Annotated in this window: 51 protein-coding genes and 2 pseudogenes; 37 read left to right on the forward strand and 16 right to left on the reverse strand. The window is 67.0% G+C overall.

Annotated features, from left to right (window positions below; all coding sequences use genetic code 11):
• The 5 genes and pseudogenes from ACYVD1_RS21910 to ACYVD1_RS21930 form a co-directional block, all read right to left on the reverse strand.
• Nucleotides 1-107 (reverse strand): annotated as a pseudogene (locus tag ACYVD1_RS21910) (c-type cytochrome biogenesis protein CcsB); the annotation flags it as partial.
• The gene (gene resB / locus ACYVD1_RS21915; protein ID WP_460775966.1) at nt 104-1,723 is read right to left on the reverse strand and encodes a cytochrome c biogenesis protein ResB; all 1,620 of its coding nucleotides are present in this window, start codon (nt 1,721-1,723) and stop codon (nt 104-106) included. The pseudogene ACYVD1_RS21910 and the gene resB, both read right to left, overlap by 4 nt.
• A gap of 1 nt (nt 1,724) precedes the next feature.
• Entirely contained in the window at nt 1,725-2,546 is an 822-nt protein-coding gene (locus ACYVD1_RS21920; protein ID WP_460764013.1) for a cytochrome c biogenesis CcdA family protein, read from the reverse strand.
• Nucleotides 2,546-3,220: a TlpA family protein disulfide reductase gene (locus ACYVD1_RS21925; RefSeq protein WP_460776078.1), complete on the reverse strand. Its 675-nt coding sequence runs from the start codon at nt 3,218-3,220 to the stop codon at nt 2,546-2,548. Before ACYVD1_RS21925 ends, ACYVD1_RS21920 begins: the two co-directional genes overlap by 1 nt.
• A gap of 337 nt (nt 3,221-3,557) precedes the next feature.
• Nucleotides 3,558-3,953 (reverse strand): hypothetical protein, encoded by a 396-nt coding sequence (locus ACYVD1_RS21930; RefSeq protein WP_460763545.1) that lies wholly within the window; start codon nt 3,951-3,953, stop codon nt 3,558-3,560.
• Between the two features lie 359 nt (nt 3,954-4,312).
• Between ACYVD1_RS21930 and ACYVD1_RS21935 the strand changes: the two genes are divergently transcribed.
• From ACYVD1_RS21935 to ACYVD1_RS21975, 9 genes and pseudogenes are all read left to right on the forward strand, one after another.
• Nucleotides 4,313-4,414: a hypothetical protein gene (locus ACYVD1_RS21935; RefSeq protein WP_460763585.1), complete on the forward strand. Its 102-nt coding sequence runs from the start codon at nt 4,313-4,315 to the stop codon at nt 4,412-4,414.
• 601 nt (nt 4,415-5,015) lie between these two features.
• Nucleotides 5,016-5,375, forward strand: a complete 360-nt coding sequence (locus ACYVD1_RS21940; protein ID WP_460763548.1) for a four-helix bundle copper-binding protein — start codon at nt 5,016-5,018, stop codon at nt 5,373-5,375.
• Nucleotides 5,376-5,636: 261 nt separating this feature from the next.
• Nucleotides 5,637-5,987 carry a hypothetical protein gene (locus ACYVD1_RS21945; RefSeq protein ID WP_460763553.1) on the forward strand — a complete coding sequence of 117 codons (351 nt, stop codon included), beginning with the start codon at nt 5,637-5,639 and terminating at the stop codon, nt 5,985-5,987.
• A 296-nt stretch (nt 5,988-6,283) separates the two neighbouring features.
• Nucleotides 6,284-7,255 carry a C40 family peptidase gene (locus ACYVD1_RS21950; RefSeq protein ID WP_460763557.1) on the forward strand — a complete coding sequence of 324 codons (972 nt, stop codon included), beginning with the start codon at nt 6,284-6,286 and terminating at the stop codon, nt 7,253-7,255.
• Nucleotides 7,256-7,555: 300 nt separating this feature from the next.
• Entirely contained in the window at nt 7,556-8,239 is a 684-nt protein-coding gene (locus tag ACYVD1_RS21955; protein WP_460776081.1) for a DUF305 domain-containing protein, read from the forward strand.
• 255 nt (nt 8,240-8,494) lie between these two features.
• Nucleotides 8,495-9,001, forward strand: a pseudogene (locus tag ACYVD1_RS21960) (ATP-grasp domain-containing protein); the annotation flags it as partial.
• Nucleotides 8,938-9,489 (forward strand): ATP-grasp domain-containing protein, encoded by a 552-nt coding sequence (locus ACYVD1_RS21965; RefSeq protein ID WP_460775969.1) that lies wholly within the window; start codon nt 8,938-8,940, stop codon nt 9,487-9,489. The pseudogene ACYVD1_RS21960 and the gene ACYVD1_RS21965, both read left to right, overlap by 64 nt.
• Nucleotides 9,490-9,609: 120 nt before the next feature.
• Nucleotides 9,610-9,966, forward strand: a complete 357-nt coding sequence (locus ACYVD1_RS21970) for a BlaI/MecI/CopY family transcriptional regulator (protein ID WP_460763568.1) — start codon at nt 9,610-9,612, stop codon at nt 9,964-9,966.
• A gap of 2 nt (nt 9,967-9,968) precedes the next feature.
• Nucleotides 9,969-10,847, forward strand: coding sequence for a M56 family metallopeptidase (locus tag ACYVD1_RS21975; RefSeq protein WP_460775972.1), 879 nt, complete (start codon nt 9,969-9,971; stop codon nt 10,845-10,847).
• A 91-nt stretch (nt 10,848-10,938) separates the two neighbouring features.
• Here ACYVD1_RS21975 and ACYVD1_RS21980 read toward each other — a convergent pair whose 3' ends face one another.
• Nucleotides 10,939-11,898 (reverse strand): hypothetical protein, encoded by a 960-nt coding sequence (locus tag ACYVD1_RS21980; RefSeq protein ID WP_460775975.1) that lies wholly within the window; start codon nt 11,896-11,898, stop codon nt 10,939-10,941.
• Between the two features lie 230 nt (nt 11,899-12,128).
• On the opposite strand from ACYVD1_RS21980, the gene ACYVD1_RS21985 reads away from it, so the two are divergent.
• The 3 genes from ACYVD1_RS21985 (at nt 12,129) to ACYVD1_RS21995 (ending at nt 15,970) form a co-directional block, all read left to right on the forward strand.
• Complete coding sequence (locus ACYVD1_RS21985) at nt 12,129-12,794, forward strand: GNAT family N-acetyltransferase (RefSeq protein WP_460775977.1); 666 nt, start codon at nt 12,129-12,131, stop codon at nt 12,792-12,794.
• A 75-nt stretch (nt 12,795-12,869) separates the two neighbouring features.
• Nucleotides 12,870-14,525, forward strand: coding sequence for a murein biosynthesis integral membrane protein MurJ (gene murJ / locus ACYVD1_RS21990; protein WP_460775980.1), 1,656 nt, complete (start codon nt 12,870-12,872; stop codon nt 14,523-14,525).
• Between the two features lie 569 nt (nt 14,526-15,094).
• Nucleotides 15,095-15,970: a F510_1955 family glycosylhydrolase gene (locus ACYVD1_RS21995; protein ID WP_460775983.1), complete on the forward strand. Its 876-nt coding sequence runs from the start codon at nt 15,095-15,097 to the stop codon at nt 15,968-15,970.
• Nucleotides 15,971-16,790: 820 nt separating this feature from the next.
• Here ACYVD1_RS21995 and ACYVD1_RS22000 read toward each other — a convergent pair.
• The gene (locus tag ACYVD1_RS22000) at nt 16,791-17,012 is read right to left on the reverse strand and encodes a transposase (protein ID WP_460775986.1); all 222 of its coding nucleotides are present in this window, start codon (nt 17,010-17,012) and stop codon (nt 16,791-16,793) included.
• A gap of 789 nt (nt 17,013-17,801) precedes the next feature.
• On the opposite strand from ACYVD1_RS22000, the gene ACYVD1_RS22005 reads away from it, so the two are divergent.
• The 4 genes from ACYVD1_RS22005 (at nt 17,802) to ACYVD1_RS22020 (ending at nt 19,682) form a co-directional block, all read left to right on the forward strand.
• Nucleotides 17,802-18,218, forward strand: coding sequence for a hypothetical protein (locus ACYVD1_RS22005; protein WP_460775990.1), 417 nt, complete (start codon nt 17,802-17,804; stop codon nt 18,216-18,218).
• Between the two features lie 15 nt (nt 18,219-18,233).
• Nucleotides 18,234-18,644 carry a hypothetical protein gene (locus ACYVD1_RS22010; RefSeq protein WP_460775992.1) on the forward strand — a complete coding sequence of 137 codons (411 nt, stop codon included), beginning with the start codon at nt 18,234-18,236 and terminating at the stop codon, nt 18,642-18,644.
• A 252-nt stretch (nt 18,645-18,896) separates the two neighbouring features.
• Nucleotides 18,897-19,163, forward strand: coding sequence for a hypothetical protein (locus ACYVD1_RS22015; protein ID WP_460775994.1), 267 nt, complete (start codon nt 18,897-18,899; stop codon nt 19,161-19,163).
• Nucleotides 19,164-19,445: 282 nt separating this feature from the next.
• Complete coding sequence (locus ACYVD1_RS22020; RefSeq protein WP_460776085.1) at nt 19,446-19,682, forward strand: LuxR family transcriptional regulator; 237 nt, start codon at nt 19,446-19,448, stop codon at nt 19,680-19,682.
• A gap of 637 nt (nt 19,683-20,319) precedes the next feature.
• Here the strand turns inward: ACYVD1_RS22020 and ACYVD1_RS22025 are convergent.
• The 9 genes from ACYVD1_RS22025 to ACYVD1_RS22065 form a co-directional block, all read right to left on the reverse strand.
• Nucleotides 20,320-21,417 (reverse strand): hypothetical protein, encoded by a 1,098-nt coding sequence (locus ACYVD1_RS22025; RefSeq protein ID WP_460775996.1) that lies wholly within the window; start codon nt 21,415-21,417, stop codon nt 20,320-20,322.
• 50 nt (nt 21,418-21,467) lie between these two features.
• The gene (gene fxlM, locus ACYVD1_RS22030; protein WP_460775998.1) at nt 21,468-23,495 is read right to left on the reverse strand and encodes a methyltransferase, FxLD system; all 2,028 of its coding nucleotides are present in this window, start codon (nt 23,493-23,495) and stop codon (nt 21,468-21,470) included.
• Nucleotides 23,496-23,510: 15 nt separating this feature from the next.
• Nucleotides 23,511-24,752, reverse strand: a complete 1,242-nt coding sequence (locus ACYVD1_RS22035; RefSeq protein ID WP_460776000.1) for a lanthionine synthetase C family protein — start codon at nt 24,750-24,752, stop codon at nt 23,511-23,513.
• Nucleotides 24,749-27,769 (reverse strand): lantibiotic dehydratase, encoded by a 3,021-nt coding sequence (locus ACYVD1_RS22040; RefSeq protein ID WP_460776002.1) that lies wholly within the window; start codon nt 27,767-27,769, stop codon nt 24,749-24,751. Before ACYVD1_RS22040 ends, ACYVD1_RS22035 begins: the two co-directional genes overlap by 4 nt.
• Before the next feature lie 75 nt (nt 27,770-27,844).
• Entirely contained in the window at nt 27,845-28,036 is a 192-nt protein-coding gene (locus ACYVD1_RS22045) for a hypothetical protein (RefSeq protein WP_460776004.1), read from the reverse strand.
• Nucleotides 28,037-28,535: 499 nt separating this feature from the next.
• Nucleotides 28,536-29,429, reverse strand: coding sequence for a tetratricopeptide repeat protein (locus ACYVD1_RS22050; RefSeq protein WP_460776006.1), 894 nt, complete (start codon nt 29,427-29,429; stop codon nt 28,536-28,538).
• The gene (locus ACYVD1_RS22055; protein ID WP_460776008.1) at nt 29,426-29,749 is read right to left on the reverse strand and encodes a hypothetical protein; all 324 of its coding nucleotides are present in this window, start codon (nt 29,747-29,749) and stop codon (nt 29,426-29,428) included. The genes ACYVD1_RS22050 and ACYVD1_RS22055 overlap by 4 nt, the downstream gene beginning before the upstream one ends.
• Entirely contained in the window at nt 29,746-30,567 is an 822-nt protein-coding gene (locus ACYVD1_RS22060) for a hypothetical protein (protein ID WP_460776010.1), read from the reverse strand. The genes ACYVD1_RS22055 and ACYVD1_RS22060 overlap by 4 nt, the downstream gene beginning before the upstream one ends.
• 147 nt (nt 30,568-30,714) lie before the next feature.
• A complete protein-coding gene (locus tag ACYVD1_RS22065) occupies nt 30,715-31,506 on the reverse strand; it encodes an ATP-binding protein (protein ID WP_460776012.1) in 792 nt (263 codons plus the stop codon).
• 541 nt (nt 31,507-32,047) lie between these two features.
• Here ACYVD1_RS22065 and ACYVD1_RS22070 point away from each other — a divergent pair.
• The 21 genes from ACYVD1_RS22070 to ACYVD1_RS22170 all read left to right on the forward strand — a co-directional run bounded on the left by ACYVD1_RS22070 (nt 32,048) and on the right by ACYVD1_RS22170 (nt 55,647).
• Nucleotides 32,048-32,857: a helix-turn-helix domain-containing protein gene (locus tag ACYVD1_RS22070; RefSeq protein ID WP_460776016.1), complete on the forward strand. Its 810-nt coding sequence runs from the start codon at nt 32,048-32,050 to the stop codon at nt 32,855-32,857.
• Entirely contained in the window at nt 32,854-33,039 is a 186-nt protein-coding gene (locus tag ACYVD1_RS22075; protein ID WP_460776018.1) for a DUF397 domain-containing protein, read from the forward strand. Before ACYVD1_RS22070 ends, ACYVD1_RS22075 begins: the two co-directional genes overlap by 4 nt.
• A gap of 595 nt (nt 33,040-33,634) precedes the next feature.
• Nucleotides 33,635-34,465, forward strand: coding sequence for a sigma-70 RNA polymerase sigma factor region 4 domain-containing protein (locus ACYVD1_RS22080; protein WP_460776021.1), 831 nt, complete (start codon nt 33,635-33,637; stop codon nt 34,463-34,465).
• Nucleotides 34,466-34,582: 117 nt separating this feature from the next.
• Entirely contained in the window at nt 34,583-34,984 is a 402-nt protein-coding gene (locus tag ACYVD1_RS22085) for a hypothetical protein (RefSeq protein ID WP_460776024.1), read from the forward strand.
• A 98-nt stretch (nt 34,985-35,082) separates the two neighbouring features.
• Nucleotides 35,083-37,032, forward strand: a complete 1,950-nt coding sequence (locus tag ACYVD1_RS22090; protein ID WP_460776027.1) for a hypothetical protein — start codon at nt 35,083-35,085, stop codon at nt 37,030-37,032.
• A gap of 39 nt (nt 37,033-37,071) precedes the next feature.
• Nucleotides 37,072-38,010: a PrgI family protein gene (locus ACYVD1_RS22095; protein WP_460776030.1), complete on the forward strand. Its 939-nt coding sequence runs from the start codon at nt 37,072-37,074 to the stop codon at nt 38,008-38,010.
• Between the two features lie 5 nt (nt 38,011-38,015).
• A complete protein-coding gene (locus ACYVD1_RS22100; RefSeq protein WP_460776034.1) occupies nt 38,016-39,887 on the forward strand; it encodes a VirB4 family type IV secretion system protein in 1,872 nt (623 codons plus the stop codon).
• Nucleotides 39,887-42,208, forward strand: coding sequence for a type IV secretory system conjugative DNA transfer family protein (locus tag ACYVD1_RS22105; RefSeq protein ID WP_460776038.1), 2,322 nt, complete (start codon nt 39,887-39,889; stop codon nt 42,206-42,208). Before ACYVD1_RS22100 ends, ACYVD1_RS22105 begins: the two co-directional genes overlap by 1 nt.
• 8 nt (nt 42,209-42,216) lie before the next feature.
• A complete protein-coding gene (locus ACYVD1_RS22110; RefSeq protein WP_460776041.1) occupies nt 42,217-43,077 on the forward strand; it encodes a replication-relaxation family protein in 861 nt (286 codons plus the stop codon).
• 26 nt (nt 43,078-43,103) lie between these two features.
• Nucleotides 43,104-44,141: a C40 family peptidase gene (locus tag ACYVD1_RS22115; protein ID WP_460776044.1), complete on the forward strand. Its 1,038-nt coding sequence runs from the start codon at nt 43,104-43,106 to the stop codon at nt 44,139-44,141.
• A gap of 1,305 nt (nt 44,142-45,446) precedes the next feature.
• Nucleotides 45,447-45,956 (forward strand): hypothetical protein, encoded by a 510-nt coding sequence (locus tag ACYVD1_RS22120; RefSeq protein WP_460776047.1) that lies wholly within the window; start codon nt 45,447-45,449, stop codon nt 45,954-45,956.
• A gap of 401 nt (nt 45,957-46,357) precedes the next feature.
• Nucleotides 46,358-46,804 carry a hypothetical protein gene (locus ACYVD1_RS22125; protein WP_460776051.1) on the forward strand — a complete coding sequence of 149 codons (447 nt, stop codon included), beginning with the start codon at nt 46,358-46,360 and terminating at the stop codon, nt 46,802-46,804.
• 39 nt (nt 46,805-46,843) lie between these two features.
• Entirely contained in the window at nt 46,844-47,590 is a 747-nt protein-coding gene (locus ACYVD1_RS22130; RefSeq protein ID WP_460776054.1) for an SAF domain-containing protein, read from the forward strand.
• The gene (locus ACYVD1_RS22135; RefSeq protein ID WP_460776057.1) at nt 47,587-48,468 is read left to right on the forward strand and encodes a hypothetical protein; all 882 of its coding nucleotides are present in this window, start codon (nt 47,587-47,589) and stop codon (nt 48,466-48,468) included. The genes ACYVD1_RS22130 and ACYVD1_RS22135 overlap by 4 nt, the downstream gene beginning before the upstream one ends.
• Before the next feature lie 5 nt (nt 48,469-48,473).
• Entirely contained in the window at nt 48,474-49,778 is a 1,305-nt protein-coding gene (locus ACYVD1_RS22140; protein WP_460776059.1) for a CpaF family protein, read from the forward strand.
• Nucleotides 49,779-49,942: 164 nt separating this feature from the next.
• The gene (locus ACYVD1_RS22145) at nt 49,943-50,677 is read left to right on the forward strand and encodes a type II secretion system F family protein (RefSeq protein ID WP_460776062.1); all 735 of its coding nucleotides are present in this window, start codon (nt 49,943-49,945) and stop codon (nt 50,675-50,677) included.
• Nucleotides 50,674-51,549 (forward strand): hypothetical protein, encoded by an 876-nt coding sequence (locus ACYVD1_RS22150; RefSeq protein ID WP_460776064.1) that lies wholly within the window; start codon nt 50,674-50,676, stop codon nt 51,547-51,549. Before ACYVD1_RS22145 ends, ACYVD1_RS22150 begins: the two co-directional genes overlap by 4 nt.
• Before the next feature lie 236 nt (nt 51,550-51,785).
• Nucleotides 51,786-52,181, forward strand: coding sequence for a TadE/TadG family type IV pilus assembly protein (locus ACYVD1_RS22155; protein WP_460776067.1), 396 nt, complete (start codon nt 51,786-51,788; stop codon nt 52,179-52,181).
• Nucleotides 52,182-52,192: 11 nt separating this feature from the next.
• A complete protein-coding gene (locus ACYVD1_RS22160; RefSeq protein ID WP_460776070.1) occupies nt 52,193-52,621 on the forward strand; it encodes a TadE/TadG family type IV pilus assembly protein in 429 nt (142 codons plus the stop codon).
• A gap of 77 nt (nt 52,622-52,698) precedes the next feature.
• Nucleotides 52,699-53,055 carry a TadE/TadG family type IV pilus assembly protein gene (locus ACYVD1_RS22165; RefSeq protein ID WP_460776073.1) on the forward strand — a complete coding sequence of 119 codons (357 nt, stop codon included), beginning with the start codon at nt 52,699-52,701 and terminating at the stop codon, nt 53,053-53,055.
• Nucleotides 53,056-53,112: 57 nt separating this feature from the next.
• Nucleotides 53,113-55,647, forward strand: a complete 2,535-nt coding sequence (locus ACYVD1_RS22170; protein WP_460776076.1) for an OmpA family protein — start codon at nt 53,113-53,115, stop codon at nt 55,645-55,647.
• Nucleotides 55,648-55,909: the final 262 nt, after the last annotated feature.

Here is a 55,909-nt window from a genome sequence, read left to right on the forward strand (position 1 = left end):
GCGAAGAGGAACAGTGCGGCCGCGTACGTCACGATCATCGCGATGATCAGCGTGTCACTGGCCGACGCCATCGTCTCGTCCACCGGTCCGGCGAGTGTGTACGTCACCGGTCACTCCCTCTTGTCGTTGAAGGGTCGGATGGGGTGTGGGGATTGTCGTCGGACTCGCTCCGGAGCCTTCCGGCAAGCTGCTTGGTGATCTCGTGGAACTCCTGGTTGTTTCCGCCCACCTCGGTCTTGCCGAGCCCGGCCAGCTCGACCCGGGTCCTGCCGTCCTCGTCCTGCGTGGCGCGGACCCACACGCGTCGGGGGCGCACGAACAACGTGAGGAGCAGGCCGACCACGGCGGCGGTGGCCGCGCCCAGTGCGGGCAGCCGGGCCCCGTCCCGGTTGGTCTGCAGGGAAACGTAGTCCTTGACCCCGGTGAAGGTGACCGTGCCGGCCCCGTCTGGCAGATCCCAGCTGTCGCCCACGCCCAGCACGGGTGACTCCCCGATCTCCTCCATCCCGTCCGTCTGGAGCTGGTAAACCGACTGCGGGTCGATCATGCCCAGGTCGCCCTGGTAACCCTCCAGGGTCACCATCGGTTCCTCTGCCCCGGGGAACGTGGAGACCAGCTCGCCCTCGTTGTCCTCGCCCGCGGTGGGCAGGAGGACCCCGACGAAGCCGAGCCCCTCCCCGCCGGTGTCGGGCACCTTGATGACGCCGTCGGAGGTGTAGGTCATGGTCTCCCGGTGCAGGAACGGGACCGCCTGGTCGAAGACCAGGTCACCTTCGGCGTTGTGCACCTCGAACTCCGGGGCGTAGCCGTGGCCCAGCAGGTAGACCTGCACCCCGTTGACGCTCAGCGGGTGGTTCACCTCGAGCGTGTGCTGCTGCTCCTCCGCCTCGGGCGACTCCTTGTAGGTGATGTCCGCGACGTAGGACTCCGCCTGGCCGCGCAGGTCGCCGTCCTCGATGAAGGTCGCCTCGAAGTTGTCGAGGTGCATCGTGAAGGGCTCGAACTCGTCGGTGTTGGTCCAGTGCCCCGGGTAGATGGCGTCGTAGGAGGGCAGCGTGTTGGCGAACCCGTCGCCCTCGACGATCAGCATGTTGCCCCGGTAGCCGAAGAAGGCACCGGCGGCCAGGGCCAGCAGCAGGGCCAGCAGGGCGAGGTGGAACAGCACGTTCCCGAACTCGCGCAGGTAGCCGGTCTCACCGGACACCGAGTCCCCGTACCGCTCCGTGCGGTACCCCTTGAGGACCTTCCGGGCCTGGGAGAGTGCCGTCTCGGGCTCGGCGTCGGTACTGAAGCGGGCCACGTAGGGCATCCGGCCCAGGTTGCGCGGGGTGCGCACCGGCCGGGCCCGGACGGCCTTGGCGTGGAGCATGGCGCGCGGGATCACGCACCCGGCCAGCGAGACGAAGAGCAGCAGGTAGATCGCCGCGTACCAGGGGGACGAGAAGACGTCGAAGAGGTAGAAGCGGTCCAGCCAGGGCGCCAACTCCGGGTTCTCCCGGAAGAAGGTGCTCACCTCGTCGACGCTGACCACGTTCTGCGGCAGGAAGGAGCCGGGGATGGCCCCCACCGCTAGGAGGAAGAGCAGGATCAGTGCGGTGCGCATCGAGGTGAGCGTGCGCCAGATCCAGCGTGCCCAACCCTTGATGCCCAGGCCCTTGGGCCCCTGAGCGGGGTCCTTCCCCGCGGTCGTCTTCTCCGAGTTCTCGGACGTGCTCGTGGTCAATTCAGATCACCGTCTGGAAGTTGGCGGCCCAGCCCTGCATAACGATCATCAGCTGTGTCCAGAGCCCGGACACCATGGCCAGGCCGACGACGACGAGCATGACGCCGCCGAACACCATGACCGTCCTGGTGTGGCGCTTGAGCCAGCCGAAGGCGTTGAGTGCACGCCGGTAGAGCAGCGAGGCGAGGATGAACGGCAGCCCCAGGCCGATGCAGTAGAGGAGGGACAGGAGCATGCCCCGGCCCGCGCCCCCTTCGACGAAGGCGAGGGTCTGCACAGCGGCCAGTGTCGGGCCGATGCACGGAGTCCAGCCCAGGCCGAAGAGCACCCCGAGCAGGGGTGCCCCGGCCAGTCCGGCGCGGGGCAGGCGGTGGAAGCGGAACTCGCGACCGAACCCCGGCATGAAACCCATGAAGGCCAGGCCGAGAACGATCGTGAGCGCACCGAGCACCCGGGTGATGGGGTCGGTGTAGTCCATGAAGAGGTCGCCGAGCCAGCCGATGAAACCGCCGACGGCGATGAACACGAGGCTGAAGCCCATGATGAACAGGATGCTGCCGGTGACCATAGTCCACCGGCGCTGGGCGAGTTCGGCGTCGACCTCGGCGACGGTGCGGGTGGCCGTGGCCGTCCCCCCTTCGCCGGAGGCTCCCTCCTCGTCGTCGCGTACGTGGGACCCGCTCATGCCGGACACGTAGGAGAGGTAGCCGGGAACCAGTGGGAGCACGCACGGGGAGAGGAACGAGACCAGGCCGGCGGCCAGAGCCAGGGGCGCGGCGAGAAGGAGGGAGCCGGTCAGGACGGTGGTGCCGATCGGGTCCATCAGTCGCCGTCCCCGGTGCCGGTGTCCTCGTCGCCCTCGGCGTCACCCTCGCCCGTGGCGTCCTCTTCGTCTGCGTCGTCCTCGGTGTCGTCCTCGGCGTGGCCCTCCTCCTCGGAGACGCGGGGCCGGTCCTCGGGGTCGCCGAAGTCGAACTCGACCACCAGCGGGTCGACGAGGTCGGTGAGCTGCCCGTAGGTGGTGGGACCGATGACCCGGGCGGCGATGTTTCCGTCGGGGTCGATGACCAGGGTGCTGGGGATCGCGCGCGGTGGGACGGTGTTCCGGAAGGCCTGCGGGATCTCACCGGGCTGGTCGTTCAGGCTCGGGTAGAGGATGTCGCCGCTGTCGATGTAGGCCAGTGCGGCGGTCTCGTTGTCCTTGATGTTCACGCCGAGGAAGTCCACGCCGAGTTCACCGTACTCGGCGTGCACCTCGTCCAGGACGGGCTGTTCCTCACGGCAGGGCCCGCACCAGCTGGCCCACACGTTGAGGACGAGGATCTCGCCCTCGTACTCGCTCAGGGAGAGCTCGTCACCGTCGAAGGTGGTCCCGGTGACGTCGGGGGCGGCATCGCGCTCTCCGGCCTCGAAGACGGTGGCGCTGCCGTCGCCGGCGATGAACCGGTCCTCCTCGTCACCGGACTCGATCTCGGTGCCGCCGGCACAACCGGACAGGGTAAGGACTGCGGCTAGAGACCAGCAGTAGGGGAGTCGTGATCGTCGATGGCCAAAGAAGGCCGGACGACTCCAAATGAAGAGCTGTCCGGATTTGGGTGTGGTAGTGCGCGTGATGGGGCGGATTCGGTGGTTGGGCAGAAGGGAGAGAACTCGATGATAGGGGTCCAGAATGCACAGGCTGGTTGTCAGGTTCTTGTTCACGGGTGTTGGCTCCTGCTCGGGGCACACGCCTGAAGGCGAGACCTCGTGATCACGACAAGGAAAATGGGGAACCGTACTGAGCGGCTCACGCGACGAACAGGCGAAGCGCGGTGCTCTACGGACTGGTCGTGATCTACACCCGTTGGACGCAGAGGAACGTTAACAGCCCATCCCCCTGGCGTAGGGGAAGGTCCTCATGCGTGGAACGAGCCGAGGGGGCCACTTGCGGAAGCTCGAGCACGTCGAGCAGCGGAAGAACGGTCAGCGGATCGAGCAACGGACTCGAGGCGACCGAAGGCGGACTCTGCGGAACTCCGCACTCGTGGGATGCTTGGACGCCTTCTGTGCTGGGCGTCGCAGAACGTTCCACCGACTTGGTGAACTCGGCGGGCACGGACGTCGAGCTGGCGGGGCCCGACGGGGCGTTCGCTTGCATCACGGCGAACACGCAGGTCACGGACATCAGCACAAGCAAGGCAATGAGCACCACGAAAGTGCTCATGCGCTTGGTGTTGACGTCGCTTCCCATGACAGGCACTGTACCTGTCCATCAGGCGCCCGGTTGATCGGGTCGGTTCATACAGGATGGGGGTCGCTCAAATTCCGATCCCGCACCGTGTAGGCACGGTGAGTTCAACCGGTCGACTATTGGAGTCGGGGGTTGTGTCGCACAAACTCAACCCGACACAATGCGAACCTTCAGCCTTTGATCGAGCGACCACAGATCGAACTCTTCCAGATCACGCCAAGGTTCGCAGGGACGGATACCGCGGTTTGCAGGTTTCGCGCCAGGGTGCGGGGGAGTCTTCCTCCCGTTGGTCCCGATAGGTCACCACCATCGCTGTGCTGATGTTGGCTCTGATCACGGCGGTGGTGAGCTACAGCCATATGTATGAACCCGCCCCTCACCATGGTGAACTCGAGTGGCGGACCGCCCTCTTCCCGCTCAGTGGACGGCGTGATCGTAGCCTCGTCCATGACGTTGCTTAGCGATGCCCGCAACGGCTGCCGCGGCGGTGCCCTCAAGGAGAAGCTGTCTCCTGCGTCTCTTCCAGCCTCCAGCGAGCTTTCGGCAAGCACCTCTCCTTCGGCCGAGGCCCCGCCGCTGCGGCCTGTCGGGGCATTCGGGAGGGGAATGCTGAGGAGTGCGCATCTCAGAGGCCGCGGGCCAAGGACGCGGACCAGCGTGCTGCCGCCGCGGCGGAAGCGGCCTGGTGCTGACGGTGCAGGTGCCCGCCGTGCCCCCTAACGTGTGGGCAGCGCGCGGTGCTCGCGCCGCCCGCGGAGCGCGTACCAGTCAGGCCCAGTAGCTTGTACACCGCTAGAACCGTGGCCGTGAGCAGCACCAGAAAGGCGAGCGCGGCGTGCAGCTCGGAAGAGGTACATCAGGGACCACTACGGGGTTCGACGCGCCCGGATCCCTGTAGCGCCGTCCAAGTCCTCAAGGATTGGTGTGCTACCCACCCGCTTAGTGCAAGAGCGAACCGGCGTCCAGCGCTTGGGATGTGGGTTCCGAGCGTTCTCAACGTCAGGGGGTGTCATGAGTGTGGCAAGTCAGATGTTGGAGACCTATTCTAAGGATTTCGGAGGTGTGGACCGCGAGAAGTGGCTGGCCTGTATCGAAGCGTGCTTTGAGTGCGCCCAGGCGTGTGCGGCGGGCGCGAACGCCTCTCTGAGCGAGGACATGATCGCCGACCTTGTCAAGTGCGTCCGTGCCAACCTTGACTGCGCCGAACAGAGCGAAGCGACCGGGCGGGTGCTCTCGCGCCACACGGGCTACGACGCCAACATGATTCGAGCCGTGCTGGAGGGGCCTGCGAGCAGACCTGCAAGACCTGTGCGGACCAGTGAGTGCGAAGCGCATGCCTCCGAGCACGGGCACTGCCGCGTGTGCGCGCAGGCGTGCCGACGCTGTGAGCGTGCGTGTCGTGAGCTGATCGACGCGCTGTGATGTGACTGACCCGCCTGCGTCGGTGTTCAAAGGATGCCGACGCGGCCAGGCATCGCCTGCGGGTGCGCTTGATGGAGGGTGGCGAGTCGACGGAGTACGGCACCGCTGACCAGTACGTTTCTGGACGCACGTCATGTGGTGTTCCTCGCCGCCCGACGTTTTCCTGGAGTGTGTGCGAGGGCTTGACGGTTTGGGTAATCTGCTTGCGTGCCCACAGCTGCTCCGCGAACAGAGCCACGACCCTGGACCAGGGTCGTGTTCATGATGCTGCTCGCGCTCGGCGTAGCGGTCGTCTCCCTGTGCCACACCGACGCGGCGCCGCACGAGGTCTCTGTTGCCGCGGTGGTCACTTCAGACCAGAACGACGCGGAGGTCTTGTCCCCCGCAGCGCAGGACGAAGAGCACTGCGACGAGGCCGGATTGCTGGCTGACCAGCGCACCGGTTCGCTTTCGGCATCCATCCTGTTGGGGCTGGGTGTCTTCGCCTTCGCGGGACTGCCCGTACTGCCACCGAGGGTGACACCGGTTTCCCGGTCGGCTCGATGGCCGCACCGTGTCCTTCCCCTCGGAGGAACCAGGGCACTCGTTTCCCTGTGCGTTCGCCGGGTGTAGACCGCCCGCCCCACTGCCGCCTGCGCGAACCCGGCGACCCTTGTACCGCACCCGTCGGCGCTGAGATCCCCCACTCGGCCCGAGCCAGGTAGCTCCCAGTGCCGTCGGCGGCCGTGCACGCGTCGCTTGCCGCCTTCGCCCAGTGGCGTCCGCACATCTCCCCTCGACGCCTAGGCGGTCCACGGGCGCACTTCCCGTACACCCCTTTTCCTTCCCTCAGCCATGCCTTCGGGGCATGGATCCTTGACGCCGAGGTCCGCATGAAGAACGAGCACCTTACGAGTGCCAAAAATCTGATGTTCGCCACTGTGGCTTGTGTGGCCGCAGCTGGCCTACTCCTGCCCACCGCTGTGGCAAACGCCGAGCCCGAACCCACTAAGGAAGAAGTAGAGGAGCGGATTGAGGAACTGCTTCAGGAGTCCAGCACGCTCGTCCAGGATTACAACGAGGCACAGGAGCACCACGACGCGGTCGAGGCGAAGGTCGAGGAGACCGACGGCCAGATCGACTCCGAGGAAGAGCGCTACGAGGAGTTGAGCTCGAAGGTCGTTGAGCTGGCAAGCGCCAGCTACCAGTCCAACGATCCCGACTCGGTGACCACGGCGCTGTTCGTGGACAACCCGTCGGAGATCTTCGAGCAGTCCGCCGACCTGTCCTACCTCTCCGAGGCGCGAAGGCTGGAGCTGGAGGCCTTCGCTGAGAGTGACGCGCGCCTGATCGCCCTCAAGGCCGACGCGGATGAGGCCTACGACGAGGCCGCCGAGCAGCTGGAAGAGCTTGAACAGCGCCAGGAGGAAGTGGAGGACAGTCTCGCCGAGCAGGAAGAGTTGCTCGCCACCTTCGAAGGGGAGAATCCCACGGCGGAGGGCGAGTCGCAGACGGATGCCGAACCCACCTACACCGGCTCTGCCTCGGGTGACGCGCGCGCTGCCGTGGAGTTTGCCTACAGCAAGATCGGCACGCCCTACCAGTGGGGCGGAACCGGGCCCAACGGCTATGACTGTTCCGGTCTCACGCAGGCGTCCTGGGCGGCTGCCGGGGCGGACATTCCCCGGACCACGTACACCCAGTACGACATGCCCAACACCGTGGGCTGGGAGGACATCCAGCCGGGCGACATCCTCTTCTTCTTCCCGGACCTTGGCCACAACGGTCTCTACGTTGGGAACGGTCTGATGGTGCACGCTCCCAGCAGCGGTAAGACTGTCTCCGAGGTGCGGCTCGCCGACTACTGGGCTCAGCACTTCGTCGGTGCCCGCCGGCCCTGAATACCACGGGGGTGACACAAGGGTGACGTCGATTACGAGGGCGACGGGCGTGCTTGCGTGCATGGCCGGTGTGGTCTTCGGGTGTCGGTGCAGAAGCCCCTGTGTTTCAGACGTTCGTTTAAGAGTTCCCAAGGTCTGGGACTTGACCTGTCCGTTTTCTTCGGCCGACGACGAGTTCCGGCATGAGTGGCTGCCCAGGCCGTTATGCCTGCGTCACCCGCCTTCCACACGTACATACAGGCACCGCGTCCGTTCGAGGTGCCACGTGGTGAAGCAAAGCAACAGAAAGGATGATCGATGATGGTCCTCTTCAAGAGAGCTCTGATCCCCGCGGCGACTGCCTTCGCCGCCACAGTCTTCCTGGCCGCGTGCGGGGGGGCAGAGGAGGACGCCGCTCCCCCGGCTTCGGAGACCTCCGAGCAGGACACCTCGGAGTTCAACGACGCCGATGTCGCCTTCGCTCAGATGATGATCCCCCACCATGAGCAGGCCACCACTATGGCCGAACTGGCTCAGGGCCGCGCGGGGGACGAGGTCCAGGCGCTGGCTGAGGAGATCAAGGCCGAACAGGGGCCCGAGATCGAGCAGATGAACACTCTCCTGGAGTCGTGGGGCCAGGAACCCATGGACGGTATGGACCATGACGGCATGGAAGACATGGACCACGAGGGCATGGAAGACATGGACCACGAGGGCATGGCCGGCATGATGTCCGAGGAACAGATGGCCGAGCTAGAGGCGGCCGAAAATGAAGAGTTCGACACCATGTTCCTGGAGATGATGATCGAGCACCACGAGGGCGCCATCGAGATGTCCCAGACACAACTTGACGAGGGCACCAATCCCGAGGCGCGTGCTCTGGCCGAGGACATCATCGACGCGCAGCAGTCCGAGATCGAGCTGATGAACGAGATGCTTGGATCCGGGGCGGAGGACGACGACCGCGACGCGTCGCCGCCCGAGGACGAACACGACGGCCATTGATGTACCCGGGTGGTGTCGGTCTTACCAGACCGGCACCACCCGTTGTCCGGGCGAGCCGGGCCCTGCTGGAACAAAACCGTCAGAGGGGCGGCGCCTGCTTCGTAGAAGGAAGAACAGCAGCAAAAGGGCATCGGGAACACGTCCAGGGTGCGAAAAGGCCGGTTCCGGCCAGTGCTCACAGAACCGCCTCACCTATCACTAATGTAGTAGTAAGTGATGGAACTCCCCGGGACATGGGGAGGAGGGGGCAGCACCATGCCAGACGACGATGCGGGCATCCTGGTCACCGCTGCAGGAGCAGAGGGCACGGCGGGCAAGATACTGCGGTTACGCGATGCGGGCTACCGGGTGGTCGCGGTGGATATCGACCCCGGGGCGGCGGGCCTCTACCTGGCGGACCAGGCGTACGTGGTTCCCCATGGTCAGAGCCCCGACTTTGCTCCTGAGATCCTCCGCATCTGCTCGCTGGAACGGATCAGGGCGATCGTGCCGTTGGTCGATGAGGAATTGGTCACGGTGTGGAACCTGGCTGGTCACGGAGTGCAGATCATGCTGCCGCGGGCGGAGGTCGTAGCCCGCTGCTTGGACAAGCTGGTGCTCATGGAGGTCCTGCACGGGGGCGGGGTACCCGTGCCGAAGACGCGCCTGGCCGCGTGCGGACACGACGGCTTGCTTTTTCCGGTCATCGTGAAACCGCGGTGGGGGCGGGGGAGCAGGGGGGTCTTCGTCGCCCGCGACGAAGCCGAACTCATACTGGCTCTGGACCGTGGCGAGGACGAGCTCGGCCGCCTCATAGCGCAGGAGTACGCACGGGGCCGGAGTACTCCGCCTCCGTCGTCCTCTGGCGCGACCGTCGCGTCCAGGCCGTCGTTCCCAAGGAGGTGATCCTCAAAGAGGGTTCTTCGCGTTACGCCATCAGCCGTCATCACGCAGCTGTCACCGAGGTGTGCGTCAAGACCGCGCACGTGCTCGATGCCGACGGTCCCCTCAACGTCCAGATGCGTACGGACTACTCGGGCACACCGTACGTATTCGAGGTCAATCCGCGTTTCTCCGGTAGTTCCGCGTTCACCGCGGCGGCGGGGGTTGACGAAATCGGCGGCCTTCTGGAGCAGGCTCTCGATGATGACCGGAGCACCCTCCACGACACGTGGCGCGAGGGTGTCGCCATGGTTCGGCACTCGGTGGAGACCTCCGTCGACGAGCCTGCTTTCGCCCAACGCCACCGCTCACTCCGGCGGCGCGGTTAGCCCAGCGCCTCCGGTCGCCCTCCGGGCGGTTCACCGCGGTGTGCGTAGGCGCCCCTCGCGGTCACGGCGTCTACCCGGAGATACTGGGACGAAGACAAGAATCGGAAACCTGAGGATGAGATGGTACGCAAGAAGCTCGGACAACTGGAGGCCGAAGTGCTGGCCGTACTGGCTGGTGCTGAAGGATACCTCTCGACGGGGGAACTGCTCGAGGAGCTCGACGGCGCCCCCGCATACACCACTGTCAACACGGTTCTGTTCCGGTTGTTGGATAAGAAGATGGTCGAACGCTCCCAGCGCGGCAGGGGTTTCGTTTACCGTCTTGTCGTCGATGAGTCCGAACTGGCCGCCGAGCGTATGTTCGACCACCTCCGCGTGGCCAACGATCCCTCCAGTGTCCTCAACCAGTTCATTCACGGGCTCAGTACTTCGGAGGAGAAAGCCCTTCGCGCTCTGCTGGGCCGACGTGAGGAGTAGGCGTGAGTTGGCTGGTCTTCGCTCCCGCCGTGATTCTGACGGCACTGAGCCTGGCGCTCGCGTGGAGGCCTCTGCCGGTCCACCCGGCCTGGTCTGCGCGCATTCTCGTCATCTCGGTAGTGACCACGGCGCTGGCTGCTTTGAGCACGGCCCTGTTCGTGGCGGCGGTGTACCTGGCGCGGTTGCTGCCCGTCGACTCGGTTCTTTCCTCAGGCAGGGGCAGACTCCTCCTTGACCATGGGCCGATGCCGACCAATGTAGGCCTTATGGCCCTGTTTCTGTTGGCCGTCGGCCTGTTCGGAACCATCCGTGTGGGCGTCGGATGGTGGAGGGACATGCGCGCGGTGCGAGTGGACACTCCCAGCATCAGGGGCCATGAGACGCCGATCGCGGTCGCCGTTCCCGGCCACCGCGGTGGTGTACTTGTCTCCACGGGCATGATGCGCATTCTGTCTCGGGAACAACTCCAGGTGGTCTTTCGCCATGAACACGCCCACCTGCGTCACAGGCACCACGTCTACGCCATCCTGGGTGCCCTCTCTGCCGCGGTCTTCCCTCCGTTGAACTCGACCCAGAGGTCGCTGCGCCTGGCCTTGGAGCGTTGGGCGGACGAGGACGCCGCAGCGGCCATGGGGGACCGTGAACTGGTCGCCCACACCATCGCCCGTGTGGCTCTGGCGGCGCCCGCCCCCCGCTCGGCCTGGCATCTGGCATTCGCCCAATCCCAGGTGGTCCACCGTGTGGAGGCCCTGCTCGGTGACGCCCCGTCGGGGAGCCGTGTGGCGGGCCCGGCCCTCGTAGGTGGAACGGGGGTCGCCTCGGGCGGTATCGCCTCCAGCTGTGTCCAGCTCCACCATCTTCTCGGTCTGTTGCTCATCTGAACGATGGGCGACGATTTCCGTACTGATCGGTGCGGCCCCGCCGGTAGCCAATCCACGGGTACTTCACCACTGCTGTGCTTATCCCGGTTTTCTATTGTTTGAACCCGATGTGCAGATGGTCTAGGTGTACGGTGTCGGTGAAGGACGCCCCCGCGGAGGTCGAGATGGCCCAGGGGCCGCCGACCTCGGTGGCACCCTCTGCTAGTGATAGCTCCATCAGAACGCGGGCGGGATTGGTTCCCTCCTGTGAGCGCAGGTCGGAGACCGATACGCCGTCGACGGCCCAGATGTCCACCGCTCGGCCGTGGATGTGGTTGCTGACCGAGTCGCTGTTGAAAACGTTCACCGGGTGCCCGGTGGAAAGGACCGCTACCGAGATCGTGTGCTCGGCTGACAAAGTGAGCATCACCTCCAGTATCTGGTCGTCGATGCTCCCGTCGAGGATGTCCCAGCGTGCGCTGTCGGGGAGCTCGATCCGGTCGGAGGCCAGTACGCGTTCAGCCGAATCGGACGGAGTGGTATCGGTCTCGGGCGGCGCGCCCCCGTCCGAAGCGATCTCGGTGACCGTCCAGCCGTGTTCACTCTGTTCAAGGCGGACGTCGACCGTGCGTGCCTGTTGGGACAGTTCCGGCCCTCGGAGGGTGGAGAAGTCGATCACGGTCATGACGGATGCTCTGCCCTCCGTCAGTCCGCCCAGTTGCGGGTAGACGATCTGGGTGGCGGCCGCAGCGTCAGCAAAGAGCAGCGGGATATCCAGTTGGTCCGCGTTGTGGAGGACGTCGGCGGCCTCCAGACGCTTGCGGGCCGCTTCAGGGGTGCCGTTCCCCTCTTCGTAGTTGAAAGCGGCTTCGAGGAAGCGAACCGCCGTCTGCTTCACTTCGGGAGCGGGTTCGTCCCCGGCAACCTCGAACGCCGACACGGGTGGTAGAGCCGAGGTGGAGTCGGTCTCGTCCGCGTCAGTGGACGACTGTTGCGCTCCCTGCCCGGCGAAGGCGCAGGAGGTGAGGGAGAGGGTGATCGCGGCCAGGGCCGCGACGCGTCGCAGTGTCAACGTGATCTGTCCCAAGTAGCTTTTTGGCTGCTGGGCGGTCGTCGACCGCACCGTGCGTTCCGGGTGGCGTGTCCGCAGACTTGTCGATGTTCAGTGGTGGAGGCGAAGTCGGCCGCAAATTCTACTACATTGGTAGTAAGCAGCGCGGGTGGCCTTGCCCGCGGTGCCTTCGGCGAAAACGCGAGGGTGGATCGTGCCAATATCTATTACAAGTGTAGTAGATTGCGGTCATGTCCTCACTTCCACCTACGGAGACGCCCGTGGTTTCGCTACGCGTCATGGAGCTGCGGGATGTACCCCTCGCGGTCCGTCTGCACCGGCTGAACCTGCCAACAGGGTTCTTCGTTGAACTCGGCGACCGCTTCCTCGAGAGGTATTACCGGACCTTCCTCACCAGCCCCGCGGCGGTAGCACTCTTCGCCGAGGTCGAGGGCCAACCAGCGGGATTCCTCGTCGGGTCCATGGACGAGGCGGTACACCACCACCACATCCTCCAGCTAGAACGCTGGAGACTCGCCCGGGCTGGGATGATGTCTCTGCTCATCCGGCCGGAACTGACCGCGCGTTTCGTTCGCACGCGAGCGCGGCGCTACGCCAGGGGAATCCGCCGCTCCCAGACCGGGCCCAGCGCCGACTGGGGGGAGCGGCTCCGCACCGGGGTCCTCAGCCACGTCGCGGTGGAGGAGAACATGCGCCGCGCGGGAGTGGGGGCCACACTGGTCGAGCGGTTCGCCGATATCGCCCGACTCTACGGAACTCAGAGGCTCAGGCTCTACACCAGCTCCGACAACGAGTCAGCCAAGCGCTTCTACGAACGCCTGCACTGGAAGTCCCAGACGGACCAGGCGGACATGGACGGCAAACTGTGGACACCCTTCGTCCTTGAGCTCCAATGACTGGGAACACGTCGCTCGACCCTCGGGCGCCGATACACGCCGACCACCACACGATCGACTAGAGGACCCCGACAGGTGACGACCCCCACCACGGAACCACGCAAGCCGGACCTGGCAAGGTCCAGCGGCGTCATGGCCCTCGGTACCGCGGTTTCCCGCGTGACCGGATTCGTGCGCACGGTCGTCCTCGCGGCGGCGTTGGGAACCCAGCTCCTGGGGGACGCCTACAACACCGCCAACACGATCCCCTTCGTCGTCTACGACCTGCTCATCGGTGGCCTGATGGCCAGCGTCATCGTGCCGTTCCTGGTCAGGCGCCGCAAACGGGACTCCGACGGCGGCCACGCCACCGAACAGCGTGTGTTCACCGTGGCCCTGATCGCTCTCCTGGTGCTGGCCTCCGCGGCGGTCCTGGCCGCGGAGCCGCTGATCCGTCTCTACGCCGGGGAGTTCACCGACCCCCAATTCGACGTCGCCGTGCTCTTTGCCCGCTTCCTGCTGGCTCAAATCTTCTTCATCGGGCTCAGCGGCGTGTCCAGCGCCATGCTCAACACCCGCGGCAGGTTCGGCGCACCCGTGTGGGCCCCAGTGCTCAACAACGTCGTCATCATCTGTGTCGGACTGTCCTTCATCGCCGTTTCGGGCACGGGAGCCACCGTCGGGACGGTCACCGACACACAGGTCGTCCTCTTGGGGCTCGGAACGGCCGGGGCCATGGCGCTACAGGCCCTCGTGCTTCAGTGGGCGCTGTGGGCGGCCGGGTTCCGGTGGAGGCCGCGACTCGACCTGCGGGGTTCGGGGCTCAGCGAAGCGCTGAGCGCGGCCGGCTGGATGTTCGCGCTCGTGTGCACCATGCAGGCGGGGTTTCTGGTCACAGCCAACATCGCCAACCGGGCTGGTGTCGCGGCGGCGACTGGGGACGCGGGCGTCGGCGCGGGCTTGACCGCCTACAACTACGCCTACCAGTTGTTCCAGCTGCCCTACGCGGTCTTGGCGGTGTCGGTCATCACCGTCCTGTTGCCGCGGATGAGTGCGCACGCCGCCGACAACGAGTGGTGGAAGGTACGGGACGACTTCTCGCGAGGTCTGAGAACGGTTTCGGTACTGCTCGTGCCCATCGCGCTTCTGATGGCCGTCTACGCTGTCCCGCTGAGCATCCTGGTGTTCGCCCGTGGCAACACCTCGATTGAGGATGCGCGCGCTATCGGCCACGTGCTGACTGTCTTCGCCCTGGGGCTGGTGCCCTTTACCGTCTACCAGCTGATGCTCCGTGTCTTCTACGCGTCCGGGGACACGCGTAGTCCGGCGCTGATCAGTGTCGCCAATGTCGCGGTGCACACCGTGGCCGCCGTGGCCTCCTACTGGATTCTTCCTCCACACCAGGTCGTTATGGGGGTCGCGGCTGGGTTCATGCTCTCCTACGTATGCGGGCTGCTCATCGGGGGTGCGGTGCTCAGCCGCAGACTCGGCGGTATCGATGGGAGGCGGATCATATGGGTGGTGGCCCGGCTGCACTTGGCGGCGGTTCCCTCGGTGTTGCTCGCGGTGGGGGTGCTGCTGCTGGCCCGGGGCTGGTTCACCGGTGAGGCGGTCGCGTCCCTGGCTGCGATGGCGGTCGGGGTTGGTGTCGGGGTCCCGCTGTTCCTGCTGTCGGGACGGCTCCTCCGTATCGAGGAGGTTGGCGCTGTGATGGCGATGGTGCGTGACCGTATGACGCGGGCACGGGTATGAAATGACGGATCGATACCCGGTGACCGTATTTCGAAGGCGGGGTCTCCATGAAGGCACGGGTGTCCCGCACCGATCGACGCTTCCATCGTGCCGGGGGCGCGTGCCCGATGCGCACACGCTTGGCGCACCGCTCTCGCGCCGCGCACCCAGTTCTGCCGCTGGTCCTGGTCGTGTTCGTATTACTCTTCGTCGACCGCCAGGTAGTCGCAGTGTGGAACGTTTCCGCGGAGGCCGTTCACGCCGCGCCCAACGCCGCCGCTTCGGGCGGTGGACACTCCGCTCACACTTCACAGGTCGTCCTGGCCGACCCTGCGCGGTCACTATCTCCGGATCGGAGCCAACGGCTCTGCAAGGACGCGGTGAACGTCTTTCCGGGCCAGACGCTGGCCTGCGACTTCGCCGCGGACGCCCCGAGGCTTTAGATGACACACGGCCACAACCTCTGTCACGGCGAGCCCGGAATCCTGGGCGTGGTCGTCTGAACCGCTTCATGATCGCCCGCCGACATGAGGGGCGGGCGTGCGCATCGTGTCCTTCCCGATCCCTACTACCAATGAGGTCAGCAGCCGATGCCAATTACATGTCTCCCCGTCCTACGCTCCGCCTGCTTCGTGCTCTCCGCGGTCGTGCTCACCGCTTGCGCCTCCACTGGCACTGACGGCTCCGACTCCCCGCCCGGATCCATGCAGGGGGAAGGCTCTACGCCCGACGAGGTCCAACACGTGCACGGAATCGTCGCGCACCCCGACGGGGACGGTTTGATTCTGGGCACACATCACGGCATCTTGCACGTCGGACAGGACGGCGAGGCCGAGCCAGTCGGTCCGGTGATGGATTTCATGGGTCTGAGCGACGCGGGGCCGGGTCGGCTCGTAGCCAGCGGACACCCCGGCCCTGGCACGGACATGCCCAATCCGGTGGGGCTCATCGAGTCAACCGACGGCGGACGCACGTGGGAGCCACTTTCGCGAGTCGGCGAGTCCGACTTCCACGCGCTCGCGGCCACCGAGGACACGATCATCGGATTCGACGGAGTCCTCAGGGCCACCGACGACGGTGAGGAGTGGTTCGATCTCGATCCGGACTTGCAGGCCATCGGATTGACCGTCTCCGAGGATGCGGAGACCGTTCTGGCCACCACGCAGGAAGGGCTCCGGCGTTCGGAGGACGGTGGCCGTTCCTTCGATGACGTCGGCGAAGCACCGCCGCTGGTGTTCGTGGACTGGGTGCGGGGAGCCGAGACCGTCTACGGTGTCGATGCGGGGGGAACCGTCCACCGAAGCGAGGACACCGGACGGAGTTGGTCGGGCTTGGGATCGGCCGGTGGGCAGCCCGAAGCGATCTATGCCGATGCCGACCAGGTCGCGTTGGCGGTCGACGGAACGCTGGTGGTGTCCTCCGACGGCGGGAAGACCTTCGACGCCCTGGGGCCCGCCGGAGGCTGAGCGTTACCGTGAGCGGCAACGGGGCGATGGGACCTGTGCCGCATGTAGGACTGATCCTCCTGCCTGACGTTCCCCTTATACCCCTAAGGGGTACCATCCGGATATGAGTGATGCGATGAAGTCTGTGACACACTGCAAGCCCACCTGTGGTGCCGGTACTGCCGCGGTTGCTGTACCACCCCGCATCCTGGGCCTGTGCCTGAGTTTGCGTGTCATCCTTTCCGGACACTGCCCGGTGCGGGGCTGACTGGGCGTTTTCGGGGTTCGGTCGGTCTGGTTGAATTCGTCGGTCTATGGCTCAGAGGCAACCCGTCCCAGACATCCCTTGACAGCCCGGAGCGGTAGTGCATGGGTTCGAGTCGGGCCCGGATCCGAGTCGCAAGCTAGTTGATGCCGCCGAGACTGACTGCGCGGTATCGACGATCTGGCCAGCGTTCTCGGCTCCGCCCCGGTACGGCGCACTGTTCCACCACCGCGATCAAATGCCGGATCGCAGGGACCTCGCACAGTGACCCCGAACCGAGCATGGACCCCAGATACTTGCGGCCACCCTCCGTGTCGATACGACGCTGCGCTATTCAGCCTGGACAGTAAACGGAGCACCCGCGACTGCGGCATCGTCGGCCCTTCCGTCAGCCGACCTGACCTGAGCTGACCTGAGCACCCGACACGCATGGAGGAAAGGCCGCCGGAGTGCGTTTTGTCCCCGGCCCTGCAAGGGACCGGGGACGAAAGACGGGTGGTGTCAGGTTGTGGTTGTCAACGTCGTTTGAAAAGTGGTTCTGGCACGGATTTGATGAAGCCTCCGAAGAGGCCGCCTTCATGCGGCGAGGACGCGTTTGCGCAGCAGGTCTGGTTTGGCCCGTCCATACATCTGGCGCTTGAGCATCTTGAGCCGGTTGACGTGGCCTTCGACCACCCCGGAGCTGTAGGGCAGACTCAGCCCGGCGATCGCAGCGTCTCGATCGCGCCCCAGCCCGGCCGCGAAGGAGCCCAGCTCGGAGATCGGTGCCTGTGAGGCGCGTTCCATCCACGCATCCAACCGGTGCCCCCCGACGGGTCATGATCGCCGCGAAGCCCTGGACCAGGTCGCTGAGCAGCTCCAGCTCGGGGCAGTCGGCCAATACCTGCTTGAGCCCGGTGCGCTGGTCCTCCTCCAGGTGGTCGGGGTTGGTCATGATCCAGGCCGTGACCTGACGCACCTTCGGTGGCTTCAGTGGCGGGCCAGGCGGTGGGTGCTGTGAGCGCCAGGGGCGCACCGCATCACGCACGCTGGCGTAGCTTCCTCCATAGCCCTGTTCTTTGAGCTCGGTCCACAGCATCGACGCGTTCCGACAGCCTTCGGTGAACCGCTGGCGCAGGTAGCCCTCGAACGGGGCGATGGCCTTGAGGCGTTTGCCTGTTCCGTCGCCAGACTGAGCACGCACGACATACGGGCGAGGTTCTTCTGGCAGAACTGTCGTGAGCCTTAGCAAAGAGAGCCTCCCCTGGCGACACTCGGGGATGACTTCGCTGCGACCTCTACATGGCACAGCATCCCAATCGCCAGACACCAGGCACGTTCACACGGGTGTTCTCCGGCGCTGAGTGCGGGTTGCGGCTCGACCGCGACCTGAACACTGCGCGTAACATCGCTGCTCACGCGGAAGTCGTGTCAGCTTCTGGCACCGGTGCCCCTGGTAGAGGGGAGTCCATGAACGCCCGTGGAGGACGTGTCAACCTCAAGCCCTCTCGAGGGTCTGGGCGGCGTTCAGCGAAGCGGATCAAGCTGCTCGGGCCCCGGTCCAGAGAAGCACCGGTGTTGAACAGCGGCACGGCTTACGCTCAACACATGGACAATGAAACCTCGTCTTTCGACCCCCCACCTTTTTACTGGAGCGGTTTGTGGTTCTTCATGAGCGTCCTCTCCATTGGCATGGTCGACATACATTTCCCTCCGGACCTCGCCACGGTGCTCATCTGGGTTCCCATCTGCCTCGTGGCGTTCTTCGGCTGGCGCCTCCGCGGGCATCTCAAAGACGAGGCAGAGCGGGAGGCTCAGGACGAAGCAGCAGCCCAGGAAGCGGCTGACCGTGAGTGGGCGAGAAGAGTCGGCTTGGCCGATCGCACCACGCACAACACTGTCAACGGGTCGGTCAACGGCACCGTGATCCAAGGTGGTGACGTCCACGCGGATCGCGCCCCTGTCGAAGGGCATCCGTCGTGTCGCTGTGGGTCCGCCGTCTCGCCAGCGGGTAATCAGAAGTAGCCCTATGCTCCCCGCATGGATGACTACGAGAACCCCCCGGTACACCCCACAGAGCTTCTGCTCGCGAAGATCACGCTGGCTGTGCTCGGGATGGCCTTCGTGGCGGGCCTGGTATCGCTCCGTTTGCCCTCGGAACTCGCGGGTCGGCTCGCAGTGTTGCTGATGTTCGCCGCAATCGTGTTGACCGGGATTGCTCTGCACACGAGTGCGTGCATCAAGCGTGGGAGGAGGGTGCGCGCGCGTGAGGCCTATGAAAAGCGGAGTAGGCAGAACATGATCGATATGTTGCGGGCTGCGGGCATGGGCATGAGCAATACGGTGAATGGCCCGGTGCACGGCGTACTTGTACAGGGCTTTGACACTGGTGATGTTCACCTGCACGACCCCAGCATTGAGGACGATGTCCCGGACTTGCGGTCGCTCTGACTGTCCAGGGACGGCTTCGGATCATGGGGGCGGCTCGAGAGAAGGCGGGGCTCTGTGTCAGGAAGAACCCAGTGCCGTGGCCGGAAACGTTCACCCGGGTGCGTACACCCGGCTTCGGCAGTACCGCCGGATGCCCGGATGGAACCAGCCCCTCCCCCACCTGTTCCAGCAGCAGTTCAGAGAGAGCGCGACACTGATTCTGGACGCCATCGACGAGATGTACCCGCCGAACTCCGGCGAAGGCCCGCCCTGGTGTACCTGCACAACCCCGAACACCACCACCAAGAGCGGGGCGACCTCCACCGATGCCTACGGTCCGCCTTCGTCGTCCTGGAGGAGTTGTACGCCTCGGGAGCCATCGGCGGGTACGGCGTTTCCACCTGGAGCGGGTTCGACACCGGGGCCTTCACCGTCGCCGACCTGCTCCGCCTCGCCGAGGAAGCCGCAGGCCGACCCGAGAACGGGCTCTGCGCGATCCAGCTTCCCGTGTCCATGGTGAAGATCGCCCCCGTCCGCTAGAGCCTGGAAGGAAGCGGCCCCATCACCCAGGCCAGCCAGGCAGGATTACAGGTGTGGGCCTCGGCGCCCTTCCACGGCGGCGAACTGTTGCCGCTGATCACCCCGAAACTGGCCGAAGCGGTGCAGGGGATTATCTGGTCGCGCAGATGGCATTGGCTGACTCCACTACATCGACGAGTTGCAGCGAGAAACCTCAGCCTCAGTGCCCGTACCTTGAGGCGCATGATTCGTTCAATTTGCGATCAGTTGGAAGTAGATACACCAATCGAGGCTATCGTCCACCTGGCATCCAGAGGGGTCCTTCCCTCGCCAAGCGATAAAATACGTCCGAACCTCACCCCTGAGGAGATTGATCTTCTGGCCGAGATAGCCACCGGCGCAAACACTGAAGTCGCTGCTCGAAACTTAGAACTCGACAAGGGAACCCTTCGTCGCCGCATTCGCCGAATTTGCGACGTGCTCGGGGTGGACACACCTATTCAAGCGGTAGTTTGGGCTGCGTGGCACAAGCTGATTTAGCTAGGCGACGGCGAGCCCGTGGTTCTCGCGGGTAGTCGGCTGTGCTGTGTCGAGGTCCGAGTTCAGGACCATCGCGTTCGCGCCCGTCGTCGCAGTCGCGACACTGTCGACTCGGTGCCTTTCTTTTGCATGGTTTCGTTTGTCCAGGTGGATCTTCGGCGAATTATAGTTCGTTTGCTGCACCTCGACCGCGTCGAAGTTTTACGGGGTTTGTGAGATCCGCTCCGCCTAGGAACGTAACCGCTCAGGTCCGATGACGTTCAGGACAATCGTCGTTCCAGGGAGGAGCGAGAGCAGCTTCCTGGCTCGGACGAAACCAGAGCACGTAAGCTCCGTACAGGGTGTGGTCGGTGAGTTATTAGCCCGACCACCACAAGGCCCAGGTTTTGATGAGGGAGTGGTCCACAACCGGGACGGTAGTAAGTGGACGCTGAAGGCGGAGAGAAGTGACCAACAGTGGCCATCCGCTCGCCTGCGAGACGCAGTCGAAGTAGTCCCTCAGAGACAGTGCAGGTTGGGCATAGATGTCGTCTACGGCTACTCTTTTTCCTGTCTCGTGCTAGGCGCGATGGAGACCTAGATGTGTTCCGGTATCGACTCCCGTCACGTGCACGGGTAGGTAAGGAAGGTTCTGAAGTCAACGTGTCTGTTGCTGCTTTTCTAGGTGGAGAAGGCTTTGCTGGGCTGCTTCCATGAGCGCAGTGTGAGAAGTCACGGAGAGGATGTGGCCTGCAACCCCGCAGCGATGGGCGACTTCGCTTATGAGTCGGTGCTGCTCGGGGGAGAGCCAGTCACTCTGGTCTGGGTGGCCCAGAAGCTCACGTGCAATGTGGCCATCCCGCGTTGTTCTGACATCGCAAACCAGTGCGGTGATGATTTCCGCCTTCAGCGACGAGTCCGCCGTCAAGTCCGCTGCGCACAGTCCGAGCCGTGTCCTGAACAGGCCTCCCGCGACAGAGCCTTCCGCGCTAGCCAGGTATCTGCGCACCGTCGTTAACGCCGCCTCTTGCGTCGTGTCACGGTCGGCGCTGATGGTGCAGAACGCGGTCAGTACGGATGCGACAGCCTGTTCCCAAGGCTCTGTCGCCTCGGTGTCGGCTAGCAGCGCTAGGGCCTGGTCGTGTTCCCCGTCGGTGCTGTGAGCCAAGATGGAGATCTGGCGGCCATCGAACAACCGGTTACCGAGGCCGTTGTGGCGACGGACCTGTTCAAGGGCCTCCTTCCAGCGCCCCGCTGAGGCAAGCGCCTTTGACCCGTCGCTGAGCAGGACGGTCCACAACCACCGCACGACCTCTTGGTAGTCATCCGCGGTGCCAGCCAGCGTCTTGAAGTCCACGTTCAGCCCTTCACCGGTGCAAGTGGACTGTGCCCTAGCCGCCGTGAACAGGGAAACGAGCACCTGGTAAGCGTCGTCGCCGTGCCCGCCCCGAGTACGCAGCCGGGCCAGATTGATCAGTGGTTGCAGGGCGAGTTTGGCCGTCGCGGCATCGAACCCCATCGGCGACGTCAGGAAGACACGGGCCTGGCGCAGGCATAGCTCACGGGCGAGTTCAGGCATCCCGCAGTCGCTTGCCATGAGGGCAGCCAGGTTCAGAGCTGCGGCCGCCGTGTCCGCAGAACCGGCGCGGGAGCGAATCTGTTCCAGGCGTTGTCCTACCGGTGGACAGGCCGGTGTGGTGCGAGGAACCAGAGGGAAGCGCCGGGCGACACGTTCGAGGAGCGGCTGGTGGGTCATGCTGTCCTTTCCGGCCGGGTCGCCCGGCGATGATCAGGCGCGTGCCGGTCTCACCACGTGATGGTGAAGACGGTGTCGGACTTGACCACCCGGGTTCCGTCCGGGAGGTCCTCTGGCGGGGTAGTAGCAGGCTGAGCCATCACGGTGGGTTGGGGCGGCTTCTCGGCGGACCACTGCTGCGCCAGGTCGACCAGGTGCTCGGCCACGGCTGCACTGTCGGGGCCGTGGGCGAGGACACCGATCTCTTCGGTGTCCTCGTCGCGCTCGCGCAGAACCAGGTAGGCGAAGGTGTCGGTCCCGTTGTGCAGGGCTGCCCCTGCCCATCGCAGTGTCGGGTCGATGCCGTGCTCGCGGGCCTGGGGTGTCACGGAAAGGCGCCCGAAGTGGTCGGTGCGGGTGGCCAGCCACAGGTCCAGATGTGCCACGTCCTGCTCACCGGTGAAGGTAATGCCGGTCCACACCCGGTGCGGGGAGTGCTCCAGGGCTGTGCCCAAGGCGGCTGCGTCGGCCCCGTCCGCGGAGTCCACTGCAAACGACACCCCCGCGCCCAGGGACAGGGATCGGCCTGGGCTGTCGGAGGCTCCGCGCATGGGCACGAACCCGCACACCAGGGCTTCGGTTGCCACCATCTTCCGAGCACCAGTGCGCTCAAAGGGCAGGCTCCGTGTCAGACCGCTGCCGTGCAGCCGGACCGGCACCACAAGGCGGCCGTTGGGGGCAAGCTGCTCCCACCACGGAGTGGGGATGGTCCAGGCCCCCGCGGTGACGATGATCCGGTCGAAGGGCCCCTCAGCGGACGCGCCGTGGGCGCCGTCTCCGCGCACCACCTTGACCTGGTCATATCCTGCCTCGGCTAGATGGTGACGGGCGCTGTGGGCGAGGTCCTCGTCGATCTCGATCGTGGTCACCGACCCGCTTGGACCGACGATCTCGGTGAGCAGGGCGGCGTTAATACCGGTGGCGGCACCGATCTCCAGGACCCGGTGCCCCGGGCGGGCGTCCAGTTGTTCCAGCATGCTCGCGACCAGGTTCGGGTGCGAGGCCGAGGAGAGCGCGGCGCCGTCGGCGTCACGCTTGGTGATGACGACCTGTGGTTGATAAGCGCTCTCCAGGTCCGTCTCGGGCAGGAACAGGTGGCGCGGCACCGTGAGGAACGCGCTCTCGACCGCCGGGGTACGAAAGGTTCCGCGGCGCCGGATGTTCTCGACCAGAGTGTGGCGCAACCGTGCCGTGGTGTCGTTGTCGTTGATGGTGTTCACCCTGCTCAAGGTAGTTGTTTCGTTGCTTTCCGTGGCATGGGTTTGCGGAGGTCGCCGATGGAAGACCGCGGCAGCTGCAGCGCTGGCCATGAGCCCTTGCTCGGTGGCGCCGACACCTGCACGGTTCCATGCGAAGAGAAGGTGGTGGGCCAGCACGGCTCGCAGACCTCTGGTAAGACGACCGCTGTGTGCTAACTCCTCCAGGTGCGCCCCTGCGGTGTGGAAGGCACCGCTCCACCGTCGGTCCATGAACGGGTGCGGAAGTGCGGCTCTCAACAGCTGGCTGAGCCGGTCCACGTCGGTGCGAGTCGGTGAACGTTCGACGGGCCGGTGGGCGGCCACCCGGGCGAAGACGTCCCCGTGTTCGTACCAGTCCTGACCGGCGCCACGCAGCAGCGCACATGCCCGCAGGACGGCCAGGAGAGCACGGTGCCGCTCGCCGTTGTGACGCAGGTGCCCCAGAAGGTAGTGGCTGTCAGCTTGGAACAGTTGGTGGGCCTGGTCCATCCCCTCCGGCCCGCCGAAGGGGTGCACTTCGGGTTCGTAGATGGCCCGGGCCCACCGTAGGAGGGTTCCTTCGTGCACCCAGGAGTCCAGTACTTCCTCGATGTGTGTACGCGCGTGCACCACTTGGTCTGATGGCAACTGGAGGCGGATGCGCCAGCAGGCTCCCTTGCGGACGAACCACCACTGCGAAACCGTCCCGTCCTGCTGAGCGCCCGCTAGGGCAGGCCCCAGACGGGAGCACGCGGTTCTCTCCGCCTGACGCCAGTCGGGAAACCACAGGTTCAGCTGCTCCCAATTCTGCGGTGTTCGCATCCGCCCTCCTCCGGTTCAGGTGATGAGAAGGCAGGACGCCCATCGAGGGTCGGCGCCGGTTGCCAGGGTGTGCACGGTCGCGGCTACTCCGGCACTGCCCTCGATCAACCCCACCCGGTTCTCAGCGTCCAAGCCGGACAGAGCGTGCAACAGCTTCTCCACCAACGGCGCCAACAGGTGCGCCAGGTCCGGTGAACGTGAGTCCGCGGCGGCACACCAAAGCGTCATGAGCACCCCGGACCAGCCGTGACACAAGCCCGTATCGGTGAACCGATCCAGCTGTCCGGAATCGCCAAGGCACGCCAGTAGCGCGTTCTCGGCCGCCTCCTGGCGCTGGACATCCTCCAGCACAAGGGCGCCAAGCTGGAGCGCGCGTGCGATCCCGGGAGTTCCGTAGCACCAGGACGGACGCAACGGTCCCCGGCTGCGCACTTCACCTTGGCGTAGCTCGCTCAGGGTGAGGCGCTGGGGCCACCACGGCCCCTTGGGGGCCTCTTGGCGCCACTCTTCCAGCCAGGCCGTGATCGCGCCGATCGCTTCTTGCTGACCCCGCACACGGACCCCGGCCCTGTAGGCGAGCGCGAGCAACGACAAAGGTCCAGCGATCCCGTGGGCGGCGCCCAGATCCATGTGGCCGCCGGTGAACTCTGCCGCCCTACCTGCGAGCACATCACGGGTCCACCAGCCGGGCACCCGTATACCGCTGAAGGTGTACTCCGAACGGGCCAGGCGGACCGCGTAGCTGAGCACTTCGCGCAGGAGCGGATCGGCCGGGTCGCGGTGCAGGAGATAGGACCCCAGCCCCGACAGGCCCAGCACAACGTCGTACTCCCTGCGGGCCGGGCACCGATCGTTGTCGATGCGCCGGGCTGCGGCCCTCAGCTGGGTATGCACCAACCGGTCGACCACCTGGTCCACCTGGACCAGGGCACCCGCGTACCTGTCGGGTGCGCCGTGGCGGAGGGCGAACGCGACCGCGCCCACCCCGTACCACAGGCCCGCTCCGCCTCCGGCAGCGAGTCCGTCCTCGGTAGCCGTACGCAACCACAGGTGCGCCCGCTCCACGTCGCCCCGCAGGGCATGCAGGAGTGCGACCCCGGCGGCGCCTTTGGACAGCGACTGCGCGTGCCATCGGGCACTGCGGGGGCCGCGGTCACCGGGTAGAGGGGCGGGCCGATCCAGAGTTCGGGCTAACCGGTCGCCCGCCTCAGCGGCGCGACAGCGCAACCCGGCTGGGAGGAGAGCTGTCGTGCTCATCGTGTCCCCCCGCGGGCCCGCCAGGACAGGGCGACAGCGCGTGCCATCCGTGTGATGAGCTCCTCGCCGGGTGGGTCGATACCGACGGCCCGGTTGTGGTGCATGTGCAGCAGCGACCCCGAGACCCGTTGCGGAGAAGGGTCAGAAGCGTGCCGGTTGAGCACGCGGGCATAGTGCGCGCAGGCTTCTTCTCGAGACCGCCATGCCTTCACCACCTCCACCCCGTAGCTGTGTTGTTCGAGCTCCTGGGAGCTCAGGTCTGCCAGGTGCACGGCTTGTCGAGCTGCGGCTCGGGGCAGGGAGGGGCCCGATCGCGGACGGTTGAGCAACCAGGCCGCCCCCTCATCGGGGCAAAGGGCCATCGCCATGGTCAGGCGCACCATGCTGGCGGCCGTGAGCGCCTGGCGGTCGAGGGAGCTCTCTGCCCCGTCCACCAGGCGCAGCTGCGCCTGGACGGCCGCCGAGTCGTCCGCGAACACTTTCTCGGCTGCCTCCATCGCCGCACCGTTGCCGTACCGGGCGACCTCGGGCCGGTAGGTCTCCAAGGACATCGCGTCGATGAGCCCTGCCCGCCGGAGGACTCGTGCCCAGCTGTTCAGGGCGGGAAGCGCCAGCCCGTGCTCGGCCTGGTGGAGCCGCAGGCGAAGGTGGGGTCGGGGGTGCCGGTAGCGCACGAACCACCATTGGGGCTCGCCCAGTTCTGCCAGTACGTCCGGGAGGTGGCGGATCAGGATCGCGTCGACGTGTGCGGGATCCCCCACGAGGTGAACGGTGAGCACCCCCTGCCCGGGAAGGTCGCCGTGCTCTTGCGAGAGCTGGAGCATCGGGCCTTCACCGGCCAGCACCCGAGGTGCCGGTACAGGGGGTTCGGTGCTCACCACCGGTGCCACGATCTCGTGAACACGGCCCCCGGTCCACCCGTACGCGTCTGGTGCGGGGGCTTCAGAGATCACGACTGCGTGGCCGCTCCCGTGCTCGCGGTGCAGATAGTCGCGCAGTACCGCACGGTCCATCGGTGCCTGTAAGTGCAGACGCAGCTGCTGGTCGGAGTAGCCGACACTGATCCATTCCGGCCAGTGCAGCCGCTTGCTCAGCAGAACCAGGCTCCTGTCCCACGTCGATCGGTCGGCTGTGGCCGAAGGTAGAGCCTGGGGCGTGATCCGCCAGCGCGCCGGGGCCAGGATGCTGCGCCCGTAACGCACACGGGGCAGGAACGGCAACTCGGACGCGGCAGGGCCCCACGCCCACGGTGAGACCACCGTGCTTCCTGAACGCGCGATCTCCCAGAGCAGCCGCACCAGGGGCGGCCAGGACAGGCGGGCCGCGGCATGAGTCAGGGCAGGTTCGACCACACACCGTCGTGACAGCGACAGCAGGAACAGCCGCCCGTCCTGCGCCGTCACGGCTAGGTCGTCCAGGTGCACCGTCGCGTCGGGGTGGTGTTCGGCCACGCTGAGCACCTCGGTCAGCAGCCGGGTGGTACGGGTGACATTCTCCAAATGCAGGTGCCGGGGCGAGAACGAGAGCTGGGTGACCAAGGCACCCTCAGCCGATGTGGGCAGGCCCCGGTACTGATCCGCAAAAGCCTGCTGCGCCTTCGACCCGAGCACATCCGCGAACCGGCCGGTGAGGGCCATACCGCTGCGGCTCACGCCCTGCACGGACAGGGAGAACTCTCCGTCGGAGATAGCTTGTGGGGTACGGGCATGTACTTGTACGCACATCTCCATATGGGGAGCCGGGTGAGCAGTGCCTACGCCCTCTCCGACGAGGGCTGCCAGCATCGACTCGCCCAACACGACTTCCCGTGCCCCGTCCAGGGCCGCCTGCTGAGCCCAGGACAACAGGGTCCGGTCGCGTGGAGTCAGAAGGTGCTGCCCCGCGTCGTGCGTGTAGTGGGCCGGGAAACCGAGCCCGCGGGTCGGGTCGACCACGTCCGAGAGGGCGACCACCGAACCCGATCCGTAACGGTCCACGAACTGGTCATGGAACGCGCGGATGCGCGCATCGCCGCCCGGATGGGGCGCGACGCGAGATAGCACCGATGCCGCCGAAGCCACCTCCTCAGCCACCCCGGCAGGGAGTTGCGCGCCTGCGGTACTCGTCACCGCCATGAGCGGCTGCTCCACCGCCTCGCTCACCTCAAGCATGCGACGACGCGTGCGCTGAGGGGTATCACCCGAGTTCAGCAGGGCCTGGACCCGTTCCATCTCAGCCACCAGCGTGCAGGTCTCCGCCCCGATCCCGCGTTCGCTAAGCACCTTCAGGATGTGGGCGAGCCCGTTGGTGCAGGTGGCCGGCGGACGTAGCTCCGAGATCAGTACACCGCACTCCAATAGCCGCTTGACCACGTCTTCCCACGCCCGCCTGGTGTGACCGGGGAAGCGCCGTTGCAGGGAGTCCACCAGCCTGCCGCCCAGGACCGGAGTCTTCTGAGCCAGCTCCACAACCGACTCGACAATCCGGGTTCTTCCGATCGAGACCGCAGAAGAGCGCAACACAGTGGGTGACAAGGAAGGCTGAGCAGCGACCACCACCCGCTCCCCCTGAAGCGTCAATGCACTGTTGGCGACCATCAGCAAATCGTTCCGGACCTGCGAGTCTGACTCCAAACGGGTGACTACCGCAGCTACCCACCCGGTGTCGGCTCTCAGCTGCAGCGCGGGCTCAGCGCAGGCAACTGCCGCTGGGGCACCCAACTGCAGAGGACCCACGCCCACAAAAGCTCCGAAAGGAGTTGCGCGCCGCAATCTCAGCAGATAGCGGGCCAGGGATAGAGTGATGCGTTGAACTCGGGAGTCATTCGTTCCCCCGGCGCTTAGTTGCTTGGCCAGCCCAGGGCTGGCCAAAGAAACCGCACCTCTGAAATCTTCATTCTTCCATAGGCGCTCGACCCATGACCAGAGGGCTTCATCCGTGTTCTCCTGAGGCCATTCAGGCGCATCGGGATATGCGCAGGAAAGTGACCGGAATAGACCCAGGGGGAGTGTGCTGTAATGAGGTTCGGGCTGTAGCACGCAATTCCTCTCACCCGATCGGCCGTGCTGACCCGGTGGTGGGTGAACTCCACCGGGTCAGGCTGGTGTGCTAGGTCAGCAGTCCCCGTTCTTCTGCGTGTCGCAGCCGTTGTCGGTACTGCACAGAAGCGCTTCGGTGGCCGCCCCGGTCTCCACAATGGAGATGTCCAGGCTCAACTCAGCCGACGGCTCGGCAGTAGTGGTCAACCCACTGGAGGACGGCGTGTTGGTGTGGTCGGTACTGGCGGTTGCGGTCGATGCAGGCATCAGGTCCATAGCTCCTAGTGAGTGCTGTGGTGAAGGTCCAAAACATTTGCGTTATCGGACCGGATGGGATGTGACGTGTCAGCGTCCGCGCCTTATGAAGGGCGCCGTACCCTGGTGGGATATTGGCTTCTCTTGTAATTGATCAACCCTTCCTTTGGTCTGCCACGAGAACGCTAATCGAGCACCGGCGCTCTTGCAAGACGCTAGAGATAATCCGCAAGGTCAACGGGCTTGGATTTAGGTATAAGAAGCAAAGCCATCCACTCGGTTGTGAATTGCTGCAGGTGGTCGGCAGATTGATTTTCTGTGGCGGGGCGCGCGGTTTCCGTGAAGTCTAAGGGCAACCTTCATGTGCCTCCTCCCGACGCGTTCTCTTCCGGAATCGGCGTGTTATGGATGTGATGGGTGATAGTGGAGTGAGACGCTGAACCCCATTGACCGTCGATCTCGGCCGGCAGGGAGCCGACAGTGAGAAGTGCACAGCACCCCTGGACAGCGTTCAGCCCCGGACAGAAGCGAGGGAAGCCGCAAGCTCTCGGACCTCGCGTTCGAGTGCAGGCACTTTCAGAACCCCGGCGGCCCCGGCGGCTTCCTCCAGCTCCTGCTGAGCCTGGTCCTGTTGTCCCGCTCCGGCGAGGGAGCGGGCCAGGGACATGGTGTTGCGCACCACCTGGTAGCGGTCACCGCGGTCGGCGAACCAAGCGCGGGAGCTCGTCAGGTAGTGGATGGCTTTGGTGAAGTTGCGGGCGGCCAGTGCGGTCTCGCCGAGGCGACGCTGGATCAGCCAGATCCCCCGGTCGCGCCCGAGCTCGGTGAACAGGCGCAGGGCCCTCAGGAAACGGGCCTCAGCCAGTCCGAGGTCGCCCTCGCGCAGAGCGAGCAGGCCCAGCGACTCCGAGAGGGAGGCCCGCCCCAACGTGTGGTCGGCCTTCAGCCACAGCTGCTCGGCTCGGACGAACTCGGCTTCGGCCTCGTCCAAGCGCCCTTCCCACTGGTAGCAGGACCCCAGCCCGGAGAGCATGCGCGCCATGGGCGCCGGTCCGCAGTGCGCTGCCGACCGCAGTCCGAGCTTGTGGGAGATGCGCCAGGTCTCGAAGTCCTGAGCGCCTCGCAGATGGGGCAGGAGGGCCTCGCACAGTTGCCAGCACTCGGTGTGGAGCCCGCTGACGTGAGCGGTGCGTACCACGGCGCGGTGCAGGTCAGCGGTGGAGGTCAGCCACTCCAAGGCGTCGTCGTAGCCGGAGAACAGGTCCAGGTCGATCTGGTCTTCGGCGGTCAGTAGCCACCGGTCGGGGTTCAGGTGCCGTCCGGCTGACCTGGCCAGTGCGCCGTGCAGAGCGACATGGTCGTGTGCGGCGGCGCGGGCTGCGCAGCGGCTGACGGTCATGGTCATGAGGGAACTCCCATGCGGTGGGGGCGGGCCAGGCGCGGGTTCTGATTGATCAGGGTTCTGATGAGCAGGGCGAGCGGACGCAGCTCCTCGGACGGGTCGTCGTCGCTCTGGGTCTGGAGATCAGGGTGGTGGCGGGTCTGGGCGGCGGTGAGGGCGTGCACGGCCACTGGTGGTTCGCGGACCATGCCCCAGTGCTGTTCGATGTAGTCGGTACAGGTACGCGGCGCCTGCCTCGGTGGCCTGTCGTGGAGACTGGGGCGGGTCCAGGCATCGAAATCTTTGCTGGGGCGGCGCTTGGGTAGGCCGGTGCGGGGCGTCACAGCAGCCTCCTGGTGCGGTCGCGGAACGAAGCCGGGCCCGTCGCGGACTTGTGGCTGCTGAGCAGGCCCAGGAGATCGACGACGGCGTGCGCCAAAGGTGCGTCTTGCACGCGCACTACCTGCTTGAGGGCGCCGAGCTGGGTGTAGACGTGTACGTCCGTCACTCCGCTGTCGTGCGCGGTCAGGTCCGGTAGGGGGCCGCCGTGTTCCAGGTAGCCCAGGGTCGAGGAGGGGCGCACAGCGACCTGGTGTCCCGATGCCGTCCGCAGGTCCATCTCCGCGAGCAGGAACTGCCCGAACTGACCGAGCCGGTCGGGGGTGATCCACAGGGTGTGCAGCATCCGACCGCAGGCGGTCGCGGTCGTCCACTCCTCGGCCCGCTGTCGGAAGAAGCGGTGGGCCAGGCGTTCGTCTCCGCCCCGGTACCAGGCCGCCCATGCCGGGTCGGCGCCGCCGGTGGGCGGCATCCTCTCCCGCCGTACCAATGTCCAACTCCGGCCCTTGGAGGGTTCGGGTACGTCCCAGGTGTGCTCGGCGAGGTTCTGCCCGGCTTCGGCCGCGCGCTGGCGGACCAGGTCGAACAGCGTCAGCGGCCGACGAGAACAGCGCCGGGCATAGGAGAGCACGCTCGCTGTCTCCAAGCGGTTCCACTCGGTGCGGCGCAGGCGGCCTTGGTCGACCTGGGTGCTCAGCTCCCTGCCGCGAAGGCCGGTCAGCACACGCGCATCGTCGTCGTGCACGGAAGAGGCGGCGTGGAGAAGCGTCTTGGTGCGCTGAGACAGGGCGGCAAGGTCATAGGTGGTGGGTGTGGAGGGCACTCCCAGACCTCGATTCTCACTGTGAGGGGTGCGGCGGTGGGTGGTGGCCCTGTGGGGTCGACGGGTAGATACCGACCCCACAGGGCAGGTGCGCCGGGGGAAGCCCTCCACAGAGGCAAGGGGACGGACGCGTCCCCGGGGCACCGGTCATGGGTTGGAGCAGGCGCATCCTCGGGGGTGGCACGGGGTGTGTTCGGCGAGGAGGTCTAGGAGAGCGAGGTCGCTCGGCCGGACCGGGCTGTGTGCGTCGCCGAGGACTATGAACCCGGCCGGGGTGCCGGGGAGTGCGAGGACCCACTGCAGTCGGCCGACGGCCGGGGTGTCCAGGTGTAGGGCGGCCGAGAACAGCCGGTCGCCTCGGCCGACGGGGTACCCGTGATCCCACTCTCGAGCGGCGTACAGGCATGCTCGGACCGACCAGGTGTACGGGCCGGGTTCAGGGGTGAATCCGCTGGAGGTCAGAACGGTCACCATGTCGGTCAGGGCATGCTTCGCTCCTGGGTCACCGTCCGGTGGCGGGGTCACAGCGGTAGGGGTGATGGACAGGGGGCAGGCGATCTCAGCCCACACTCCCGGCCCTTCGTCGGAGGGCAGCGTCCCCCAGTGGGAGCAGACTGCGTTCACGAGGGCGAGGCCGCGGCCGTGTTCGGCGTCGGCCGGTGCCGGGCTGAGCGTGGGCCTGGTTGTGGCTCCCTGGTCGTGGACCTCGATGCGGATCGCGGCGGCGGTAACCGTCACGTGTACAGCAACGGTGGTGGACGCGGTGTGCGCGACCGCGTTGGTGACCAGCTCGGAAACGACGAGATCGGTGTTGAGCGGCTCGGGGACCGCCCAGTCGGCAAGGGTCGCGCAGAGCCAGCGGCGGGCGTCGCGGGGGGCGTACTCATCGGCGGAGCACTTCTTGCTGGCTGTGAACGGTTTGGTGAGGGTTGCGGTCACCGCGCGCACCTCCAGCCGGTCTCAGCGCCGATGAGCCGCACCTGAAGGGTCGGCGTATCCGGGGCATACACAGCCCCTGCCAGGCCGATCTCGACCTCAGTGGGCGTAGGCGGAACCCGAAGGTTCGCCGCCCACCGCCGCGCCGGGATCGCCTCGGGGTTGTGCCGAATAGCCCGCGTAGTGTGCTTTTCCGTGGTTCGCGGGAGCAGTACCCGCCCTGTCGCGGAGGCGGTCCGGCCGGTAGCCTTTGTCATGTTCTCACCTCGGGTGGTAGTCCAGGTGAGGCACCAGCCCCGGAAGCCGCTCTCTCAACTTCGGCCTCCGGGGCTTTCGTGTGCCCTGGGATTCCCGCCCCCTTCTGACAGGGGCGGGTCGACGTGTGCACCCATCCGTACTTTCTGGATCGGGATGGACACGCTGAGGTGTCCGAGAATGACTCTTCCACCGGCGCTACAGGCTGGTCTATGGTCATCGCGTAAGTCGGTTGTGTTCGTATGGTCGGCGATTTGATCTGATAATGCGGCGATATTGGCGGTGAGGCGTGGGCTTGGTCGATCCAGCACGAGAGCGTTTCGGTAAGCTGATGAAGAAGTACAGGCTCCGATCAGGCCTGACTCAGCAAGACCTCGCGAAAGCGGCGGTGATCGCCCAGAGCACAGTGAGTGATTTAGAAGGAGGCAAGAAAGGGACACGTCGCGACCAAGTGGTACGTATCGACAAGGCCCTTATCGCTCACGACGCACTTACGGATGCGTGGGATGCGGCGTTCTCGCCGACAGGGATGACTGGCTACTTCCGTGAGGTCGCCGAAGCGGAGCAGACGGCGGTTGAAATCCGCCAGTACGCTTTGGGGCTTGTGCCGGGGTTGGTTCAAGTCGAGGCTTATGCGCGCGCTGTCAGCGTGCTCGCGGCCCCCCACGAGCCACCGGGCACCATCGACCAGATCGTTCGTGCACGGATGCACAGGCGCGGAATCCTGGATCGTGAGCATCCGCCTCTCGTCACAGTGCTGCTGGACGAGTCAGTGCTACTCAGGAGGTTTCGGGATACTTCTGTGATGCAGGCCCAGGTCGACTACCTCCTTGAACTGTCGTATCGCCCCCGGATCACGGTCCAGGTGATACCGATGCACACGGAGGAACATGCTGGTCTGGGCGGATCCTTTAAGCTGATTAACGTGCCCGACAGCGGCGATTTCGTCTATGTCGAGGGCCACGAGGCAGGCATATCCCTCAAGGAGCCTGAGGTCGTGGGGAGCTATGACCGGATCTTCGCGGAGCTTAGAGGTGCTGCGCTGCCGGTCCCGGCGTCACGATCTCGGATGGAAGAGATTCGAGGCAGCACCACATGATCAGCGACAGTTGGCAGAAGTCCAGCTACAGCAACGGCCGGGGCGGCGACTGTGTAGAGGCGCGCGGCGATATGGGAGCCTCCCGTGTGCTGGTGCGCGATACGCAGCACCGAGAGTTGGGCCACCTTGAAGTGCCGACCACGGAGTGGGCGACGTTGCTCGCTACTGCGGCGCGCGTCTAACGATTCCGCCTTGAAGCAAACTGGACCCCACCAGTAGAGATGGTGGGGTCCAAGCCTGTGCTCAGCTGTGTCAGGTTCATCGCACAGTAGATCTAGAACCAGAGTCCCGCGAGCCGGGCGTACTTGCCCGATGGCCGCTCACGCCTTGATGGCTACCTGGTCGGCCCGCCTCCTTACCCGGCCGCTCAGACTCTGTTGTGCCGCGACGTCGGCAGGGCTGTGACCCGCACCGGCCAGCTGGGCGCCAAGGTGGATAGGGCGATCACCTTGGATCCCGCCTCGGGTGTGTCCCAAGCAAAATCCCCCGTGTTGCTTCTTATGAGTCGCCCCATGGGTGGATCCGCGTGACTCACTTGGCCGGGTCGGCCCATGTCCCTGTTGTCTTCGCAGCTAGGGGCGTCGTTCAGGCCACCCTCTCCTATGGGCTGCGCGCACGTCCCGGGCCCCGGGGAAGAATATTTTACTCTCCCTTGGTATGCCGGAGTCGTTCCTGAGTCAGGTTTGAGCGGGCTCTGAGCCAGTGCTGAGCAACCCCTGAGAGCGCCGTGTCTTTACGTGGTGGTGCCGGATCCCGATGGCACTCCCAGGGGAAGACATGAACTCGTCGCTGTTTTCTGAGATCGAATCCCACTTCGCCGCAATCGCGCCCACACACCTAACCCTGAGCGGGCAGTACGTGCACCCGCAGCTCGAGAAACGCACCTACTCGCTCTACGAGCTCCGCGACGTCCTGCTGGCCGGGGCGACTACGAACCGTGTCCGTGACGCGGTCTGGCGCCACACCATCCGCGCGGCCCGCCACTCCCAGGACTGGTTGGTCGGAGCCCTGGGCCTGGCCGTGCCCATGCTCCGCTCCGCCGTGCGCCACGCCAGCCGCGGTCTGGACAGGGCCGATGTCGCCGACCTCGAAGCCGAGGTCGTGGCGGCCGCGATCCGCCAGGTGCGCACCGTCAACGCAGACCACGCCGGTCAGGGCTACTTCCTGCTCTGCCGCGTGCGCCGAGCGGCACTGGGCGAGCGCAAAAGGGCCCTGGCCGCTGCCGCTCACCAGGCGCGAAGCAGGGCGCAGGAGGAGGCCGACTTCGAAGCAGAGCCCGGTGCAGCCCGCTCGTGCGAGCCGGTCCTGGACGCCGCCGTGCGGGCCGGGACCCTGACGGAATCTGAGGCTGAGCTGATCGCCCGCACCCGCCTTGAAGGGGTCTCGCTGGTGGTGCTGTCCACCGAGACGGGCGTGGGCTACAAGACCCTGGCCAAGCGCCGCCAGCGTGCGGAGAAGCGACTGGCTGCGGCGCTGTGCCCGGTACCCGAGCACGATCGCGCAGGGGCCGTGGCGGCGACTTCGCCAATTTCGCCCGCGTATGCGCACCCCTCCGGTGAACCCGTCGGGCGCGCGACGTCGAATCCGCTCTGGCCGTTGGCTTCCTAACCAAGTGAGAGGGCCGGTAGGGCCACCTGCCCAGGAGGGGCCCACCGGTCTCCGAGGCGCGGGCACAGGAGTCGAGCGGGGTCGGGCCCTGAGGGGCTTGGCGGCGAAAGAAAGGGGATGCGGGTGCGCAGATTGTTCGTGGTGATGGCCCTCACCGTGCTTGCCACCGTGTGGTGCATGCTGACGGCTGACGACGCCTCGTGGGTGTGGGCGGACGGTACCGAGGGTGAGGTCCAAGGGCCACAGGAGCCCGCTGAGACCACGGCCCAGCCGCTGGTGGCCGTGGTGAACCGGATCTATCTCGTCATCATGGTGCTGGCTACCGCCCTCGGGACGCTCTTCCTCACCATCGCCGGTGTCCGGTGGCTGGTCGCGGGGGGAGAGCCCGGCGCCATCGACGGAGCCAAAAGGGCTTTGACGGGGGTGGCGATCGGCTACGGCATCGCGGTGCTTGCCACCGTGCTGATGGGGATCTTGGACTGGATCCTGGCCGCCGGTGAGACCGGTGGCGGCATATGAGCCCCGTGAACATGCCGGGCTGGATGCCAGCGGAGCCGCCCTCGGACGAGCCCTTGCCGCCGCCTTCCGATGACCCGCTCCCACCACCAGAAGAACCCGTGCCCCCACCGGAGCCGGAACCTGAAACCGACTCCCGTCCTGACGCCGAGCCTGCTCCGGAACCGGAGATCAGCGATGAGCCGCTCCCGTCTCCGGAGGACGAGCGCGAGGATGAGCCCCGAGGAGGGCGGCAGGACCCGACGGAGCTTTCAGAGGATCCGGTCGAGTTGGAGACCGACGACAAGGTCTTCGACTGCGGGATGGTCGACCCCGGGTGCCACATCAGCAATTGGTTCGCGGACTTCGTCGTCAGCGGGCTGAACCCCGCCTTGGGGTGGTTGGCCGAGAGGGCGTTTCGGACTCCGGTGCCGACCGGGGGGATGGAGGCCCTGCACGACGGCATCCTCACCACGAGCAACGTCCTCTACGTCCTGCTCATTACAGCGGGCGGGTTCATTGCCATGGGCTACCAGAGCGTCCAGACCCGGTACTCAGCCGCCGACATCCTGCCCCGGCTGGTCTTCGGAGCGGTGGCAGCCAACCTCTCACTGGTGGTGGCCACCGAGATGGTCAAGGCTTCCAACGGCATTGCCGCGGCGATCGGCCGGGAAGGCATCGATGCCCGGGAGGCTGCGGTCAATCTGCGTGACCGCATGGACGTCATCCTCGAGGAGGCGCTGGTCTTCACGATCCTGCTCCTGGTCGTGGCGGTCGTGCTGCTGGTGGTGTGGATGATCACCGAGGCGGTCCGCATCTGCATGGTCATCGTCTTGGTTATCGCCGCGCCCCTGCTGTTGATGTTTCACGCCCTGCCGCACACGAACAGGCTGGCGGAGCTGTGGTGGAAGTCCATGGTCGGCCTGTGCGCGATCCCGATCGCGCAGAGCATCGTCTTCATCGCCATGATGCGGCTGTTCTTCGAAGGCCAGCTGTCGATCATGGGCAACACCACCGCCTCTGGTGACGGGGCCGAACAGGAGCTGGCCCTGGACACGGGAGGCGAGCACACCGTTGCGCTGGCCAGCAGCACCCTGGCCGCACCCGCCACCGGCGACGTCAGCGAGGGCGGCTGGCTGATGAACCTGATGCTGCTCTTGGTGCTGCTCTACGTGCAGATCCGGATCAGCTCATGGGTGATGAAGCTGGTGTGGCAGCCCAACCCGGGCACGAGCCCGATCGCCGCGCTGTTGAAGAACCTCGCCTGGATGATGGCCTTCCGCTCCGTGGGAAGCATGCGCATGCCGGGTGTGCTGCGCAACGGTCTCGATCTCGGCCTGCGTAAACCTCAGGCCGGGTGGCCCAAGCGCGCTACGGGCCGACCTCTGCCCCGCTATACGCCAAAACCCGGTTCCGGCCTCCAACCGCTGCAACCCCAGGCCTGGTGGTACAGGCACCGCCACGATCCACCCGAACCGGCCGGGGCCCTGTCGGCAGGTGGGCCGCGTGCCCTTCCCGGCCCCGGAAGCTCGGGGCCCTGGCCCAGACCCGGACCGGACCCGGGCGTCCCGCCGGGCCTGCCAGCGCAGAAGGCGTTGCCCCCGGTGCCGCCACCGCGCCCCGGACCACCTGTACCTGCCCGCCGTGCTCTGGAGGAGGGACGCATGCCCGGATCGCCCAAGACGGGGCAGCAGACGCTGTTCCCGCGTCCGTCACCTCCAGCCACCCCAACGAGCGGGTCCAGCCCGGCCCCGCCGCAGCGCCGCTGGCGCCAAGGGGTGCTCCCGACACCGCCGCCGACACGGGTGCCCGGCCGCAAGGGAACCGAACGGCTCGGCTACACACCTCCGGAACCCCGCCCCTCGGCAAGGGTGACCTACGCGCCGCGTCTGCGCAGGCCTTCTCTACCCAGAACCCCGCCGTCAGCGCGGCCGAGGCACCTGCCGCAGATACCGGAGGTTCAGTGGGGCAAACCGCCGCACGTCAAAGGCCAACGGCCGCTCTTCCCGTCCCCGCGGCGGGTGTGGAAGCAGTACGGGCTCTTCCCACAACCGCGCCGCGACACCGACTAGCCCACTGATCAAGAACGACCACATGAGAAAGGTGTGCTTGTGGCCGAGGAGCCTTCGGCGTGGCGGGGCCGGATCCCCGCTGACATCGACCGGCCCGAACCCCTGGTGTTCAACCTGACCGCCAGACAGTGCCTGATCATCGCCCCGGCTCTGGCCGGGGCCTGGGGCGCCTACCTGATTCTTCGCGATGCCGTGCCGCTATGGGTGTTCGGCCTGGGCCTGGCCCCCGTCCTCGGCGCAGTCATCGCCGTCGCCTTCGCCGAGCGCGACGGCCGTGGTTTGGAGAGGGTGCTGGCCAGCGCATGGTCTTGGAAGCGCTCACCCAAACACCTGGTCTCCGCACCCAGCGGGACGATCCCGAAGCCGCCGCGGTGGGCACCCCGTTTCCGACAACCCCGTCTGGAACCCCTGCGGCTGCCCGCTTCGGCCATCACCCCCGGCGGGGTGATCGACGTGGACGGACGGTGCGCTGCGGTGATCGCCTGCACCACTATCCCGTTCCAGCTCGCCTCCGGGCGCGAGCAGGACCAGACCGTCGCCGCGTTCGCCGGGGTGCTCGACTCCCTGACCGACCCCGTCCAGATCCTCGTGCAGCGCCGCCGCGCCGACCTGTCCGGATTGACCGAGATGGTGCGCGCCAACGCCGATTACCTGCCCCACCCCGCACTGGCCCAGGCCGCGGCGGCGCACGCCGACTACCTCGACGAGATCGCCGCCACCCACGAGCTGTCCCACCAACAGGTGCTGGTCGTGGTCACCGCCACCGGAACCGCGCGCCGAACCGGTAGGGCACTGCGGCGCCGGGCGGACGATGCCGCGGACCGGCTGGCCACGCTCGGCATCCGCACGCAAGTCCTGGACGGCCAAGCGGCCGAGCAGGCGCTACGAGCCTCGATGACCGCCCCCGGCGCGCACCTGACCGACACCGACCCGCACGAAGCCGAGCTCGGCGGCACCGCCGACGAACAGGAGGCATGAGCGCGATGGCTGTTCGTAGCTTGTGGAAACGCACTGGTTCGCCCGACCTGGGCGGTCCGGCCGTCCACGTCGGAGCCCGGCACCTGGAAGTCGAGGGCGGGGTGTGCCAGACCCTCGCTTTCACCGGTTACCCGCGCGAAGTCGCGGTCGGCTGGGCCGAACCGCTGCTGACTTACCCGGGCCAGCTCGACATCAGCTTCCACCTGGACCCGGTCCCCGCGCCCCGTGCCGCTACCCAGCTCCGTAAGAGGCGTGCCCGGTTGGAGTCGGCGCACCGCACCAGTGCGGGCCAGGGCAAGGTGGAGGATCCGCACCAGGTCACGGCGGCAGTGGACGCGGCCGAGATCGCTGACCGCATCGCCACCGGCCAGGGCCGCCTGTTCAAGGTCGCGGTCTACATCACCGTGCACGCCACCTGCTTGGAGCACTTGGAGGCTGAGCTTCAGCAGGTCAAAGCGCTGTGTGATTCGCTTCTGGTGGACGCGGCCCCGGCCACGTTCCGGGCTCTGGCGGGGTGGATCTCCACGCTCCCGCTGGGAACCGACGCGCTGGGGATGGGCCGGTCGATGGACACCGACGCGGTGGCCACGACGTTGCCGTTCACCTCCCCTGAGCTGGTCGCCGACCTGGGGGAAACCACGGTGGTGTACGGCACCAACACCCACTCCAACGGGTTGGTGGCGTGGGACCGGTTCTGCGGCGATTTGGATAACCACAACGCTGTCGTCCTCGCTCGCAGCGGTGCGGGTAAGTCTTACCTGGCCAAGCTCGAGATCCTCCGCTCGCTGCTGGTGGGCGTCGACGTCGCGGTCATCGACCCGGAGGGTGAGTACCTGCGCCTGGCCGAGGCGGTGGGCGGAGCCACCATCGACCTCGGCACGCAACAAGGGCGGCTGAACCCCTTCGCTTTGCCCGCGCCCGGCGAGGACGAGGACGGAAGGTCGTTCACGAGCCGGGCCTTGTTCCTGCACACCCTCATCGGCGCGATGGTCGGTGAGCTGTCCGCCACCCACCAGTCGGTGTTGGACCGGGCGATCGTCACCGCCTACGCCGAAGCCGGTATCACCCGCAACCCCGCCACCTGGGGGCGGTCCGCGCCGGTGCTCGCAGACATGACCGAGGCCCTGGGAGAGATCGCGACCGACCCCGACACGGGAGAAGACCCGGCCCGTGCCGCCCGGGAACTGGCCGAACGGCTCAAGCCCTTTGTGCACGGTTCCCATTCCGCCCTTTTCGAGGGCTCTTCCACCGCCCAGATGGACGGCCACCTCACGGTGGTCTCCCTCAAGGAGCTGCCCGACGAAGTGCGACCGGTCGGGGTGCTGCTGGCGTTGGACGCGATCTGGCGCCACGTCACCGCACCCGGGCCAGCACGGCCCCGCACGGTCGTGGTCGACGAGGCCTGGCTGCTGCTCCAGGACCCGGCCGCGGCCCGCTACCTCGCGCGCTGGTCCAAAGCCGGACGCAAGCACTGGGCGGGTCTGACCCTGATCACCCAGGACGTGGGCGACGTGCTCTCCACCGAACTGGGTCGGGTGGTCATCGCCAACGCCGCCACCCAGATCCTGCTCAAGCAGGCCCCGCAGAACCTCGACACGGTGGCAGACGCCTTCCACCTCTCGGCGGGTGAGACCCACCTGGTGGGCACCGCGCTCCGAGGCTCCGCGCTCTTGGTGGCCGGGCACCAACGGGTGGGCTTCCAACCGCTCGCCTCCCCTCATGAGCACGCGCTGATCACCTCCGATCCGGCTGAGCTAGCCGCGATGCGCGCCGAGACAGCGGCGCAAGCGGAAGCAGCGGGCGACGTGGGCGATGAGCAGGACTTCGACGCCGATTGGGCTTGGGACGAAAACTCCAACGCGGGAGAGGCGGTCTGATGCTGGAGTTCCTACTGGGCGGCGCAGTCTTCCTTCTGCTCCCGGCCATCCCGCTCACAGGGGCGGTGGTCGGTGCGATGGTGCTCGGGGTGCGGTGGGCCCGCCACCTCTACCTGTCCCGACAGGCCCGGATCGTGCGGATCCTACCCCCGCCCGAAGCCAGTCTGGAGAACGCGAAGGCCTTCTGGCAGCACACCATGGGGCTGCTCCGGCCGCGCTGGTCGCGGTGGCTGCTCCAACCCCACCTGGCCCTGGAGATCATCGCCTCGGCAGCCGGTGTGCGCTACCAAGTGTGGGTACCCGGCGTTGTGCCACCGGGCACGGTGGAGCGGGCGATCTCTGCGGCCTGGCCCGGAGCCACTACCTCCACCCGACACCTGGCCCCGCAAGAGTCACCGCTGCCTGAAGGGGCCTACACCACCGGTGGCCACCTGGGGCTCGGCCGGGCAGAGGTGTACCCGCTCAGGACCCGGTTCGATGACGACCCCGCGCGCCCCCTGCTGGGCGCGTTGGAGGATCTGGTCGAGGGCGAGCACGCCCTGGTGCGGATCACAGCCCGGCCGGTGACGGGATGGCGGGCCGCACGCGCCCGCCGAGCTGCTGCCCGCCTGGCCGGAAACGCCGGGATGGCCACAGCCATGGTCGACGCGGTGGCCCCCACCGGGGCCGGGGTCCGTAGGCCGGTATCGCTACCGGGGACCGGGGACGACATCCGCGCCATCCTCACCAAAGCGAACAGCCCCCGCCTGGCGTGTGCGCTCTCCTACATCCTCACCACCACCCACCAGGGCGACGATGCCCAGGAGCGGTTGCGCGGCCGTGCACACGGGGTGGCCTCGTCTTTCGCTGCGTTCACCTCGGGCACCAACCATCTGCGCCGCCGTCACATGCTCAAACCTGGGTGGTGGGCGCCACGCCGGTTCCTGGCCCACGGGGCGCTGCTCTCCACAGCCGAGCTGGCGGCCGTCGCCCACCTGCCCACCGACGCCACCGTCCCCGGTCTGGCCCGTGCCGGAGCCAGGCCCGCCGCACCCGCACCCGCCGTCCCGCGCGAAGGCGAGAACACCCGGGTGGTGGGCGATGCCGACGCGGGAACCAAGCGCCCGGTCGCCTTGGGGGTGGTCGAAGCCCGTCAGCACACCCACGTCCTCGGCAAGACCGGGTCGGGCAAGTCGACCCTCCTCGCGAACCTCGTACTCCAGGACGCTGAGGCGGGGCGGGCCGGTCTGGTGATCGACCCGCGCGGCGACCTGGTCACCGACATCCTGGCCCGCCTGCCCGAGCACGCGGTGAACAGGGTGGTGCTCTTCGACCCCGACGACAACGCCGCACCGCCCCGGTTGAACCTGTTGCAGGGCCCGGATCCGGATTTCACCAGCGACACGGTGGTCGGCATCTTTCGCCGCATCTATGCCGAGTACTGGGGGCCGCGCACCGACGACATCCTGCGGGCAGCCACCCTGACCCTGACCCGGGCTCAGGACCCGGCCTTGACTCTGGGGGATGTGCCGCGCCTGCTCTCCAACGACGACCTGCGCGCGGACACGATGGCCAAGGTCGCCGCCCGCACCGGTGAAGACGAGGCCCTCGAGGATTTCTGGGGCTGGTACTCAGGGCTCACCGTCTCGGCGCGTTCGTCGGTGACCGGGCCGGTGCTCAACAAACTCCGGACCGCTCTGTTGCGTAAGTGGGTGCGCCAAGTGGTGGCCTCGGGCCCCTCCACCATCGACCTGCCCTCGCTGTTCGACACCGGGCACTTGGTACTGCTCCGACTGCCCAAGGGCCGCCTGGGCGAGGACACCAGCTCGCTGATCGGATCGTTCGCGCTAGCGGCGACCTGGCAGGCGGTCACCGCCCGCATCCACACACCCGAACACCGGCGCACCGACCTGTGCGCCTACATCGACGAAGCCCAGAATTTCCTGAACCTGCCCGGCAGCCTGGAGGACATGCTCGCCGAAGCCCGCGGCTACCGGCTCGGTCTGACCCTGGCCCACCAGGAGCTCGGCCAGCTCCCGGGGGACCTGCGCAAGGCGGTCTCCGCCAACGCCCGCACCAAGGTGTACTTCTCCGCTTCCCCTGACGACGCGGCGCACCTGCAACAGCACACCCAACCCGTTCTGGGCGCCTACGACCTCACCCACCTGGGCGCTTTCCAAGCCGCGGTGCGCCCCTTGGTCGGAGCGAGGGAACTCGGCGCGGCAACGGTACGGACCCGCCCCCTGCCGGACGGCGTGAAGGGCAGGGCCACACAGGTGCGCCGGGCCGCCCGGGTACACGGGCCCGAGGCACAGGCACAGCCGAGCGATCGAAGGAAGTAGGGCCGACCATGAGCACTGACGAAGCCGACACCCTGCTGGGCCTGGTTTGCAAGATCACTCCTCGGGACCGCCGGATCCTTAACGACCTGTACGAGCACAACGTCTTGACCACCCACCACCTGCACCAACTGCATTTCGAGGGGCGGTCTGTGCGCACGGTGAACCAGCGGATGCGGCAGCTGCGCCTGTATCGTCTGGTCGCCCCATTTAGGCCTTTCACACATTCGGGTACGAGCCCTAACCACTGGGTGGTGGACCGGCTCGGTGCGCAGCTCCTGGCCGTTCAGCGGCAAAGCGAGTTGTCGGACCTGGACTATCGGGCTGACCACCGGATACGGATTGCCCACAACCACCAGTTGGGGCACGTGCTCGGCCTGGTCGACACCTTCGTGGCTTTCACCCAGGCCGCGCGCCGCACCACTTCGGCGTCCTTGGAGTGCTGGTACTCCGAGCGCGAGAGCGCCCGGAGGTGGGGGCGCCACATCCGCCCCGATGCCTACCTGCAGTGGGACCAGGACGAGGCTGTGTTGCACGCCTTCGTGGAGTACGACACCGGCAGTGAGCCGCTGACGAAGGTGGTGCGCAAGATGGGCGGGTACGCCAGCCTGGCAGCGGAGAGCGGGCTGGCTTCGGTCGTGCTTTTCGCGGTCCACTCCGACCAGCGCGCCGAGCATCTCCTGGCCAAGCTCTCCGCCGGGTTTTGGGCAGAGTCGCAGAAAGTGGGGGCCTATGTGGCCACCCATCAGCAGTTGCGTGCGCGGGGCCCGGACAGGGCGGTGTGGCGAGCGCCCGGGGACCCCGGTGGGCAGAGGTTGCGTCTGCTCGACATCGCCTGCCGCCACTCCCGCCCGGAGCGGGTCCAGGAGTGATCCGGCATGCCGTCACGGGTGCGGGATTGCTCTTTCTGGTGCCGGTGCTGTTCATCGGCGTGCTGGGCAGTCACGACCAGAGTGCGGATGCTGTGCCAGGCGAGGTGGAAGGTATCCCCGCCCCGGTCCTGGAGGCCTACGTCCAGTCCGCGAACCGGCTGGAGCAAGAGTATGAGCAGTGCCGGGGGATGACGTGGCCGGTGCTGGCCGGCATCGGGAAAGTCGAATCGGATCACGTGGCGGACCGGGAGGTCTCGACTGCCGGGGACGTGCGGCCCAGGATGATCGGCCCGCGCCTGGACGGCAGCGGCGTCGGGGGCAACACCACACCCCACTACGACTCCGATGGAGGCGAGTGGGACGGGGACGACGAGTACGACCGTGCAGTGGGGCCGATGCAGTTCATCCCCACCACCTGGGAAACCCATGGTCTGGACGGCAACGGCGACGGCGTCGCTGACCCCCACAACATCCACGACGCGATGTGGAGCGCGGCGGTGTACCTGTGCGTGAGCCATCCCGAGGGGGAGCCGGTTGATTTCACCGACGAGGCCGACCTCGCGGCGGCGCTGCTGCGCTACAACCATGCGGGCTGGTACGTGGACCAGGTGGTCGAGCACGTCGACGCCTATACCGAGATCGCTGCTCAAGCAGCTGAGCGGCCGGTGGTGGGCTCAGGGGTCAGCAGTGAGCAGGGGCGGGCTGCTGCTGAGTGGGCGCTGGCCCAGGTCGGAAAACCCTATGCGTGGGGAGGGATGGGCCCCCATGTCTTCGACTGCTCCGGGCTGACCATGAAGGCCTGGGAAGCGGCGGGAGTGAGCCTGCCGCGCGTGACTACCGCGCAGGTCGAAGTCGGAGCCCGTGTCGGCTTGGACGAGCTGCAGGTGGGGGACCTGCTTTTCTACGAGACCGGTGCGCCGGGAGGCAGCCCGTCGCACGTGACCATGTACGTGGGCGACGGACAGATGGTCAACGCCCCGAGGTCGGGCCAGAACGTCAGAGTCGAGCCTGTCCAGAGTGACTACTACAGCCCCCGGTTCGTGGCGGCGACGCGGCCGGGCTGAGCGGCTACTACGCGCTCACAAACGGGGGCAGGTCGGCCCCGAGCCCGCGTTCCCTGGGTTGGGGCCGACCTGCCCGGCTGTGGAGCCGATGAGGCCGGTTGGGCTGGGTATCTGCGGCCCATTTCCGTGTTTTCCCTGGTCCATGACTTTTACAAAATGCGGGGTTGAAACTTCTCGCGAGCATAGGGAAACATCGCATCCGCACCGTTCAACCCGGGCGAACGCGCATTCCTATTTGTCCGCATTATTTCGCGTGTCCGAAAAGGGGGTTCTTCGTCATGCCTGATTACAACTCAGGTGTCCGCTGGTGCGGCTCGGCTCCGGGCGGCTTCAGAACCAGGTAGTAGCGCTAGGAGCCACGGGCGGGGTGAGGAAGCGCAGTTTCGCTAGGGCGTACGACCTCGCGGGGCCATTGACACCAGCCCCGTCCCGAGTGGCGGCCTCAGTGGTCGCCGAAGAACAGCAGAAAAGAAAGGTGCCTCGGCCGGTGCGGTAACACCGCCCGAGGCGTGATCCCCACCTGAACACACCAGGAGGAAGACCATGGACCATGGTAGGGGCCGACACCGCAAACGTCGACGCGGCTGGGTCAGCCGCGCGCGCTGGACGGTAGGGGCCGTACTCGCAGCGATCCTCAACGTCTCCACACCGCCGCCACCAACCCGACCGCGGCCAGGGAAGAAGAGCTCGACTCTTCGAGCGGAGACAACGTCGCCTGCTGTCCTTGTGCCTCAGGAACCGGAGTGGGCGCGCCGTTATGACCGGGCCCGCCGTGAGCACACTGACCGGGTTCGAAACCTCTACGAACCCCAGAGGACGGCGAAGCGGCTGCCGACGTTCGGATGGTGCGAGGACGATCAAGGTGGGCGCGGGGTGCGCCCCTACCTGGCCGCACATGAACAGCGCCACCGAGCTCAGCAAAGTCCTGCGGTAGAGCTTCGCAAGCACGGGCGCGACCAGGAAGCTACGTTTTCCGCCGCGACGGCGACTCAAGCTCCCACAACCGGTGAGTGGGACGAACTGGCCGGGCTGGTGTGGCAGTGGCACGCTCAGCAGCACCCGGTTGCCTGACGCCAAAGACGGGGTGAGGGGCCGCTCCCGTATCGGGAGCGGCCCTGCTTACGTTTGCTCGCCTTGGCGTTTGTGCAGGTAGAGAGTTCGACACGAGGGGCGGGTGGCTCTCTTCACAGTTTTGGTGACGGAGAGTGCCCGAATAGCCCTTGTGCGATGACTCTGTGTGTGGCTAGTGTCACCCTTCGAAAGCACGGCGTGGGGTCGCGTCGGATGAGGAATCGGAGGTGTGCGATGCGCGTGGTGGTCTGGGCGGCGGCCGTAGTGGCGCTGGGCGGGTGTGCGTCTTCGGAGGGTGAACCCGAGCAAGCCGAGTCGAGCCCGCCTGCCACCCTGGCCGCTCCTTCCGATCCGGGTAGTTCGCCGGAGGAGTTGGCGTTGGAGGCTTACCGGAACATGTGGGGGGCGGTGGCCGAAGGCTCGCATGAGGGCGCGGTCGAACACCCTGACCTGGAGGAGTACGCCTCAGGGCAGGCTCTGGAGCTGGTGACAGCCATGCTGCAAGGTGTCGAGGCGACCGGTGAACCGGTGCTGTCCCCCGATGCCCTCAGCGCTGAACCTGAGGCCGACCCCGTCAGAGTGAGCATCGAGGATTGCATCGATAGCTCGGAATGGCTTGTCGGCGAAGGCGCCGATGACAGCCCGCAGGGCGAGAAAAGGCGCCCGGTCGAGGCCACGGTCCTTGACGAGGGCGACGGCTGGCGGGTCGACGACCTGTGGCTCGGGGAGTACGGCTCGTGCTGAGGCTAGGAGGTGCCTCTGTCGCAAAGGTGTTCAGCCCGGCTCTCCTAGGTCTTCTCCTTGCCTGGCCTGCGGCTCCGGTGTCAGCGGGAGCTGAGGACTTCCTCGCCAAGACGGATTGCGCCGGTGGTTCTTGCCGCGTGCAGGCGTGGGCGCCCGAGAGCCCGGAGGGGTCCGCCTCCTCGGTGGTCGGCGGGTCGGGGCAATCGACCGGGACGCCGCAGGAGAGCGATCCCGCCTGTGTGGTTCCGGAGACGGAGTTTGCTCAATCAGGGATGGAAGGACCTGTGGAAGTACCCCCGGGCGTGGCTCGTTGTACGGCCTCGACTGCCTCAGCGGGGCGTTCTGCTGCCCCGGAGTTCGACCCTGTTGTGCTCGCTGAGCAGGCGCGGGCGGAGATGGACGTGCCCGAGCCGACGATCGGTACCGCGCCGCCGCTGGAGGAGCCGAGGTTCGTGAACATGCCCTCGTGGATGTGGATCGATTCCGACGACTGGGAGCCGGTGTCGGCCACGGCCTCGGTAAGCGCAGGGTCGGTGACGGTGGTCGCCACACCGAAGCGGGTGGTGTGGGACACCGGTGACGGCCACCGGGTGGAGTGCGAGAGCGCGGGGACGGTGTTCTCGCCCGAGGTCTACCGCGAGGAGGGGTCGCCGGACTGCGGTCACACCTACACCGCTCTGCCTGCTGGGGGTGCGGGGGCCGAGGTGGATCTGACCGCTGTGTGGGAGTGGCAGGTGGCCTGGTCCACCAGCGACGGGGACGGCGGTGACTTGGCTGACCTGACGACCTCCTCGACGGTGTCCGTTCCGGTGAGCGAGATCCACTCGGTAGTCACAGACACCCGCTAACAGGCGAAGGCAGGCGCAAACACGTGAAGGAGGGGTGGGATGGTCGCGCTCGCGAATCCCCAGCAAACCAACCAGAAAAATAAGGATAAGGCCGCCTCCCCCGGCGCCGACCGGGAGTGGGAATCGGTGCGCCTGGCGGCGACCTCGCGTCGCCGGTGGAAGTGGGCGCTGCTGGCCGCTGCGCTGATCGTCGGTGGCGGGGCAGCGGGCGCCTGGGCCGGATACGCGGGCGAGGAGACCGGAGCGGTGGCTGTGCTCGCCGATGACCTGCCCGCCGGACACGTGATCACTGCGGGGGATGTGACCACGGTGGAGGTGGCCGAGGCCGACGGGTTGCGGCTGATGGCACCTGAGGCGGTGGAGGGGATGGCGCTGACCCTGCCGGTTCCCGGCGGGTCCCCCCTGACGGCGGGGGCCGTGTCGGATACCGCCCTGTGGCCGGAGGAGGGTTCTGCCGTGGTCACGGTGCCGGTCACTGCGCTCCCTCACGGGTTGGAAGCGGGCACGACGGTGGAGCTGATCCCCGCCGAGGGCGGAGCGGAAGCGGCAGCCGAGAGCGGGGAAGGCCAGCCGGACGAGGCCCCGGGCGCGGTGACGGCACTGGTGCACCGCGTGGTCGCAGAGGCCGATGACGGGTTCGGTACCGGTGCGCAGGCGGTGGAGGTCGTGGTTTCCCGGGCGGACGCGGGCCAGGTGGCCCGTGCGGTCGCCGGGGGCGACATCCAGGTGGCGGTGGTCAACCCGCACGAACAGGCGCAGTCCGAGGACGAGGAGGCAGGCGAATGACGGTGGTGGCGGTGTGCTCACTGAGCGGGGCCCCGGGGGCGACGAGCCTGGCCACGGCTATGGCCGCCGCGTGGCCGAGCGGGGTGCTGACGGTGCCGGTCCTGGTGGAGGCCGACGCGTCCGGGGGTGATGTCGCCGCCTGGCACGGAGTGGACCCGGGATCAATGGGTTTGATCTCGTTGGCCGCTGCCTCACGTTCACCGGTGTCGGTTCAGGCGCCGGTGTCTTCGACCAAGGATGGTGGCAGGGGTGGCTCGGGCGCCCATCATCCTTTGCTGCGTCATGCGGCCGAACTCCCGGGCGGGCTGCGGGTGGTGACGGCACCGACCGATCCGCTGGAGGCGGGCCGCGCGGTCGACGTGCTTGCCCGAAATCCGACCGTGCTCAAGTCCGGACGGGTAACGGTGGTGGATGTGGGACGTGCGGTGCCGGGGTCTGCGGGGGCGGCCCTGCTCCGCCACGCCGACATCACCGTCGTCCTGATCGAGCCCGGACAGGTGGAACAGGCCGAGCGGCTCCGGGTGTGCGCCCCGGTCCTGGCCTCGCTGCGCCAGGACGGTGTCCGGGTGGGCCTGGCCATCAGCGGCACCTGTCCGCATCCGGATACGGAGATTTCGGAGCTGGCGAACGGGTTGCCGGTGTGGGCACGCATTCCCCGCGACGCCACGGGAGCCGGGTTGGTGCGGGGCGAACACCGGCCTCCTGCACGGTTGCGGGACCGGTTGGCGGCCTGGCGGGCCCAGCGCCGCGATCCCGACTCGTTGGAGTGGATACCGCTGATCAAGTCGGCGAAGGCGCTGGCGGAGCTGTGCGACGACTTCGACGGTCTGGGCCTGGGCGCGGGGGAGCGCCGGGTGTTGGAGGTGCAGGCGGCGTGAGGACCATGCACCACACTCCAGGCCTGACGCCTCTTGCCGGAGAGCTCAACGGCGAGGACTCGTTGCGCGAGGCCGCGGCGGCACTGGCCGTGCGCGTCACCGAAGACCTGGTCCAACATCCTGAGGAGTCTGCGGACACAGAATCGGTGGGCCAGCTCGTCGACGCGCTCTTGGAGGAGCAGGCACGCACGGACCTGGTCCAGGGCATCCGTGAGACGGTCGACGAGGCGCGCTTGCGCCGACTCACGTTGGACCACGTGCTCGGCTTGGGACCGGTCGAGGAACTGCTGTCTGAGCCGGGGGTGGAAAACATCCACATCACCGGCAACGACGAGGTCGTAGTCGATTTCGGAGGTGGGAGCAGGCAAGACCGACCAGCGGTGGTCAACACCGATGAGGATCTCGTGGCCTTGGTTCAGCGGGCCGCAGCTCGCGCACCGGGAGGCGAACGCAGGTTCGATCTGTCTGCACCGATCCTGTCCATGGAACTCCCAGGAGGGGAACGGCTGACGGCGGTGATGCCCGGCATCGCGGCACGCCCGACCGTGACCATTCGCCGCCACCCCGCACGGCACCTACGGCTGCGGGATGTGGCCCGCGCCGGGATGGTCGACCAGACCGCACAGGATCTACTTCTCGCTGCCGTGCGGGCTCGGTTGAACATCCTGGTCAGCGGGGCGACGAACTCCGGCAAAACCACCCTGCTCCGAGCACTGTTGGGCACGCTTCAGGCAGAGCGGCTCGTGACCGTGGAGGACGCTTTCGAGCTGGGTCTGCACCGCCTGGCCAACACCGATCTGGATGTTCAGGCGCTGCAGGGGCGTCCCGCCAACGTCGAGGGCATCGGTGAGGTGAGTTTGGCGGAGCTGGTGCGGGCGGCACTGCGGATGTGCCCGGACCGGGTCATCGTCGGGGAAACGAGGGGACCGGAGACTATCGCGCTGCTCAACGCCATGTCGATGGGCACGGACGGGTCGATGTCCACCATCCACGCCTCCAGCTCGCAGCAGGTGTTCGCGAAGCTGGCCGCCTACTGCGCCCAGAGTCCTGAACGACTCACAACCTCGGCCACCGCCTCGTTGGTCGGTGCTGCCTTGCATCTGGTGGTGCATATCGACACCACCCGAGCCGGAGAGCGTTATGTGGCCAGCGTGCGCGAGGTGGTCGGCTCCGAAGGTGAGCAGGTGATCTCAAACGAGATCTACCACCGCGAGTGGCAAGCCGCCTCGGGGACGGTGGTCTGTGCCCCGTCCGGGATCATCGCAGATCACCTGGACCGGGTCGGTTACGCGCTGCGGGGGTGGGCGTGATGGGCCCGTGGGACTGGACGATGGGGGGCTTGGCGATCGGCGGGGTCCTGCTGGGAAGCGGGATTGCCTGCGCCGCCTACGCGGCGAGCCTTCTGCCCCGGCGACCCCTTGCAGGTGTGCACACGCCCGGGTGGGCTCGAGCGTTGCTCCAGAGGCGTCACTGGGTGCGCCTGGCAGCTGCGGCGGGCGCGGGAGCGCTGGTGGGTGCGGTGACGGGCTGGCCGGTGGGTGTGGTGCTCGCCGCGGCAGCCGGATGGTGGATGCCCGCTCTGCTCGGGCCCGATACCAGCGCCCAGAAGCAGGCCGACGTTGCCGAGGCGGTGGCGTCCTGGGCTGAGCAGCTACGGGACATGATCACCGGCGCATCGGGGCTTCACCAGGCCGTCGCCGCGACCGTGCCGGTCGCCCCAGAGATCATCCGCACACCGGTGACAGGGCTGGAGGCCCGGTTGCGGGCGGGCCAGCCCATGGACCAGGCAGCGCCTGTATTCGCTCGGCAGGTCGACTCGGACCTGGGCGATGTGGTCGCCCTGACCCTGACCATGGGCGCCTCCCGTCAGAGCGGAGACATCGCGGGAGCCTTGTCGCGTCTGGCAGAGGCGGCCCGGGAGAGGGCGACCAGCATCGCCCGGGTGTCGGCCTCACGGGCACGGGTGCGTTCCTCGGTGCGCATCATCGCCGCCGCCACCACCGTCATGCTGGTCGGGATGGTCGCGCTCAACCCGGCCTTTCTCGAGCCCCTGGGCACTCTCACCGGGCAGCTGGTGCTCGGCCTGGTCGGTGGTGTGTGGGCGCTCTCCTTCTTCTGGCTCGCCCGCCTGGCCGCCCCGCCCGAGCAGCCGCGCCCCTTCACCCCAGCCCCGGTCGGCAGCGCGGCCCGGGCCGGTGGTGGGCGGTGAGCGCAATGATCCTGGGTCTGGCCGGAAGCATGCTCGGTGCCGGGATGTGCGCTGGCGCCTACGGGCTGCGCCGTCCCACCGTCACCGAACGCCTGACCCCCCGCACAGAAGTAGAACAGCCGCCCGCCGTTGAGAGTAGAGGAGGGTGGGCGCGGCGGATCGGGCACCGCGCGGGCGGCCTACTCACCCACGCCCGGGTCCCAGGCCCGAACATGGCCAGGACCCTGGCAGCAGCAGGCACCTCGGTGCAGGACTACCGGGCCGAGAAAGCCGCCTCGACCGGCCTCGGCCTGCTCCTGGCCCTGGTGCTGGTCGCAGCGGGCGGTGTTGTGGAGAACATGCCGACCGGGTTGCTCCCCGCCCTAGTTCTGGTCGGGTGCTTTGTGGCCCCCGACCTGTCTGCTCGTAGCGCGGCGGCGCGGCAGCGGGCCGAGTTGAGGGCGGCTACCTCGGCGTTGGCGGACCTGGTCGTGATGGGCCTGGCCGCAGGTGCGGGCAGCACCGGAGCCCTGACCACAGCCCTCCAGCACGGGAGGGGGAGAGCCCCCGAACGCATCCGCAGTGCTGTGCATACCGCCACCGTGCGCCGACGGCCCCCCTGGGAAGGCCTCGAAACCCTGGCCGGTGAGACCGGTGTGCGGGAACTCTCCGAGCTCGCAGCCTCGCTGCGCTTGGGCGGTGTGTCCGGGGCGCGCACCCGTACCTCCCTGACGGCCAAAGCGACCTCGCTGCGTGCTCGCTGTTTGGCTGAAGCGGAGGCCGCCGCGCTCGCGGCCACCGAGCGCATGGCCCTGCCCACCATGGGCCTGGTCAGCGGTTTCTTGCTGTTGATCATCTACGTCGCACTGGTCCACGTGATGGCCGGATTCTGAGCCTGCAGAAGGAGTACCAAAGTGAACACTGCCCTTCGCCGCGCCTTGCGGCATGTACGCACACGTCTCACCCCAACACGAAAAGTCACCTCAGATGCAGGGTCGGCGACGACCGAATGGGTCTTGACGATCATGGTGGCGATCACCATCGCCACCGTGGTGGGCGGCATCCTCATCAGCGAGTTCACCACGGCGGCCGAGTCCATCGATCTGGGCGTGGACCGGTGAAAGGGCTCATGCCACCGCCCACCCGTTCCGAGCGGGCGAACCGCAGCGACGATCGGGGCAGCGCCGAACTCCTATTCATCCTGCCCCTGGTGTTCGTGATGCTGCTCGCCGTAGTGCAGGTGGGGTTGTGGGCCCATGCCCAGCACCGCGCCCAGGCGGTGGCCTCCCAGGCCCTGGACGCCGCCCTGGCCTTCGACGGAACCGAGGACGCCGCCCACGAGCGCGCCGGGCACGCCCACGACCAGCTGGGCGGGGGCGTGCTGCGATCGGTGCGGGTGGAGGTCGACCGCAGCGCAGACCAGGCCCGGGTGAGCCTCAGCGGCCGAGCACCGAGCCTGCTTCCGGGCGTAGGGGTGCCGGTCTCCTCGCAGGTCTCTGGCCCGGTGGAGCAACTGACGCCGTGAACGTGCACAGCATGGCCACGTATCGGAAGCAGCGCTGCCGGAAGGACTCGGGGAGTGCGTCGGTGGAACTGACCCTGCTGGTCCCGGTTCTCGTACTCGCGCTGCTGTTGATGCTGGTGGCGGGGCGGCAGGTCTCGGCCGCGCTCATCACCCAGGACGCCGCGGCAGCAGCGGCACGAGCAGCATCGCTGCAACGCGAAGTGAGTCAGGCGCGCACCCACGCCGAGCAGGCCGCTGCACAGGAACTTGCCCGCCGAGGGCTGGTATGCGCCCCGTTCGCTGCCCGGGTCGACACCGCCCGTTTCGCTCCGGGCGGGGCGGTTGAAGTGGAGGTGGAGTGCACAGTGACGGTGATGGACCTGGGCGGGCTCGGCGGCCAACGCACTCTGACCGCGACCGCGATGTCGCCGGTGGACCCCTACCGAGGGCAGGAACCATGAGCGGCCTCAATGCCAGCATCGGCAGGGGGCGTTGTCGATGCTGTCGCTGGGACCGGGCGGATGGTGGTCATGCGTCAGTGTTCCTCATACTGCTGATGCCCGTATTCCTTGTCGTGTTCGCTCTGGTCTGGGAGGGCGGTCAGATGCTGGCGGCCAAATCGGAGCTGATGACGGTGGCGCACTCAGCGGCTCGAGCGGGCACCCACCAACTCGACCAGGCGGCCACTCTGGCCGAGGGGGCTGCCGTTGTGGACACTGAGGCTGCCCGGCGGGCGGCTGTGGGGCACCTGGGATCGGCCGGGGCACGAGGGCGGGCCACCGCCGAGGACGACCAGGTCGTGGTTCTGGCCCAGGTCACCTACACCCCGAGTCTTCTGCCGATCGGTGAACGCGAGATCGAAGCCGAGGCGACCGCAACCGCGCACCAGCCTTGATGCGACTCGGTCCGCGAAGGCTCGAAAGACAGTGACGGAGAAAGGCGGAATTCAGGTATGCGGAGCCTGTGGTCGGGTGCCGGAGAAGCCTGCGTCGCGGTGGCCGTGCTCATCGGATTGCCCCTGCTCGCATCGGGTCTCGGATGGCCGCTGGGCGAGGAGGCTTCCTGGATGTGGCTGTGGCAGTACCTACGCGGCGGAACCCTGCCCGCAGACGTCGTGTTGGCGGTGCTGGTGGTCCTGCTGTGGGCGGTGTGGGCCGCCTACCTCGCAGTCGTCGTCCTGGACGTCATCGCCGTGCTGCGGGGCCTGGTGCCCAGGGTGGGTGCGGTGCGGCTGGTGTGGGTCCTGGTCACCGGAGGCACCACCGCAGCCAGCACCCACACGGCTGCTGTGGCCGCCCACACCGACACGGTCGCCCAAGCACCGGCCCAGCCGGAGCCGGAAACTCAGGGGGAGCCCTCACCCGAACAGCACGACCAGCCAGAGGAGGTGGTCGAACGGACCCGCACCTTGGCGAACTTCGGTTTCGACTCGGCCGACCTCACCCCCGCGATGCGCGACTCGCTGGAGCCGACCCTGGGCATGATCGGCGACCTCGGGCTCGCCGATACGCCGGTCGTGGTAACCGGGCACGCCGACCCCGTGGGCGACCCCACCTACAACGAAGGCCTGTCCGAGCGACGTGCCCAGGCGGTCGCCGACCACCTGGCCGAACACCTACATGAAGACGTCGACTTCGAGGTGGGCGGCATGGGATCGGCCCAACCACCTACCGACCCTGATGCCTCCTACGCCGAGCACCGGCGCGTGGAAATCGCCTACACCCTGCAGGCCCCGAGGGCGGAGGAGCCGAACGCCGAAGGGGCGGACGAAGCGGCAGAGGAGACATCTGAGCCTGTGCCCGAGCAGGTGCCGTTGGACGCAACTACCACCAGCGACCACAGCAGCCCGAGCTCGTTGTTGGTGAGCGCTCTCGCCGGAGCGGCCGGGGCGGGTGTGGGCTATGCGGTTGGACGCCGTCACGCACACGCCGGAAGTTCGCGGAGCGAAGCGAAGGCCCCCGGACGCACGTCGTGGCCGGATGAGGCCGAGGACACTCCCACCGGGGCTGAGCACGATACCGGTTCCAAGTCTGGTGGGCTGGTGCGCTCTGACCCCAGGGGCGGCGAGGGCGGCGTCCTCACCGCAGATGGCTACGTGCTGGTAGGCCGCAGGGTCCGGGTCCACGCGCGCGAGGGGATTGCTTTTGTCGGAGCCCACGCCGCTGGCGTCTTGGCGGCGGTGGTCCATGGCCACGGTGGCCGGGGGGCGGTCATGGCTACCCCCGCTGTGGTGGAGGCACTGGGTGGTGGCGACCTACTCCCCTCGGGCGTGCAGATCGTGGCTGATCTGCCCGGTGCGCGCATCGCGGTGGAAGCCGCTCTGCTCAGGTGTGCACGGCAGATCATGGACGACGAATACGCGACAGGTGAGGTCAGCGAACCTGGTGGTGTCCCCACGTTGGTGGTGAGTACGGGCCACGAGGTTCACGACGCTCGCGAGGCCCACCAAGTGCTCAACAACTCTCCTGGGGTCGTCGTGGGTGTGCTGGGCGAGCCCGCGGGGCCGGGAGCGGTGGTGCACTGCGACCATCTCGAAGGGGCCCGTGTGGCCTCACCCCAGGGCGGCCAGGCCTACGCGGCTGGCCCGCTCCGGCACCGCGACCTGCCCCGGCGCCACAGCGTCTCCGACAAGGCGAATCCAGTCGCTCCTGAGCTTGCCGACCATCAACCCGAACCCGGGTCTGTCCCTGAAACAGAGGCAGACCCCCAGCCTGCCGCAGACATCGAGGCAACCGATCGCGCCCTGCCCGCAGCACGGGTAGGAGTCCGGTTGTTCGCCCCCCGGCCCGTGTGTGAGGTGGACGGCAACGATGTGCTGACCAGGTCGAACTCGCGGCTCCTGCTGGCGATGCTGGCGCTGAGCCCTCGCGGGCTTCCCGAGGGCCAACTGAGCGAGGTCCTCTCCCCAGGAAGAGACGAAGCCAAAGCGCGCAAGGACCGGTACAACGCGATCACCGGCCTGCGGACCCCATTGCGCGACGCACTCAAATCCCAAGAGCGCATCCTGTTCAAGAAGAACGGTCGGTACTTCCTCCAGGAGGAGTTGTTCGACATCGATGTAGTGCACACCAAGGATCTGAGTAAGCGCATAAACTCCGCTTTTCAAGGGAGAGAAGAAATCCTTCGTGAGTTGCTGAAAGTCTGGGAGAAACCGCTCCTGTCTGACTGCGAGGAAACATGGTTCGAGTCCCACCGCAAACACTACGCCGACCAGTTCATCGAGGTGCTGGTGCTGCTGGCCAAAGAGACAGATGCGGCCGAATCTCGAATTTCCCTTCTTCGAAAGGCAATGAATCTGGACCGTTTCAATGAATCCATCTACCAGGACGCGATGCGCGTCTATGGTGGAATGGTTCGACCGGACGCAGTCCGGCGCACCTACCGGTCACTGGAGAAAGCTCTCGGTGAGCTGAAAAAGAAACCCAGCCCGGCGAGCGAACAACTCCTGAACGAGCTGACCAGCCCCGACTCGCTGGCTCAGCAGTAGGGATCTGGCGAAAAACAGGGGTTCCCGTGGCTGTGCCTGTGACTGCGCGTGCGGCTGTACCTGTGACTATGCCTGTGGCTGCGCGCGTGGATACGCCGGTACCCCCAGGGGCGCACTCTCCCCGGCAGTCCACGTCTGTGCAGCTCAGAGCATATGTTCGTGTGACTCACGAGTCCAGACTTATACCCAGTGGGTAGTCGACTCCACGTAGGGGGCGGCGGCCCCTCCCTCCTCGGCGGCGGGTCGGCCTACCGGCCGACCC

This window comes from Nocardiopsis nanhaiensis, assembly GCF_054778635.1.

Excerpts from the sequence above, each read along its gene's own strand:
- ACYVD1_RS21920 (WP_460764013.1), bottom strand. The coding sequence starts at position 2,546 with ATGGACCCGATCGGCACCACCGTCCTGACCGGCTCCCTCCTTCTCGCC.
- ACYVD1_RS21930 (WP_460763545.1), bottom strand. The coding sequence starts at position 3,953 with ATGGGAAGCGACGTCAACACCAAGCGCATGAGCACTTTCGTGGTGCTC.
- ACYVD1_RS21935 (WP_460763585.1), top strand. The coding sequence starts at position 4,313 with ATGTATGAACCCGCCCCTCACCATGGTGAACTCGAGTGGCGGACCGCC.
- ACYVD1_RS21945 (WP_460763553.1), top strand. The coding sequence starts at position 5,637 with ATGATGCTGCTCGCGCTCGGCGTAGCGGTCGTCTCCCTGTGCCACACC.
- ACYVD1_RS21950 (WP_460763557.1), top strand. The coding sequence starts at position 6,284 with ATGTTCGCCACTGTGGCTTGTGTGGCCGCAGCTGGCCTACTCCTGCCC.
- ACYVD1_RS21955 (WP_460776081.1), top strand. The coding sequence starts at position 7,556 with ATGGTCCTCTTCAAGAGAGCTCTGATCCCCGCGGCGACTGCCTTCGCC.
- ACYVD1_RS21970 (WP_460763568.1), top strand. The coding sequence starts at position 9,610 with ATGGTACGCAAGAAGCTCGGACAACTGGAGGCCGAAGTGCTGGCCGTA.
- ACYVD1_RS21985 (WP_460775977.1), top strand. The coding sequence starts at position 12,129 with ATGTCCTCACTTCCACCTACGGAGACGCCCGTGGTTTCGCTACGCGTC.
- ACYVD1_RS21995 (WP_460775983.1), top strand. The coding sequence starts at position 15,095 with ATGCCAATTACATGTCTCCCCGTCCTACGCTCCGCCTGCTTCGTGCTC.
- ACYVD1_RS22005 (WP_460775990.1), top strand. The coding sequence starts at position 17,802 with ATGGACAATGAAACCTCGTCTTTCGACCCCCCACCTTTTTACTGGAGC.
- ACYVD1_RS22010 (WP_460775992.1), top strand. The coding sequence starts at position 18,234 with ATGGATGACTACGAGAACCCCCCGGTACACCCCACAGAGCTTCTGCTC.
- ACYVD1_RS22025 (WP_460775996.1), bottom strand. The coding sequence starts at position 21,417 with ATGACCCACCAGCCGCTCCTCGAACGTGTCGCCCGGCGCTTCCCTCTG.
- fxlM (WP_460775998.1), bottom strand. The coding sequence starts at position 23,495 with ATGCGAACACCGCAGAATTGGGAGCAGCTGAACCTGTGGTTTCCCGAC.
- ACYVD1_RS22035 (WP_460776000.1), bottom strand. The coding sequence starts at position 24,752 with ATGAGCACGACAGCTCTCCTCCCAGCCGGGTTGCGCTGTCGCGCCGCT.
- ACYVD1_RS22045 (WP_460776004.1), bottom strand. The coding sequence starts at position 28,036 with ATGCCTGCATCGACCGCAACCGCCAGTACCGACCACACCAACACGCCG.
- ACYVD1_RS22050 (WP_460776006.1), bottom strand. The coding sequence starts at position 29,429 with ATGACCATGACCGTCAGCCGCTGCGCAGCCCGCGCCGCCGCACACGAC.
- ACYVD1_RS22075 (WP_460776018.1), top strand. The coding sequence starts at position 32,854 with ATGATCAGCGACAGTTGGCAGAAGTCCAGCTACAGCAACGGCCGGGGC.
- ACYVD1_RS22080 (WP_460776021.1), top strand. The coding sequence starts at position 33,635 with ATGAACTCGTCGCTGTTTTCTGAGATCGAATCCCACTTCGCCGCAATC.
- ACYVD1_RS22085 (WP_460776024.1), top strand. The coding sequence starts at position 34,583 with ATGCGGGTGCGCAGATTGTTCGTGGTGATGGCCCTCACCGTGCTTGCC.
- ACYVD1_RS22100 (WP_460776034.1), top strand. The coding sequence starts at position 38,016 with ATGGCTGTTCGTAGCTTGTGGAAACGCACTGGTTCGCCCGACCTGGGC.
- ACYVD1_RS22105 (WP_460776038.1), top strand. The coding sequence starts at position 39,887 with ATGCTGGAGTTCCTACTGGGCGGCGCAGTCTTCCTTCTGCTCCCGGCC.
- ACYVD1_RS22110 (WP_460776041.1), top strand. The coding sequence starts at position 42,217 with ATGAGCACTGACGAAGCCGACACCCTGCTGGGCCTGGTTTGCAAGATC.
- ACYVD1_RS22120 (WP_460776047.1), top strand. The coding sequence starts at position 45,447 with ATGCGCGTGGTGGTCTGGGCGGCGGCCGTAGTGGCGCTGGGCGGGTGT.
- ACYVD1_RS22130 (WP_460776054.1), top strand. The coding sequence starts at position 46,844 with ATGGTCGCGCTCGCGAATCCCCAGCAAACCAACCAGAAAAATAAGGAT.
- ACYVD1_RS22135 (WP_460776057.1), top strand. The coding sequence starts at position 47,587 with ATGACGGTGGTGGCGGTGTGCTCACTGAGCGGGGCCCCGGGGGCGACG.
- ACYVD1_RS22140 (WP_460776059.1), top strand. The coding sequence starts at position 48,474 with ATGCACCACACTCCAGGCCTGACGCCTCTTGCCGGAGAGCTCAACGGC.
- ACYVD1_RS22155 (WP_460776067.1), top strand. The coding sequence starts at position 51,786 with ATGCCACCGCCCACCCGTTCCGAGCGGGCGAACCGCAGCGACGATCGG.
- ACYVD1_RS22160 (WP_460776070.1), top strand. The coding sequence starts at position 52,193 with ATGGCCACGTATCGGAAGCAGCGCTGCCGGAAGGACTCGGGGAGTGCG.
- ACYVD1_RS22170 (WP_460776076.1), top strand. The coding sequence starts at position 53,113 with ATGCGGAGCCTGTGGTCGGGTGCCGGAGAAGCCTGCGTCGCGGTGGCC.